The sequence below is a fragment of the Coraliomargarita algicola genome (assembly GCF_033878955.1).
Lineage (GTDB): Bacteria > Verrucomicrobiota > Verrucomicrobiia > Opitutales > Coraliomargaritaceae > Thalassobacterium > Thalassobacterium algicola.
The window spans coordinates 519043-576713 of record NZ_CP138858.1; the positions used below are offsets into that span (position 1 = coordinate 519043).

Here is a 57671-nt window from a genome sequence, read left to right on the forward strand (position 1 = left end):
CGCTTTCGCACCTATCAGGCCGACTATCTCTTCTACGCCCTACTCGATTCTATCGTCGACCACCTCTTCCCCATCCTAGAGGCCTATGGCAACGCCATGGAAGAGATGGAGATCGAGATCCTCGAAGACCCGAACGCCCTCAGCCAACAAAAGCTCTTCTCGATGAAGCGCGACCTCTCCCTACAGCGCCGCGTGCTGTGGCCGATTCGCGAGCTAGTGGACAGCCTCTACCGCGACGAATCCGAACTGATCCACCCCGAGCTGAAAACTTACTACCGCGACGTGCAGGACCACACCATGCAAGTCATCGACCTACTGGAAACCTACCGTGAGACCGCCTCAGGTCTCACCGATCTGTATCAAACCTCAGTCGGCAACAAGATGAACGAGATCATGAAAGTGCTCACGATCATGGCTAGTTTTTTCATTCCGATCACTTTCTTTGCCGGCGTCTATGGGATGAATTTCGAATACATCCCTGAACTCGGCTGGAAATACGCCTACCCCGTCTTCTGGGGCGGTTGCCTATCGATGACTCTGGGCCTTGCCATCTTCTTTTGGCGCAAGGGCTGGATTGGCCCCAAATAAGCGAGCGGCCTAGTGCATCTCAGTGCGTTTAAATGCACATTACCAGCGACAGCCACCATAGGTACTCCGCTGTAAGATTTTAAATAACTGCGGGGTTGCACCCATGATAAAGAATGGCAGCGTAGGCCGTTCTAGCCAATGCCGAAACATCCACTCAGTAAACTCAATCGCTACCGATTACTCTACGTATCAGCCATTGTCGTCTTTGTTCTCGATCAGCTCACCAAAGCCTGGATCTTTAACAATCTAGCGTTGGATAGCTACTATCCGCCCGAAGCGATTACCGTCATCGATGGCTTCTTCTACATTGTGCACATTGGCAACGAAGGGGCCGCTTGGGGCATGCTCTCGGGCTACGGAGGACTCTTGGCTCTGTTTGCCCTCATCACCCTCTTTGCGATCTACAAACTACGCCACAGTCTAGAGCTCTACCGCAAACCCATGCAATGGGCCTTCGGTCTACTCATCGGCGGCATTTTGGGCAATATGATCGATCGACTGATTCACGGCCACGTCATCGACTTCCTCGACTTTCATTTCCCAGTTAACATCCCGTGGATTATGCCGACCGGACGCTACCCCTCCTTCAATATCGCGGACTGCGGCATCGTGATCGGCACCCTCATTTACCTAATCTTAAGCTTCCGCTCGGAAAGCGCACAAAAAGCCGCACGGAAAAATATATAATCTAGCCCGCAACCACCAGCGGAGAAGAAACTCACAGCAAGACTTGACCCAGCTGCAACAATTGATCTACATCAATTGCAAATGAACACAAAGTCAACCCCACCCCGTCTCCTACAAGTTTCCTTCGCCGCCTCATTGCTCCTCTGGAGCAGTCAAACTGCACTGGCAGAGCTCAAGCTGCCTGCCATCTTCGGCTCCCATATGGTCCTGCAGCAGGAAGGAAAAATCCCTGTGTGGGGCTGGGAAGATCCAGGCGAAACAATTACCGTATCGTTTGCTGGAGAGTCCGTCGAAACCACAGCAGACGAGTCTGGTCAATGGAAACTCGCCCTGCCTCAAATGGCAACCAGCCATCAAGGGCAAAGCATGACGATCCACAGCAGTTCAGGCGATCGCATTACATATGAGGACGTATTAGTCGGCGAAGTTTGGATCTGTTCAGGTCAATCCAATATGGAGTGGTCGGTCGCTAACTCAAATAATTCAGCAGCAGAAGCTGCAAGCGCACACTATCCGGAAATCCGCTACTTTGACGTCAAAAACGAGCTCGCCTATGAACCGCAAGAAGATTTGACAGGGCACTGGGTGGTCTGCTCTCCCGACACGGTAAAACGCTTTTCAGCTGTCGGCTATTATTTCGGTCGTCATCTACACTCCGAGCTCGATCGTCCCGTCGGTTTGATCAGCACCAATTGGGGTGGCACCATCGCGGAAGCATGGACTAGCAAAGAAGCCTTAATAGAAAACCTCCCCGAATTCACATCAGCAATAGACGCCCTGTCAGAATTGAAGCTCCGTGAGAAACCATTGGAAGCGAAATTTCAACAAGCATGGGATACCTATAAGAAAAGCTTCCCTGAAATGTATGCCCTGGAAGCCGACCTCGCAGCAGCGAAATCGTGGACAACTCCCGAACTGGACGACAGCCAATGGGCCACCCTAAATGTTCCGCAAAACTGGGAACAGGCAGGGCACAAAGATTTGGACGGCATCGTTTGGCTACGTAAGACCATCGAGTTACCCGCGAGCTGGGCAGGCCGCGATTTAGCACTGCATACTGGCCCCATCGATGAAGTCGATGTCACTTGGTTCAACAGCGAAGTGGTAGGGCAAACCGGGAACTTAAAGAAAAACATTGTCGAATACTGGAATCAGCCTCGCAGCTACCAAGTGCCCGGCAAACTCGTCAAAGCAGGCAAAAACGTAATCGCCATTCGCGTAATGGATGCTCAAGGCCAAGGCGGTCTCTGGGGTGGAGAGCCAGAAAGCATGTACATCGCCCCAGTGGATGCAGCCGCAGGCGAACAGATCACTCTCGCCAGCGAATGGAAGCTGAAGCCGCAATACGTATTGCCCAAGAAACCGCGCAACCCACTGTCTCCCAACAAACCTACCGTGCTCTACAACCAAATGATCCAACCGCTCATCCCCTTTGGCATACGCGGCGCGATTTGGTATCAAGGTGAGTCTAACTCCGGACGCCCGGAACAATATCGCACACTCTTGCCCACCATGATCGCCGACTGGCGTCAGCGCTGGGGCCGAGGAGACTTCCCCTTCCTAGTGGTGCAGCTTGCCAACTATCGGGCACGCGATGCGCAGCCAGTCGAAAGCAAATGGGCCGAATTACGCGAAGCTCAAGCCATCACTGCCGCTCAGGACCCCAACACCGGCTTAGCTGTCACAATCGATATCGGTGAGGCTAACGACATCCATCCTCGCAATAAGCAAGACGTCGGGCACCGCCTCGGACTCGTCGCTGAGCGCATCGCTTATCAACGTAATGTCATTGCCAATGGACCGACTTTTCAGCAAATGAAAGTCGAAGACGACACCGCGATCCTCAGTTTCGACCACGCCACTGGCGGACTCGTCAGCAAGAACTCCAAGATCGGTGGATTCGCCCTGAAGGCAGACGACGGTGACTTTGTGTGGGCTCAAGCAGAGATCCATGGCTCTCATATTCACCTCCGGGCCCCAGGCGTCAACAAGCCCGTCGCGGCACGCTACGCTTGGGCCAACAACCCCGAAGCTCCGCTCTACAACCAAGCGGGTCTACCAATGGTTCCCTTTCGCACAGACGCGCCCGAAGATTAGCACCGCGAACAAAAGTTTCAAAGAACCCAGCCTAAGCGCTAGAAATTCACGCGTTTTTCGCCTCAATCCAGCGACTCATAAACTCCGTGCTGCGGTGCTGGTGATGATGGAGCATTTGACCGATAAAATTCTGCTGCCGTCGACGATCCCGCTCGTCGATGGCGGTGCGAATCGATTGCATCAATTGTGGCTGCCAATGCGCCGCACTAAAGCGTGCCTCACAAAGCGCGCGTTCCCGAGCCTGCCGAAGTTGCCAGGCTGCAAGGTTCTCATAGAGCTCAACGGCATCGGCGACCAAGGCGTCCACCTCGGAATGCACCCACTCTTCCTGCGAACAGATACCTTCGGCGGCGATAGGAGTCATCACCGTAGGCGTGCCCGTCAAAAAGCCGTCAAAGACCTTTCCTTTGAGTCCGGCTCCATAACGCAACGGCGCTAGATTAATCCGATACTTCGCCATTGTCTCCAAGGCATCTTCGGCTCGCCCTTTGTAGTGAAAACCCTCTTTCGGTGCATGTAATTCACCTGCATAGCGCTCCCCATAGGAGCCGAAGCAATGCAACTCAGCATTCGGCAAGACCGCACGAATTTTGGGCCAGAGACTCTGTCGACACCAACGCGCGGCATCCAGATTGGGTGGATGCAAAAAACTACCGATCAAAATAAAATGCTCCCGAGCCTCAAAGCATGCACTGGACTCCGGAAGTGTCACCGCAAACGGCCAATACGAGAGTAGTTCCTCCTCGATTGAGAATTCACGCCGCAAAAGCTCCATCTCGTACTCCGAAATCATCAAAGTCAAATCGGAGCGGTAAATGGAAGCAATTTCACGCAGCGCAGTTTCGTTCCTCAAATTCAAGGCTGCCCCACTTTTAAGCGCCTGCTGCCTTGCCATGCGTAGACAATGAAGATCACTGGTATCAAGCACTCGTAGAGCATCCGGGCAGTGCTGAGCCACCCGCCAACCAAATTGCTCTTCGGTCATAAAGCGGTCAAAAACTACGAGCTCGGGTGCGAGTGAGGCAATCCAATGATCAAAAGCGGAATCATTGACCGCGATATTGTGCGTTTCGACATTGAGCGCATCCAAATCGAGCGCATACATACCGCGCTGGGCTGCCGAAGCAAAATGCACCTGCCAGCCCCCCAACTGTAGGGCTGTAATTAAATCATGTGTACGCCGCCCCGCAGCCGTCGAGCTCGGCTCTGGCCACACTTTACCAATAATGAGGCAATCCACAGCGAAAATGATCGAAAATGAGCTAGACCGATACGAGGACCTAACGAACGATACCGCCGCTACTAAGGAAGATGCCCTTAAGGTTCATCTCCAACTGGCTCGGATTCGGGGAGTGACTCATGGCATGATCTTTCGTCACCTTTCCGGCCTTGACCAGACGGTACAGATCCTGATTGAAAGTTTTCGAACCATTATCTTCGCTGGCTTCGATCACCGCTTCAATTTTTGTAAATTCACCTTCCATGATGACTTTACGAGCAAGCGTATCCAGAACAAAGGCCTCCGAAACCGGATAACGCCCGCCCCCTTCCAATGCGGGTAGAAGCTTTTGGGTGATAGTAGCCAAAAGTGAGGCTGCGATCTGGCGCTGCAGCGCGACCTTACGCTCTTCCGGGAAAAATTCAAACAGTCGCTGAATAGCTTGCTGCGCACTCGAAGCGTGCAAAGTGCCAAAGACCAAGTGCCCCGTCTCCGCGGCTTGTAGCGCGGTCTCAAAGGTAGACTTATCACGCATTTCACCCACTAGAATCACGTCAGGATCTTGACGCAGCACCGCACGCATACCGTCAGCGAAACTGGGGCAATCGATGCCGACTTCGCGTTGATTGATGATCGATTTGATATCGGTATAGGTGTATTCGATCGGATCTTCGAGTGTCACAATGTGCTTATCGAAGTTCATATTGATATAATTCACCATCGCGGCGAGGGTCGAACTCTTACCCGAGCCTGTTGCCCCACAGAGAATCACAATACCGTTCTTTTCCTTACAGAGCTTGGACAAGATACCACCGTCAATATTCAGTTCATCAAATGTCGGTGGATGATCACTCACATGGCGCATGACGATACTCGGTAGGCCTCGCTGCAAAAAGCCATTCACCCGAAAACGGCCAATATTCTCCACACGATAGGAGTAATCCACCTGACGATCATTCGTCCACTTTCCAAAAAATTGCTCCGGCACACTTTGCTCGATAAACTCACGAATGTCCTCCGGTGGCACGGGGTCCATTTCAACCGATTCCAAGCGTCCACTTAAACGTAGAAAAGCAGGTTTATTGGATTTAATATGGATATCGCTGGCACCATTTTCGACAGCGAGATTGAGAAGACCGTGGATTGTTTCGAGAACTGCCATTTATTTTATCTGGTAGGGAATAATTTTTCTGTTGAATATACAGAACCTTATGCACGTGCTAGTGCGAATCAGCCGCGTGCTGCCGATTTACAATATTTTTTGAAGCCTCTATGAAGACAAATCAATTCTCAGGTGTTTTTACCGCCCTTGCCACTCCGATGCAGGCAGGCGAAGTTGCGTATGCTGACTTGGAAAAACTCATCGCCCACCAACTTGCAGGTGGCATCGACGGCCTCGTCTCTGTCGGCACCACTGGTGAATCCCCCACTCTCGACCATGCGGAGCATATCGAAGTGATTCGCGCCTCAGTCAAAGCAGCCGCGGGCAAAGTGCCGGTCTACGCAGGCACAGGCTCCAACTCGACGACTGAAGCAGTCATGCTCACACAGAATGCCGATAAGGCCGGAGCCGATGGTTTTCTGGTGGTCGCCCCCTACTACAACAAGCCCAGTCAGGAAGGTTTATTCCAACACTTCAGCAAAGTTGCGGAGTGCACAGAGAAGCCCATCATCCTTTACTCGATTCCTTCTCGTTGTGGCATCGAAATCTCGGTAGATGTCACGGCACGCCTCTACGATAAGTATCCGCATGTCTGCTGCATGAAGGCTGCCGAAGGCTCCTGCGATAAGGTCACGGAATATGTGCGTGCCCTCGGCCCCGATTATGCGGTGATGAGCGGCGACGATGGACTCACGCTGCCCTTTATGTCCGCAGGTGCCACGGGGGTCATCAGTGTCGCCTCCAATCTTGTGGTCGCCCCATTGGTAGAAATGGTGCGCGCCGCAAATGACAACGACTATGCCCGCGCTCGCGAGACCTTCCTTAAGTTTTATCCGTTTTTCAAAGCCATTTTCACCGAGCCGAATCCAGTGCCGATCAAGTATGCACTCAAGCAGGCGGGCATTATCAGTTCCGATGAGGTGCGCCTCCCTCTAAGTTCGATCACCGCCGAAACCTGCGCAATATTGGATCCAATGCTCGCCGAACTCGGCCTCGTTTAATCTCGTATCTCTAGTAATCATGTCACTCAAACTACTTCTTAACGGCTCACGCGGACGCATGGGCATCGCGATTTCCGCAATCGCCCAAGACAACAACGCCGAAATCGTCTCTGCATGTGATGCGGGCGACGACCCACGCGCCAATATCGACGCCTGCGAAGCCATTATCGACTTCAGCTTTCACGAAGTGACTGCCAGCATCGCGGCACTCGCCGTCGAAAAGAACTTACCACTCGTGATCGGCACCACCGGACACACCGCCGAAGAGAAAGCACAAATCCTCAGCACAGTGGACGGCAAAATCCCCGTAGTCTGGGCGGGCAACTACTCTGTGGGTGTCAACACGCTGAACTATTTAACACGTAAAGCAGCGACAATTCTGGGGGAACAATACGAGCCCGAAGTGCTGGAGATGCACCACCATCACAAAAAGGACGCTCCCAGCGGCACCGCTGAGCGTCTGATTGAAATCCTAAAGGACAGCTATCAACTGGCCGACGAGCAAGTTGTACATGGACGCGAAGGTCTAGTCGGCGCACGCCCTCGCAAAGAAATCGGCGTGCATGCCATCCGCGGGGGTGACATCGTCGGTGAACACACCGTTTATTTCTGTGGTGATGGCGAACGCATCGAACTCACTCACCGCGCGACGGATCGTAAGATCTTCGCCCAAGGTGCGGTTCGCGCCGCACAATGGGCAGTCGGCAAAACACCCGGAGTATACAACATGGAAGACGTGCTCGGCCTGGTAGATTAAACTATCATGATTGCACGACTCAAAGGAACCGTTCTCGAATCCACACCGCTGTTAGTCGTCCTGGAAGCGGGTGGCGTGGGCTACGAAGTCCACATCCCCGTGACGACTGCAGAGAAAGTGCCAGCCATTGGCAAAGAGTGCAGTCTTTTTATCCATAGCGTCTACCGCGAAGACAGCGCGACGCTCTACGGTTTTGCCACGCGCGATGACCGCGATTTTTATCGCTTACTCATCGAAAAAGTATCCGGCATCGGCCCCAAAATTGGTATCAGCATGCTCAGCCGCATGTCCACCGATTTGCTGCGCAGCGCGATTGCCAGCTCAGATGTAGCACTCCTGTCTAAATGCCCCGGCATTGGCAAGAAAACCGCCGAGCGGCTAGTCATTGAGTTAAAAGACAAAGTCGGCTTGGTGGCCACTGGCCAAACACCCACCGCAGGCGATCTTCACATGCCTACCGAACCGAGTGCGTTTCAAGATGCCGTCGCCAGCTTAATGACACTCGGCTACAAGCCTGCCGACGCCGATAAACTCGTGCGTAAAGCCGTTGCCAAACTCGATAGCAACGCCAGCACAGAAGCGCTGCTCAAAGAAGCGCTGCGCTAGACGCTCCTATTAATAAACATAGCTAGCCGACGAAGCGTCGCCGAAGGCGGGCTTATGTAGCGCACTGACTTTTTGAGTCAAAGTATCCAACAACATTAAACGAGTGCTACCGCCATTGCGTTGGGTGAATACCAGATGGCGTCCATCACGGAGCCATGCTGGTTCCAAAGAGGAGGCCCCCTGAGTCAGCCACTTGCTGGTGCGCGATTGGGCGTCGTAAAGTGCGATCTGAAAGCCTCCGCTGACAGCCGCCGTAAACGCGATCAAATTATCATTCACGGGGTTCCATGCAGGCTCCGAGCAGTAACTGCTGATATTAGTCGGAAGACGTCGCGCCGGCCCTCCAGTGCTGGAGATCTCATACAATTGAGGCTTACCAGGCGCATCCGAAGTGTAGACTAAACGGCGTCCATCAGGTGACCAACTCGGACTGGCTTCCAGGCTCTTATTAGTGGTCAAGCGCCGGGCATTCTTACCGCGGCTATCGGTAACATGAATCTCGGAGTTCCCCGTACCAGAAAGTGACATCGCAATTTGTCGCCCATCCGGACTAAAGGCCCCACCGGTATTCAGCCCCTTAAAAGTCGCGATCGGCGTTTTACGGCCACTGTTTACATCCAACAGAAAGATATCGGGAAAACCGCTCTTAAAGTAAGTCGTGTAGAGCAAATGACGCCCATCAGGCGCCCACTTTGGCCCCGTAACCAGAGAACGGTCACGCGTTAAAGGCCGCACACGGCTAAAGAGTAAATCACTGGTATAAATTTCGGAGATCCCACGTTGCTTGCCGACGAATGCGAGGCGTCCGGCAAAGAAGCCCTTAGTCTGCAAAGTGGCTTCAACCACCAGATCACAGGCGCGCAGCACAGCATTTTGCAAATCACTGCCGGAGACGGTGCGTCGCAATTGCTCCGTGTAAGGTTGGCCCGAGCCCACAGTCAACAGCACCGCTGAAGCGCCGGCAGGCTCGATTTTAATTTGAAAGGCCGCATTGCTCCCGTTTGTCACGACATAGGCACCATGTAGGTTAAATGCCCGGCGAGCCATATTACTCACAGTCGCATCACTACTATCAATCGCGACCGCGAGCTGCCCTTCTCCATCCCGCACCAGGTCCTGAAGCTGGATAGTTTCAGAGAATACCGCACGGGGAGCGAGCGAAACACAGAAGATCGAGAGTAATAAAAGGGCTGTTAAACGCATAGTCACGAAATAGTCCGAAGCGCAGGAAAATCGCAAATGAAAATCAACTTTGTGAATAGATTTCTACAAAAGACAAAAATTCTAGCGTTTCGTGTTGAACTGCTGCGTCAGTGTTCCAATTTGCTACGACATAGCTATGGCAGACAAAGAACAAATCCAAACAGCCCTCAAAAGCGTCAAATTCCCCGGTTTCAGTCGCGACATCGTTTCCTTCGGCCTCGTTCGCGAGGTGGAACAAAACGACAATGAAGTCTTGATCGGCATCGAAATCACCACCGCCGACACAACGATTCCAGAGCGAATCGCGGCCGACATTAAAAGCGCAGTCGGCGCCCTGGAAGGCATCGACGAAGTCAAAGTGCGGATGGAGATCTCTCAGCCCAAGCAACAACCCTCGCCCGCCGGAGCTGCGGGGAGCAAGCCCAATACCAGCCAGGCCATGCAACAGGTCAAATACGCAATCGCGGTTGCCAGTGGCAAGGGCGGCGTAGGCAAATCGACGGTCACAGTGAATATCGCCTGCGCCCTGCAACGTCTCCTGGAAGCCGAAGGCAAATCAGGAGTCGGCATCATGGACTGCGACATTTACGGCCCCTCGATTCCACTCATGCTGGGTGCCGCCGGACGGCCTGAAATTGAAAACGATTTGATTGTCCCCATCGAGAATTTCGGTGTGCGCACGATGTCGATGGGCTTCCTGGTCGACGAAGACACCCCAGTCGTCTGGCGTGGCCCGATGATTATGAAGACAATTCAACAGTTTGCACAAAACGTGAATTGGGGAGAATTGGAAATTTTAGTCGTGGACCTGCCACCCGGCACTGGCGACGCGCAGCTCTCTCTCGTGCAAACCATCCCACTCGAAGGCGCGGTTATCGTCACTACGCCACAGCCCGCGGCCTCCAATGTTGCTCGCCGTGGAGCGCGCATGTTTGACAAGGTCAGTGTGCCGCTCCTGGGAGTGGTGGAGAATATGAGCTACTTGGAAGCAGCGGACGGCTCACGCCAGAATCTATTCGGCGAAGGGGGCGGCAGTGAAACTGCAAAAAGCCTCGGAACTGAGCTGTTGGGGCAACTTCCAATTGACCCCAACATTCGCATCGGATGCGACAAGGGCATTCCCATCGTCATCAGCGATCCCGACTCCAAGGCCTCCCAAGTATTTATGGAAATTGCGCGACAGATCTTAAACAGTCTTGTTAAAAAATAATTTCGCTCGCGTTTTAAGCTAGCCAGAGGCGCCATTCCATGTAGTTTTCTGAGCTTTGTGTTACGAGATATGCTATCAGTCGTATGAGCGAGGAGAATAAAGATATGTCCAATTCAGCTTCCGATACCTGTTCCAATCATGGATTCGCGCAGCGTTCCACACTCTACCAAGAGTTTCTGGCGGAGCGCGAAGAAATCCTCAGGCACAAGTGGATCGAATCCGAAAAACAAGGAAAAGACATCGGCTTTGAACGCGCCTTACTCGACTGGATTCGCAAACATCGCCAAAATTGGCGTGGCGCTCGCAACATCAAGCTAGGGAAATAATTCAAGGCAACTTGGCTGGCCGACGAGGCAGGCAAATCGCCGTGAGCTGACTGCGAAGCTGGAAGCGGCGACCTCCAATGACATCCGAGACAGCGGCATGCCCTCATCGTAGCGAGCAGCTGACTCTCTCCAAAAATCATTCAGATTTTTGGCGGAGTTCGTTTGATCTACACCGAAAAGTAGATAGCCATTGCTGCATGATACGATTGATCACCAAGTTACTACCGCTATGGATACTCAGCTTTGCCGTGGCGCAAGCCGGGATACGACTGGAAAACTATACCTACCCTTTTCCGGTCTCAAATTTCTCCTTTGAGAGCCAAGAGCAAACATTGGAGATGAGCTATATGGACGTTTCGCCTACCACGGATGTCCTTGGCACAGTCTTGCTCTTGCATGGCAAAAACTTCTCCGGCGCTTATTTTGAAGAAACCGCGAACGCCCTACTGGAAACCGGCTACCGCGTGATCATGCCAGACCAAATCGGCTTCGGCAAATCCACCAAACCAAGCCATTACCAATACAGTTTTCATCAGCTGGCACAAAACACTTATGATCTCTTGAAATCATTAAAAGTGGAGCAAGTCCAGGTGCTCGGACACTCAATGGGCGGTATGCTTGCGACACGCTTCGCGCTCATGTATCCGGACATGGCGACTAGCCTGACACTACTCAATCCCATTGGACTCGAAGATTGGAAGGCAAAAGGAGTGCCCTACCAGTCAATAGACGAATGGTATCAGGGCGAACTCAAAAAGACTCCCGAAAAGATCCGCGCCTACCAACTGGACTCCTACTACGATGGCAAATGGAAGAGCGCATACGACTCTGGCGTCGAGATGCTGACTCGCTTTATCCAAAGCAAAGAATACCCTGTAATGGCTTGGAACCAAGCACTCACCTACGACATGATTTACAACCAACCGGTCGTATACGAATTCAAACAACTCTCACAACCCACCCTCCTGATTATTGGGCAGCGCGACACCACCGCACTAGGCAAAAATAAAGTCAGCGCAGAAGTGAAGGCCACATTAGGCAACTATCCTGAGCTCGGACGCGCAGCTTTGAAAGCCATCCCCAATGCCACCCTTGTTGAGCTTGAGGGTTTAGGGCACCTCCCACAGATCGAAGACTTTGGACGTTTCTTCGGCCCCTACATCGAGTTTTTAAATGCCAACTAATTAGGCGGATTGACTCCACCGACGGATCACGTGAGTCTGGTCTCGAACCACCTTCAAACCAATTGCAATATGACAGAGATTAGCCGTTACCTAGATGCCGCAATACTGAAAGCCGAGTTTACTGAAACAGACGTTCTGGAAGCACTCCAAGCCTGCATTGAGCTAAACACATACAGCGTATGCGTACGCCCCTGCGATATCGAACTGGCGCAGCAACATTGTAAAGGCACCGACACCGCGGTCTGCGTGGTATTGGGATTCCCGCATGGGGTGCAATTACCCGCATCAAAGGCCGACGAAGCGAAACGCTACATCGAACTCGGCGTCGATGAAATCGATATGGTCGCCAACTACGGCTGGATCAAATCAGGCAAATGGGCCGAAGTTGAAGCAGATGTGGCAGGCGTGGCCGCACAAACGCGGGCCGCACAGGTCCCGCTAAAAGTCATTTTCGAAACCGCCCATCTAAATACTCAAGAAATTCAGCAAATGGTGGAAGTCTGCATTCGTGCAGGTGCCGACTTCGTCAAAACATCTACTGGCTTCAATGGCGAAGGTGCCAAACTGGAAGATGTGCAGACCATGCTCGACACAGCCGCAGGGCGCATCCAGGTCAAGCCATCCGGAGGCATCCGCGACCGCGCGGATGCGCAACGCTTCGTCGATCTGGGCGCACATCGTCTTGGTGTCGGTTGGACCTCTTGCCGTGCGATCTGTGAAGATACTGCAGCGCAATCCGACAGTGGTTACTAAATGGACACCATGTTTCCACAGAAAAAGAAAAAAAAGGTCGACTACGAAGCTCTGAATTCGGCCCTGATGCGCATCCCGCGGATGGACGTAGTGGTCGCACGCAGCTTGATCGACATGGGCATTCGCGAAATCTACGATCTGCAGGGGCGAGCACCTGAAATCCTATTTGAAGAAGCACGCAAGAAGAACCAAGCGCTGGTTGACACTCATATCCGTTTTTTCCGGATGGCAGTATACTATGCTGAATGCGAATCACCGGAGCAGTCCAAATTGCACCCCGACGAATGGAACTAGCGGGGCCCCTAGGCGACTAAGCTTATATGAGCTCCCAAGAAATTGAAATTCCGCGTGAAGTGCCCGTAATGACTTTAAGTCAATGTGGACGATTCCCGCAGGCGATGATGCCGCTCTACATCTTCGAGCCACGCTATCGCGAAATGCTGCAGCGCGTATTGGCAGAAGACCGCATCTTCGCAGTCGCCGCACTCGATGAGCGGGAAAAAGACGCCGAAATACTGGAGACCCCCTACTCCATTGCCAGTGTCGGAGTGGTTCGCGCCTGCAAGCAAAACCCGGACGGCACCTCTAATTTGATTTTACAAGGTTTAGCCCGCGTGCAACTAGAGAGCTTTGTGACTGAAGAGCCCTACCGGCGCGCGCGCATTCATCAAATTCTAAGTGAATCCGACGGCAGCGAACAAACCATGGGAGCCATTCAGCCGACTCTACTTGCGCTCATGCAAACCCAAATGCGCTTGGGGGCCGACATCCCGCAAGAGGTCATACAATTTTTATCAAATATTAAAGAGCCGGAAAACGTGCTCGACCTCGCGATTTTCACACTCTGCCCCTCCGGACGCTTCAAGCAGGAGCTACTGGAGACCCGGGGCATACTCGCTCGCTTTGAGAAATTTGAACGGGCGCTGCGTTCACAAATCGAACGCCTCAAATTAGACCACAAATTGAAAGGTGGTCTGGATGAGGACAGTATTGGCAACAATTAGCGCCGCGGCTGCTCGAAATAAAAGCTCAACAAGCCAGGATTCACGACGATCTCGTTGACCTTAGCCAATGAAAGTGTCTGCCCATCCAGGCGCGTTTCAACCTCATGCGCAAAGGGATAACCATCGACCTCTTTGTAATCGCGGTACAATGTTTGTAACTGGACTTCGCCATTGGCATCCAATTGATCCACCCGGACGACATAGGCCGTAAAGACATCGATATAATAATGACTGAGGCCGCGACCACTTTCATCCACTGACAGCACATAGACGCTACGCTCATCAAGCGTAGCTCTCTCTAAAAGCGTAATTTCATTTTCACTCTTCTCCATCGCGCGAAATAGCGGACTGTCAAATCGAGCCTGCGCACGTAAAGCACGCGTGCCTTTCGCGTCCAAAGTCTGGATCGAAACTTCACCATTTGTTTCAGTGCGCATCCAAGCAACATCGCCGTTGTAACCACTAATTACATTACACAACTCGTTAGAGAGGCGATAGCGCATGGAGTAGGGGCGTTTCTTACGCATAAGAAAATCAAAGCTCTGCCCATTCTGCTCGATGATGCCTTCGACACTGATAGACGACAACGAATCCGCATCACGAAAACCACCATAAGCCTCGGTATAGCGTTGAAGAATACGTTGCAGCGCATAGCTATCGCTCTGTGCCCCCGCCAAGAGAGGAAATAAGCTAATACAAGCAATAAGGAATAAGGGTCGGAACGGCATCATAACATTTCATGTACGCAGGCATACGAATGGCAAGCAATTCGTAACATGCATGAAGAAACATTGTCACACGGCAAAAGTCTTGCCACATACCTAATCCATGACTCCTGAAATCATTAGCCAATGGCTCCTAAAGTTTAAAATCAATGTAGGCATGGCCGAGCTTCTCAGCCTGCTGGGCGCAGGGCTTTACCTATTTATCTTAGCTCTGTTGGCCAACTTTGTCGCGAAACGTTTCATCAAATATATCATCCATCCACTCATTCGTAAGACTTCGATGCAATGGGATGACTTACTGATCGATCATAATGTCATCGTACGCTTTTCACATATAGGACCTGCGGCGATCATTCATTTTTTCGCGCCGGCTCTGTTCGACAACTTCCCCTCGATCGCGGGTTTCTTTCAACTGATCGTAAACACTTACCTAATCGTCATCATATTGTTCGTCATCGATGGCGTATTAAATTTTACGCGATCGCTCTGGGAGCGCAGCTCGATGGGCAAGCGCTATCCTGCCAAGAGCTTTATTCAAGCAGCCAAATTGGTAATCAATCTGATTGGCTTCATCTTCATTCTATCGGCCTTGCTGGAAAAGTCACCGCTGGTTTTGTTTTCCGGTCTGGGCGCGGTCACCGCCATTCTACTCTTAATTTTTAAGGACGCGATTCTCGGATTGGTCGCGGGCTTTCAACTCTCCATCAATAATATGGTCATGGTCGGTGATTGGATCGAGATGCCCGCCCGCGGTGCCGATGGTGATGTCATCGACGTCTCACTCACCACCGTAAAAGTGCAAAATTGGGATAAAACGATCACGACCATCCCGACCTATGCACTCATCACCGATTCTTTCAAAAACTGGCGTGGCATGAGCGAATCCGGCGGTCGCCGAATTAAACGCCCACTCTACATCGACATGCGCACGATTCAGTTTGCCGATGAAGATTTGCTAGCACGCTTTAAGCGTATCCGCCTGCTACGCCCCTACCTAGAGTCCAAATTGGAGGAAATCCAGAAATACAACGATCATGTAGGCGAAGAACTCTCAGAGTTAATCAACGGTCGCCGCCTCACGAATGTGGGCACCTTTCGCGCCTATTGCGTCGCCTATTTGCGCAATCACCCCAAGGTGCATCAGGACATGACCTTGCTAGTGCGTCAGCTGCCACCCAGTTCCCAAGGCCTACCGTTAGAGATCTATGTATTTACCAACGACATCGCTTGGGCCCGATACGAAGATATTCAGGGCGATATCTTTGACCACTTCCTCTCCGTGCTGCCCGAATTCGGGCTTAGCGCGTATCAAGCCCCCAGCGGCGCGGACTTGGAAAAAGCAGGCTTCGCCCTCAAGCAAGAAGGCTAGCGAGTCCTTCCCTGCGCAGAATGCAATCGGCCGACCAACAGCCCCAGGCGGGTGAAAAGGTCGGCTAGCTTCGATTACTGTAGCCCGAGCTTATCCAGGATACGGTCAAGGTCGTCATTTCCAAAATACTCGATGGTGATACGCCCCTTCTTGGGGGTGTGCTTAAGTGCGACGCGAGTGTTGAAATGCTCCCCCATGCGCCTTTCCAGATCACGGATCGCGGTTTGTTCGGCCTCTGGAGCATTTTGCCCGTTCCCCTTCTTGGCAGTCGCACCATTGCTGTCTTTAAGCCGGCGTACCTGCGCTTCGGCTTCGCGTACGCTCATGCCCGTTTCAATGATACGACGTGCCAACAACCTGCGATGTTCTTCACTCTCTAGACCGAGCAAGACCTTGGCGTGCCCCGTCGAAATGAGACGACGGCTCAGAAAGCCCTGAATTTCAGAACCTAGCGTGAGTAAGCGCAACGCGTTGGCGACAGTCGCGCGGCCTTTGCCCACGCGTTCGGCGGCCGCTTCTTGAGTCAGATCGAAATCTCGCACCAGACTCGCGTAGCCGAGGGCTTCGTCGATCGGGTTCAGGTTTTCACGTTGCAAATTCTCAATCAAAGCCAGCGTCGCCGACGAGGCATCACTGGCCTCAATGATACGTGCCGGTATTGTCTTTAATTTCAAATACTGATAGGCACGCAAGCGACGTTCGCCGGCGATCAGCTCAAACTTATTATCTTTAGCGCGAACGACGATGGGCTGCAAAAGACCTTCGGACTGGATGCTCTTGGCCAATTCTTCGACATACTCCTCACGGATCTCACGGCGCGGCTGATAGGGGTTGGCGACAATTTCCCCCACTCCGATCTCACGATAACCGGGTGCGTTGGGCGCAACTGTCGCCACAGGTTTAGGCTTGGTGGCTACCACAGGCTTTTTTACGACCGCTTTCTTTACGGGCGTATTGGAGCTGTCGGACGCGGGCTGAGATTTGGAACTACCAGTTCCTGTAATGAGGCCACCGAGTCCGCGACCGAGTCTAGTTTTAGGATTTGACATGTTTACTGGGCAATCGGGATGAAAATAGTTTCGCCGACTTTAAGGTCGCGCGATGGATTGACGATCTTATTGGCATTTTGAATATTCTTAATTGTAGAGCCGTGATCGCGGGCGATTTTACTGAGCGTATCACCAGAGCGCACGACATAAGGTTTACCAGTCTTGGGAAAATCATCCGAGAAATGAACTGGAGTTGCGATCTGAGGCTGGTTTTCTACCGCATTGGCGATCGAGTTAATGGCAGCTTGAGTTTCTTTGGCCAGTGCACTGACTTGACGATTTACTTCAGTTAAAATCTGTTGCTTCTGAGATTCATCGGCTGAGCGATACTCACGACGCAAGGTTTCGATGGCAGAAGCCAGATTAGTGATTTGCGCTTCCGTATCACGATTGGAGCTAGCAGCCGCCACTTGTGCGCGCAGGCGCGCGTTTTCCCGATGCAGTTCTTCGATCTCCAGGCGCAGGGTTTTCAGGCTCTGGCTTAATAGACTCACGTCTTGGTTTAGATTGGCGACGGTCACGCGTAGGTTGTCCTGTGCCGCCGACTGAGTGACGAAGGTGCAGAGAGTACAAAGGCATAAAAGCGCCGTAATGAGAGACTTGATCATAAAAAAGACGATTTCGGCACAACTAGAAATGTCAAAGAAAAGAGTTGGTGATTGAGCGTATTCAGTGCGAGAATTAGTCACCATGATCGAACAAAGCCAATACTGGGTGCATGATTTAAGCCCCTTCCTGATCCGTTTTCCAGAGAACCCGATAGGGCTGGATGGTATACGCTACTATGGACTCGCTTATTTACTGGGCTTCCTGGGGGCTTGGCTTCTGCTCAAACTCTATGACCTGAAGGGAAAATTCGCCATCGATGCGGACGCACGTGCGACGCTAATGACGGCGATCATTGTAGGCGTGTTGGCCGGTGGACGCCTGGGCTACATGCTCCTCTATGATCTCGAAGCGTTCTTAGCCAACCCACTACTGATCCTGCGAGTGGATCAAGGCGGTATGGCAAGTCATGGCGGTTTCGTAGGTGTGATGTTGGCGCTCGTTTGGTTTGCACGGAAGCATAAGTGCGGCGTACTCCCACTGGGAGATGTTGTTGTCACACTGGCACCGCTGGGCTTAATGTTCGGGCGTATTGCCAACTTTATAAATGGCGAACTGTGGGGGCGCGTCACGACTGTCAGCTGGGCTGTGATTTTCCCTGACAGCCCTAAAAACTACAATGCAATCCTACAAAGCTATGGCCCGGAGCCGCGCCATCCTTCGCAGCTGTACGAGGCCGCGCTGGAAGGCGGCCTCATGCTCGCCTATGTACAGTGGCGTTTTTGGCGCACTCGCCCTCCCGCCGGACAGTTAGGAGGCGAATTTCTAATCGGCTACGGAATCGTGCGCATTTTGGGTGAGTTTTTCCGCGAGCCAGATGCCGCCCTACTGCTCGGCTTGAGCCGCGGACAGTTTTACTCCGTCTTTATGATTCTAGCAGGCATCCTGACCATCTGGATCGCGCGCAGACGAGCCAAGCTTCACGGCTAGCATTGATAGTTGGCAACAAATACTAGCGGAAGCAGAGAACTGGTACCCGACAGCGGCGCAACAACTCTGTAGTGGTGCTACCGATCAATAGCTCACGAATACGACTGTGCCCATACGCTCCGAGTAACAACAGATCTATTTTTGTTTGCTCAACATAGTTAGCGATGGCGGTTTCCACTTCTCCGTTTAGAATTTGGCATTGAGGAAACAAACCGGCCGCTTGCAATTTGGATTCTGCATCTTGCAGGCGCTGTGTCGCTTCTTCTTCCTTATGCCCCTCAACGCAAACAATCAGGTGCAGATCCATTGAACGAAAAGGTTCATTGGCAGCGATATAATCGAGTGCTTTCTGGCAACTGGTGCCACCGTCGTATGCAATCGCGACTTCAGAGATGGGTTTAAATTGTCGATTCGTCACCAGGCAAGGTTGCTCTACAGAACGTAACACCCGTTCGAGCATAGAGCCAAGGTGCTCGGTCGCGAAATTGACGTTCTCACCACGCTTACCCAGCAAGACCAAATCTGCGACGTCGGCATAGTCCGACATCACTTCCACCAGTAGACCGGTCTCATGGTGGAAAGTAATTTGACTCTCGTCGACGCCTGCATCTTTAAGCGTCTTCAGTGCGTGCTCCTGCACGAAGTCCGCCTTGATCTCTTCAACCTCATGCATCTGAGAAATCATGCCCTCGAAGGGTTGAATGCCCAAACTGCCACTAAAATCTGCCACAGCAGGAATTTCAAATTGGCGAAGATCGGTGACATAAAGCACACTGATCGCAGCTTGGGTTTGTTGACTGAGCCATGCGCCATAGAGGCATGCTTCGTGAGAATAACTAGAACCGTCGGTGCAGATAAGAATATTTTTCATCGCGATGTGGGGTTAATTTTTGTCATGAAATGACCTTTGCTTATTCTGCACTCAATTGTGTTCCGCATTCGGCATAGAGCAATAGAAAACCGCGCCTCGAATGAAGCGCGGTTTGCATAAAAACAGACTCGATCGAAAACCTAAGCTTTCAGCACAAAACCGTCTGGAACGATCGTATCCTTACACACGACCAAAACTCCATCGCGAATCGCGATATCGAGTTCGGGGCCAAATTTATCGGGCAGGCCCGTTGGATCGAGCACCACATTATTTCCGATACGCACACTCTTATCCAAAATAGCGTTTTTAACGATGCAGTTTTTCCCGACCCCCAGATCCGGACGGCCCAGAACTTTATTCTCTTCAAGATCCTCGACCGTTTCGAAGCTATCCGCCCCCATCATCACTACATTCTCAAAAAGAGTCTTATCGCGCACGACTGAACGCACCCCAAGCGTCGAATGCTTGATGGTTGCATCCGTAACGATACAACCATCTGCTAGAATCGCACGATCGACCACGCAAGAATTAATCTTAGAGGCTGGCAGAAAACGTGCATGAGTAAAGATACGTGCTTCTTCATCAAAGAAGTTAAACGGCGGCACAGGATCTGTCAGGCGAATGTTGGCATCGAAAAAGGCCTTCACGGTGCCAATGTCTTCCCAATAGTCGTCGAAAACATAGCTGCACATCTTAGACTGCCCCAGTAGGCCAGGGATAATTTCCTTACCAAAGTCAGTGGTATCCGTCTTCAACGCTTCAATCAATGTATTGGCGTTAAAGACATAAATACCCATCGAGGCGAGGCAGTAGTCTCGATCACCAGGATTCTTCATTTTCTGGCGCACCCCATCTCCCACCGCGAGACCTTTGATCAGTTCGGGATCGGTCGGCTTTTCAACAAACTCAGTGATCTCCAAATCATCATTGATACGCATGAGGCCCAAGCCTTCCGCCTCGTCGAGGCCCAGTGGCTTCGCGGTAATGGTCACTTCAGCTCCGGAAGCATCGTGTTCACGTACAACATCTGCCAGGTCCATGCGATAAAGCTGGTCACCGGATAGAATCACATACAGGTCGCCCTCACTGTGCCCCTGAAAGTGATGCATATTTTGGCGAACCGCATCCGCAGTCCCCTGATACCAAGACTCGCCCTGGTTCGTTTGTTCCGCTGAAAGAATATCGACAAAACCGCCCGCGTAGGGGTCAAATTTGTAAGATTCTTGAATGTGCCGGTGCAGTGAAGCGGTATTAAATTGTGACAGAACGTAAATCTGGTTATAACCGGAGTTCAGGCAATTACTAATCGGAATATCAACGAGACGATACTTACCAGCGAGCGGAACCGCTGGCTTACAACGATCTCGTGTCAAAGGGCTAAGACGTGAGCCGCGACCGCCGCCCATAATTATGCAGATGATTTTTCGTTTTTTCATATGTTTGAGGTATCCGAGTGGTCAATAAGCTTGAAAAGCTAAACGCACTCTGAGCTTATTTGAAGCTTTATGTGTGGAATTGTTGGATATATCGGCCGCGATCGAGCGGGAAGTATAATGCTAGATGGATTGAAGCGCTTGGAATACCGAGGCTACGACTCATCAGGAATGGTTGTCGCCGCAGGACAAGGCTTCGAGCAAATTAAGCGCACGGGACGTGTCGTCAACCTGGAGAACGCTCTTGAAGAGCGCCAACTTGGCGGCAATCTAGGCATCAGCCATACCCGCTGGGCGACGCACGGCGACGTGACTGAAGCAAATGCGCACCCGCATACCAGTAGCGATGGTAAGATTTCGCTCGTGCACAATGGTGTCATCGAAAACTACACAGGAATGAAAGAGTTCTTGATCGAGAAGGGCTACACTTTCCAGTCAGAGACCGACTCCGAGGCACTTTGTAACCTCATCGCTTACCACTACGAGAAAGAGCCGAAAGACGGCCCCAAAAATCCATTCCTGGAAGCTGTTCGTAAGAGCCTGCGCCACGTAGAAGGCACTTATGGCATCGCGGTCATTTGCCCTGATTTCCCCGATGAATTAATCGGTGCTCGCAAGGGTTCCCCTCTCATTATCGGCATCGGTAAAGGTGAAAACCTGCTAGCTTCGGACGTCAACGCGATTACCCACTGCACGCAGAATGTCGTCTACCTCAATGACAACGAAGTCGTGCACTTACAAAACAACGACTTCTCGATCACAACCGTTTCTAGTAAAAATGTGGAAGCGGTCATTCATAAGGTCGACTGGGACACTTCAGAGGCTGAACTGGGCGACTACGACCACTTCATGCAGAAGGAAATCTTCGAGCAACCCACTTCTTTGAAGAATGGTATGCGCGGACGCTTTTCTGACGATGCCAGCACCGCAGTCTTTGGCGGACTGAATCTGAGCCCGCAGGAGCTGCGCCAAGTGGACCGTATACTCTTTTTAGCCTGCGGCACCGCGTGGCACTCCTGCCTGGTGGCCGAATATTTAATCGAACGCTTCGCTCGCATCCCGGTCGAAGTAGAATACGCCTCAGAATTCCGCTATCGCAACTCACCACTGGACAAGAATACCCTGGTGATCGCCATCAGCCAATCCGGCGAAACGATCGATACACTGGGTGCGCTCCGCGAAGCGAAGCGTAAGGGCTACCGCACACTGGCGATTAATAATAGTGTGGGCTCAACTATTGCCCGCGAAAGCGATGGCGGCATCTACCAGCACGCAGGTCCCGAAATTGGGGTCGCGTCGACCAAGGCCTTTACCTCACAAATCATGATTTGTGCCATGCTGGCGCTCTACTTAGGTCGCTTGCGCGATTTGAGCTATGGTGACGGCATTGAAATCGTTAAAGCACTACAAAAAGTGCCGGAGCAAGTCGAAGAGATTCTCAAGCAGGACGCTAAGATCGCCGAGATCGCCAAGAAATATGCAAAGTATGAAGACTGCCTGTTTTTGGGGCGTCAACTCATGTTTCCCATCGCACTCGAAGGCGCGCTAAAACTAAAAGAGATTTCCTACATCCATGCTGAAGGCTACCCCGCAGCGGAAATGAAGCACGGCCCCATCGCTCTGATTTGCGAAGAGTGCCCGAGTGTCTTTTTGGCGGCGAGTGGCGAAATATTCCAGAAAAGCTTGGCCAACGTGCAAGAAGTCAAGGCGCGTAAAGGGAAGGTGATTTTCGTTGCCTCAGAAGAATGCGACATTCCTGAAGGTTTAGCCGACGACACCATCATCGTGCCCGAGTGCCATGAGATCGTTCAGCCGATCTTGATGTGCATTCCGATCCAGCTGTTCAGCTATTACGTGGCACTCGAGCGTGGATGCGATGTAGATAAGCCACGTAATCTAGCCAAATCGGTGACTGTAGAATAAGCGCCAATCACTGCACTCTTATTATTATGAAAGACATGTCCCCCCTAGAGGAACTCCGCCATTCTTGTTCGCACGTGCTCGCCACAGCGATTCTCCGACTTTTCCCGGAGACCCAACTTGACATCGGCCCTCCCACCGAAAACGGCTTTTACTACGATATCGATCTAGATAAAAAGCTGGATGCCTCCGACCTCGAAGCCATCGAGGCCGAGATGAAAAAGGTGATCAAGGAGAACCAAAAGTTTACCCGTATCGAATGCTCGCGCGAAGAAGCAGTGGCTAAGATCAAGGAAATCGGCCAAGAACGCTACAAGCTGGGCCGTTTGGATGATATCCCGGAAGGCGAAGCCATCAGCTTCTACCAGAACGGGGAGTTTATCGACCTTTGCGCAGGCTCACACGTGGGCTACACCAAGAAAATCAAGGCCTATAAATTGCTCTCGATTGCTGGTGCCTACCACCGTGGCGACGAAAAGAACAAACAGCTGCAACGCATCTACGGCACCGCGTTTCCAAGTAAGGAAGAACTGGCGGATTACCTAGAGCGCCTCGAACAAGCGAAGGCGCGCGATCACCGCAAGCTGGGCAAAGAGCTCAAGCTCTTCCACATCGACGAAGCGGTCGGTGCCGGCATGGTGCTCTGGACACCCAACGGCGCAGTCATCCGCCAGGAGCTGCAGAACTTCATCGCAGAAGAGCTGCGCATGGCCGATTACGACCAGGTATTCACGCCGCACATCGGCAAGCTCGGGCTCTACCGCACATCCGGGCACTTCCCTTACTACAAAGACTCGCAATTTCCACCGATCGTCGAACCGGGCACGGTGGATCGCCTTGCACAAGAGGGTTGCTCCTGCGCAGAGCTGTCCAATCAACTCGACAGCGGCGAAATCGACGGCTACTTGCTCAAGCCGATGAACTGCCCGATGCACATTAAAGTCTTCGACAGTCAACCTCACTCCTACCGTGACCTGCCCGTGCGCCTGGCAGAATTTGGCACCGTGTATCGCTGGGAGCAATCCGGCGAACTCAATGGTATGACACGTGTGCGCGGTTTCACCCAAGATGACGCGCACCTATTCTGCACCGAGGATCAGATCGGGCAGGAAATCAAAGGCTGCCTGGACTTGGTCAAACTAGTCTTCAACACACTGGGCATGTCTGACTACCGCGTGCGCATCGGCCTGCGCGACCCGGACTCCACGAAGTATGTGGGCGACGCGGCAAAATGGGACAAAGCTGAAGCTGCACTGCGCGAAGCCGCCAAAACGCTTGGCGTCGACTTCGTCGAAGAGCCAGGTGAAGCTGCATTCTACGGCCCCAAGATCGACTTTGTCGTCAAAGATGTGATTGGTCGCGAATGGCAACTCGGCACCGTTCAGGTTGATTATAATCTGCCTGAGCGCTTTGACCTAAACTACATCGGCGCCGACAATGAAAAGCACCGCCCCGTGATGATCCACCGCGCCCCCTTCGGCTCGATGGAACGCTTCTGCGGCGTGCTGATCGAGCACTTCGCTGGCAACTTCCCGATCTGGCTCGCACCGGAACAAGTCCGCATCCTCCCGATGAACGACGATCTGGTGCCACAAGCACGCGAAATCGAAAAGCTGCTTAAAGCCGCGAAGATCCGCGTTACGGTTGACGATATCGCCGACAAGCTCGGAGCCAAGATCCGCAAATGCCACGTCGACAAAGTGCCCACCTTCCTCGTGCTGGGACGCCAAGAGGCTGAGCAAGGTCTCGTCAAGGTCAACTCGCGCACCAATGCATCCCTCGAAGGCCTCAAAAAGCCCGAGGAGTTTATGAGCGAATTGTTGCAAAACATCGCGAACAAAACACTCCCCGAGAGCAAAGAGGACAAATAGTCTAATTCAGCCCCGCAACTGGTGCGTCATTGACTAGTTGCGGGCTTCTTTAGACTCCATTCGCCCCTCACTTTAAGTGAGGGCAACCCTCAGTCAGACAGTACCTAAGTCCTGACTCAAACACTCTGCACTTCAATCGTCACGTGCGGAAACTGCTGTGCATCCAAACGCTCCCGATAAACTTGGGCAGAGAGTGGACGCTCGGCGACAATTGCTGCGATCACGCTGTAACGATTCGGGCCAATCAACCAAACATGCAAGTCGCTTAACTGCCCTTGCCCATCGCCCTCTAGCGCATGCTTCACCTGCTGCATGACCGCCGTCGATGCTTGATAATCCAGCAAAACCTGACTGGTTTGTCGCAAAAGTCCCCAAGACCACTTAGCCACCAGTAAAGAGCCCACAATGCCCATCACCGGATCCATCCAGATCCATCCAAAATATTTCGCGGCTAAGAGCGCAATGATTGCCGTAACGGAGGTCAACGCATCCGCTAAGACGTGCAAATACGCTGAGCGTAAATTGTGATCATGATGATGCCCATGATCATGGTGGTGATGATCGCCATGGCTATGATCATGCTCGTGCTCGTGATGGTGCTCATGGCTGTGTGAATGAGAATGATCATGACCGTGATCATGGTCGGCCCCTAGGATAAAAACGGAGACACCATTCACGATTAATCCAATGATCGCCACGGCAATCGCCGAGTTAAATACGATCTCAGTTGGATTCAATAATCGCTCGACACTTTCCCAGGCCATCACCAGCGCAAAGATCGCAAGCAGCAAAGCCCCGGTGAATCCCCCCAAAGCATTCACTTTGCCAGTGCCGAAACTAAAACGTGTATCATGCGCATGTTTGCGCGCATAAATGTAGGCAAAGGCAGTGATACCCAGCGCAGCAGTGTGCGAGGCCATGTGCAAGCCATCCGCTAACAATGCCATCGAACCAAAAGCCACGCCAGCTGCGATCTCAATGACCATCATCAGCGCAGTAATAGCAATCACCCACAAAGTGCGCGACTCCCCCTCTTTACGGACTTCTTGTCCAAAACTATGACTATGCTGCCATTTCGTAATATCGATCTTCCCCATAACACTCCCCTATTTTAAATAGCTGTTAATGATCGCCTGCACCTCCTTCGAAGCTTCACGCACCGAATCCGGAGCACCCTCAGCATCGAGCAAGTGGTGCTCAATGTGCTCGTGAATCAACTCACGCGTCAACGAATTGAGCGCACCACGGCAGGCCGCCACGTTCTGTAGCACCGTATAACAATCTGCCTGCTCAGTCAGCATTCGTTCCACACTTTCCAACTGCCCCTTCAATCGACGCACTCGCGCCACGAGCTTTTTATTTTCTCCATGTAAATGTCCCATGACGGATATAGTATACCCCCCCTAGGTATATTCAAGTTGTAAATGACAATGATTACCAGCTTCTATAGTTTAGTAGCCATTCAAAGCTGAGTTCTTACGACTTGCTTCTAGCAGCATAAGTTCAATCATATGGATCGCTCCGCAAACCACTTAACTGGATACACCCCATGGAACTGATACTCCTGCTGTTCATCTTCGTGCTGGCTGCCTTTCTAGGCTTCGAGCTCATTGCAAAAGTGCCCTCACAACTACATACCCCGTTGATGTCGGGGTCCAACGCGATCTCTGGGATCACCGTGGTTGGCGCAATCCTCGCCGTGCACAACGACTCCAGCGGACTCTCGGTATGGCTTGGATTCGCCGCCATCGTGCTGGCAACGATCAACGTGGTGGGGGGCTACATGGTCACCGATCGCATGCTGGGAATGTTCAAAAAGAAGGGTAAGTAATGAGCGCCGAAACAATTGTTAATCTCTCTTACATCGTCGCAGCGATCCTCTTCGTGTTCGGCATCAAGATGCTGGGCAAAGCCGATACAGCTAAGCGCGGCAACCTACTCTCTTCGCTGGGCATGTTACTGGCGGTCGTAGTCACCTTGCTCAACAAAGGGCTCGATTTCCCACTCGTCATCGGAGCTTTGGCCCTCGGAGCGGGCATTGGATTCGTCGCGGCCAAACGTGTGCAAATGACGGGCATGCCTGAGTTGGTCGCACTCTTCAATGGTTTTGGGGGCCTAGCGTCGCTACTAGTGGGCTGGGCGGAATATCACCGCGCCATCCATCCTGCCAGCATCATCGAACAGGCTCTGCGCGCTGAAGTGCCGTCCTTTACGGCAGCGGTCACCGTGTTGGCGATTGTGATTGGTGGTATCACTTTTACAGGCTCAATGTATGCTTGGGGCAAACTTTCGGGTAAACTGGGCGGTCGCGCCTTAAGCTTCGCTGGCCAGAAAACACTGAACGCGTTACTCGCGCTGGGCATTGTAGCCTCAGGTGTCGTCTTTAGTATCTCGCCCACGGCGGAGCTCGCCTACTGCTTATTACTGACCGTGATCGTGCTGTCACTCTTACTCGGCATCTTTGCCGTCATGCCTATTGGTGGCGGCGACATGCCAGTCGTCATTTCGCTGCTCAACTCATGCTCGGGCCTGGCGGCCTGTGCCGCCGGTTTTGTGATCAACAATAATGTCTTGGTCGTCGCAGGCTGCCTGGTCGGGGCCTCCGGCCTCATCCTCACCGTGATCATGTGTAAGGCGATGAATCGCACACTCAAGAACGTGCTCTTTTCAGGCTTCGGCGCCACCACACAAGTCAGCAGCGGCGAAAGTTCCGGCGAACTCAAGCCCATCTCGCCGGAAGACGCCTACTACATATTGGAAGCCGCCAAGAACGTCATCATCATTCCTGGTTACGGCATGGCCGTGGCGCAGGCGCAGCATGCCGTCAAAGAGCTCGGCGAGTTACTGGAGGCCAACGACTGCGAGGTGCGCTACGCGATCCACCCCGTGGCTGGGCGCATGCCGGGCCACATGAACGTGCTACTGGCCGAAGCCGACGTGCCCTACGAGCAATTGGTCGAAATGGACGACGTGAACCCAACCATCGAAATGGTCGATGTTGCCATCGTCATCGGTGCCAACGACGTAGTCAACCCCGCCGCAGCCAACGACGAAAGCAGCCCCATTTACGGCATGCCAATCATCGAAGCGCACAAGGCTAAAACCACCTTCTGCCTCAAACGCGGCAAGGGCGCTGGCTTCTCCGGACTAGAAAATCAACTCTTCACGGCTCCCAACACTCGTATGCTCTACGGCGACGCCAAAGCGACCGTCACCAATCTAGTCGCGCAATTTAAGGAAAGTTAATATGAATATACGCTGGCGATGCGACGCATGCACGCTACCACTATTCATATGCAAGACGACCACATCTCCCTCGTTATCGATGGCTCAGGCAGCACGGTATTTGCTGGGCTGCTCAATAGTCAGGACCAATGGCTGGCTACGATCGATCGTACCGGCACGCCGCTGGAAGAACTTTTCCCAGCCATCGAAGAAGCCTTACAGCAAGCAAAGCTCAGCTTAGCTGACATCCGTAGCTACATTTATTGCGAAGGCCCGGGCTCTGTGCTGGGACTGCGGCTCTGCGCCATGGCGATCGAAATCTGGACGCGACTCTACCCGACATCCGCACAACTTTACAAATACAACAGCTTACAGCTGACGGCTCATACACTACTCCATTCAAAGCCCGAACTGCACGAGGCACTGATCGTGGCTGACTGGAAAAAAGGTGCTTGGAACGCCCTCTACATTCGAGAGGGTCAGGTTGGAGCCGCTGAAGTGATCGACGACGCGGCACTCGATGCCTGCCGCAGCCCCGTCTATCATTTGCCCCAGCGTAAAGGCTGGCAAAGCCCGCCCGCCAATGCACAGACGCTACAGTATGACCCGGCGGAGCTTAGCAAGGTGCGTAAGATGCCCACACTGTTACAAGCAACAGAAGGCGTAGAACTCTACAGTTCCGGCATCAATACATTTCAGAAATGGACACCTGCACGCCATCGCGCACAGGGATAAGTTCAAGCAAAACAGAGTGAATACAGGCACCACATCCACTCGTCGCTGCTGGGCAGAAATCGACCTCGCAGCATTCGAACGTAATTTAAAGCGTATACAAGCCGCGTTGCCAGCTCGCATGCGTTACCTCGCCGTGGTCAAAGCAGACGCCTATGGGCACGGCATGCCGCCCATCGTGCGTCGCCTCATGCAAAGCGGCGTGGACTGTTTCGCCGTAGCCAACGTAGCCGAGGCGGCCGACATTCGCCATATGGGTGCCGGCTGGCCCATACTGGTGCTCAGCCCACTACTCCCCGAAGAGGACCACTTGCTGCTCGAATATGATCTGACAGCAACCGTCAGCACATATGAAGAATGCCTACGCCTCAACGCATTGGGCCAATCGCACGCGACCTCAATTAAGGTCCACCTAAAAATCGACACAGGCATGGGGCGACTGGGCATCTGGCATCGTGATGCTCCGACGCTATTGGCCCAAATCCATGCATTGCCCGCCTTACAGCTGGAAGGTGTGTACACCCACTTCTCCAGTGCCGATAGTGACCCCGAGTTCACTCAAACACAACGCGAACGTTTTTTGGCCGCATTGAAGGCGGATGCACCGATCCCCGAAAACTTACTCATTCATGCAGATAACTCCGCCGGCATTGACACTCTAAGCGATGACAGCCCCTTCAATGCCGTGCGCATCGGACTCCTGCAGTTTGGAGTGCCTCCCTACCCCGATTCCGCCCTCGGCCGCGTCGTAGTCGAGCCCGTCTTCAGTTTCCACACACGTATCGGCCTGATTAAAGCCCTGCCCCGTGGCACCGACATCAGTTACGCACGCACCCACAAACTCACGCGGGATTCTCGTATCGCCCTACTCACGGCCGGCTATGGCGATGGCATCACACGCGAACTCAGCAATCGCGGCCAGGTGCTGATCCACGGTCAACGCTGCCCCATCTTAGGCCGCGTCACGATGGATCAAACGATCGTCGATGTCACTGACTGCCCCCAAGCACAAATCGGCGATGCAGTCGTATTGATCGGCAAAGATGGCTCACAAGAGATCACCACCACTGAATTTAGCGAAAAAGCGCACACCATTCCCTGGGAAACACTCTGTTCAGTGACCAAACGCGTGACCCGCGTCTATGTCGGCTCCCGCGAGCTATAAGTTTAGGAGTTAGAGAAGGCCTAAAAGCTTAACAGCACTCACAATCGGATCACCGGCGTCCGCTAACAGACACACTACGTTTGAGGAACACCTGATAAGCGATGCAGTAGATGACCTCATCCTGTTCGCGGCCAAACATAAGCCCACTCCAGAAGCCAGAAGCGCTTACAAGCGTTCTCTAGCCCTGAGGGGCAACTCGTAGTTCCGCGGCACTCCAGACTTGGTATTTGACCTCGAAGCCCTCAGGCACGATGACCACAATCGGCACTTTACTGTTGTAACGAATCGGCTCTAGCGGCGCACCGAGTTCAACAAAGCGCTCGACCTGCGGAGCTGCTGGATTGACCGCCATTAGAGTGCCGGCCATGTGGCCTTCCGACTCGAGCTGATAATAAGTGTAGCCCCAGCCTTCCACTGTGACGGCTTCAAGTGTGCCCAAAAGTCGGTAATTATTGACCGAATCCGTCAGTACGGTTTTACCGATCACCAATGTGACGAAGTGCGCGGCCTCATCCTCCAAAGCAGGTAAACGAATGACATGACGCTGATAATCAGGCTCGGGCAAAGGGAAAGCCTCTAAGTCCTCAGAAGCTGTAACTGTGGCAGACGGAGCCGTCACCTGAGCAACATCACCTGTGCTGACGCAGCCCGCGGTGAAAATCATCAGCAATAATAGATGAATACGAATCAATAGCATCATATAGAAATAGGTGTACGATATAAGACCGGAGGACAGCTAACTGTCCACAAGCCACTAGATCCAGTCTTCGCCCTTAGACTTCAGCGCGCGCGCAAGTTCACGCGCGAAAAATGGCCCGCGATAGACCCATCCCGTGTAAATTTGTACCATTGAGGCGCCTGCATCAATTTTCTCGCCTGCGGCTTCCACGGAATCGATTCCGCCCACCCCGATGATTGGCAGCTTCCCCTCTGTCGACTTATAGATGTAATTAATGACCTCGTTCGAACGGCGGCGGATAAAGTCTCCCCCACTCAAGCCACCAGTTTCCTTACTCTTAAAACCCTCTGGGCGCTGGATCGTCGTATTCGTGGCAATTATACCATCGTAGTCCAGTTCCAGTAACACGCCGACAATCTCGTCGATTTCCTTAAACGTGAGGTCGGGGGCGATTTTAAGCAGCAGCGGGTGTGGATCACGCCCGAGCTTCTTGGCATGCGACAAGTTCTCGTGACGAATCGTCTGTAATAATTCCCGTAAATAGGTCGCCCCCTGCAGATCACGCAAGCCCGCGGTGTTGGGACTACTGATATTAATGGTAAAGTAGTCAGCCTGATCCGCCAAGGTGCGAAAACTCGCGACATAGTCATCTACTGCTTGATCCAGCGGCGTGGTTTTAGCCTTACCGATATTGACCCCCACAGGAATGCCGCGCTTGCCCTTCGGGTAATTCTTTGAAAGGGCCTGCAACATCACTTCAGAGCCCTTGTTATTAAAGCCCATACGGTTGATCAGAGAATGTTGCTCCGGATAGCGAAACAGTCTGGGACGTGGATTGCCTGGCTGCCCCTCTGGCGTGACAGTGCCGACTTCAGCATGTCCGAAGCCCAAAGCTTCGATCGCACGTGGAAACTCGCCATCTTTGTCCATTCCGGCAGCCAGCCCCACACGATTTGGAAATTCCAAGCCAAAGAGCTTTACAGCTTTGTCTTCGCACACCTGATTGTAACGGCGCACCAGCTTACACAACGTAGGCAAAGCCCCCATTGTCATTAACGCGGTGCGACCGCGATCGTGTGCTTGCTCGGGCTCCATCTTGAATAAAGCCGGACGCACTAAGTTTTCGTAAATAAATCCCATAACGGTCTCTCTTATGCAGAATCTCAGAACGTAACACCCACTTTACGCAAAACAATGAAAAAGACACATTGAAAAAAATTCTGACTAAGCACTTTACAAAGGATAAAACGAGTCTTTAACCACCTAGTATGGATCGCTACTGAACTCACTGTAGCCCCATCTCTAAGAAATACACAAAGCGTCTTCAAACCGTATGTCGAAACCTACTACTAAACTCACTTGGTGCAAAGCCCGCTTGGGCGAAGATATGAACTGGTGGATCAACGAGATCAGCGACCCCGTCCACTGGGACGTCGATGGCCTCGGAATTATCGATCCTCGCCAATTCCAACACATCATTGATCTACTTGAACCATTGAGCGACTACGGCCTACAAAATGAGTTGGTCGACGATGCATTCTATTCTTTTGGCATTGAGAATGTAGAAGAAGACAAAACCATACTACTGAAACGCGTACAAGATAGCATCTTAGAGAGTGAAGAACCACTCTTCGCACTCCCCGACGTGCTGGATGAGGAAAAGGGGCCGTACGCAGACTTGCTCGATCACATCACTAAGCTACGCGTTAAAATGCTCAACGATCTAATCGACTTCTCTCAAAACCTCACGGTGGAAGAACTCGAAGAAGAGATCCGTGAAGCACAAAACGCGGATTTCATGGAAGGGCGAGCCTCGCACTTCTTCACCGAGCTCACTGCTATCCTCGAATATGTGCCCGACGGCTTCGAACTCGACGACGACGAAGATGCCAAGCCTAAGACTGAAGACGAAGAACTTGAAAAAGACCTCGCCGACGTCGACGCAGGCACTGAAGTCGACGAAAAGATCGAAGAGGACGATACCATGAAGTGGGACGAAGAAGAGGAAGATGAGGTCGAAGATTACGAAGAAACCACAGCTCCACCGGACGAAACCATCGACGAGGACGACGACGAGAGAAAGTAGTCACCAACCAGATTTTGACAAAAGCCCGACCACAATGGTCGGGCTTTTTTTTTGCGCGCACATTTTCCCGACTGAGAGCCTCATTCAGAAAAAAAGCGGATAATCCTAGAAAGGGTAGTCAGAACACAAATCTCAAAAGCCAGCTATGAATATCAAGAAGTTACAGCGCTTCCCATCTCACCCAAACAGCGCATGCCATGATTTCCATAACTAACTGATTAGAGTGGCAGGCTTCTAGTCTCTGCCCTCTGATCTCTGTCCTCTGGTCTCTGTCCTCTGTCCTCTGTCCTTAGCCAGATAGAGCGAGCACCCATTACATTTGACTCACATCCCGACTAGGCAACTCGCGCCTTCTTACGCTTCACCAAGTATAGGCCGGCACTCCCCATCAACATGGATACGGCCACACCCGGTAGAGGTTGCCCATTGGCCGATTGAGCGCTGCCACTCACACGGAATGCAAACTCAATTTTGCCCTTTTTACCATACTCACCGCCGAAGGTAAATGCAGCCTCACTGCCTTTCTTGCTTTTTTCATAGCCAATATAAGTCTTATTTTTCTTGGTGCCGATAGTTGTATTACCGTCGCTATCCGTCACAAAGAAAAGTAAGCTCGCACCCGCAGTGAACTCGCCAATATCTAATGAGAAAGTCCCTTCCTCCCATGAGCCTGCGATTTCAACATCCCGACTAGTCGTCTGACCGCTGGAATCCGTCGCTTGCACAGTCAGCGTCATCCAATCAGTAATGACGCCACCATCAGAGCCACAATGATCATCGCTGTCGACAAATGTAAGCGTAAGGCCGCCATCCTGAGCGACTGTTAAGGCGTCTTCTTTACCATTCTTGTCGTATGTAACAAATTCACTGTCAACATAGTCGCCGTATTGATAAGTGGCCATCAAAGAGGACGCGCACAGTGCAAGTGCAAGTATAGCGAGCGTAAGTGTTTTCTTAATCATATGTTGGGCCTTTTTTCGGTTTAAACAACTGTAGGTTTTGTTTTTTGCGGTTAATTAACACAGATAGCAACAAACATGCCTAGGGTAATCAGCCCGCTTCGGCACTGAAGGTAATAGTGCCATCGAATACGTGGGAATGCCTTCTATCAGTGCAACAAAAGACAATCGACTAATATCAAATTTTTCAAAAAAATATGTATATCGGAGGTCATCATGGCACGAGATTTGACAGTCGCCCGACAGATCCCGCCACAGTTACAGTAAATATTACAATGACAGAATATTTTACCGATCATAATGATGCTAAAAAAATAAGTGGCTGGCTGAATTAACGGTTTAAGAAATCACGCACATTTAGACTACTGATTTTATCGGACCACAAAGACTCCAACTGCGCAGTCTGCTGAGCTGGAATTAGCACAACTTATCTCAATTCGAAGACCCGCTCAAATCCATCGCGACTATGTATTTTCGTCGTGCAGGAACTTTACGTTCAGTTAGCAATAGAGCACTAGACCTAGTGCATGCCCTGCAAATAAACCACAATATATAGTAACCCCGACAAGCTCATGAAGAAAGAATCCTCAAAAACCCCACACAATTACCTCACGATCAAGCGTACATTCTCCTCTCAAACAGTCCATCCCTACGACGAAATCAACTGGAGCTATCGCAGCTCTGAGATTACAGACGACAAAGGCAAAGCCATATTTAAGCAGGATAACGTCGAAGTCCCCGCCGCATTTTCTGACTTGGCCACCAAAATCCTTTCCTCAAAATATTTCTATGGAGACATCGACAATGGCACCGATCCACACAAAGGCGGGCGTGAATCCTCCTTCAAGCAAGTGATCGATCGTGTCGCGGGTACCATTACTGAATGGGGGCAGGCGGACGGTTATTTCGCCGACGCGGCACAGGCCAAAGTTTTTGATGAAGAGCTCAAATGGCTACTCGCGAACCAATACGGCGCCTTCAACTCTCCGGTGTGGTTCAATCTCGGCCTTTACCAAGCCTATGGTGTGGGCAAAGAATCCGGCAAAGGTAATTTCTATTGGGACCAGGAACATGACGTAGTGATGCGAGCCAGCAGTCAGTATGAGTATCCCCAGTGCTCCGCCTGCTTCATACAACACGTCGACGACGACATGGACTCGATCATGGACCTCGCACGTGCCGAAGCCATGCTCTTTAAATTTGGGTCTGGCTCGGGCACCGACCTCTCCAGCATCCGTTCAACCCGTGAAAAACTATCCGGGGGGGGCAAACCTTCAGGCCCACTATCTTTTCTATCGGTCTACGATGCCGTAGCCGGAGTCGTCAAAAGTGGCGGCAAAACCCGTCGCGCCGCCAAAATGAACGTGCTCAAAGATTGGCACCCCGACATCGAAGAGTTTATCCACGCGAAGCAACTGGAAGAGCGCAAAGCTTGGGCATTGATCGAAGAAGGCTACGATCCTTCCTTTAATGGCGAAGCCTACGCCTCCATCAAATATCAGAACGAAAACCTTTCCGTGCGCGCATCCGACGAATTTATGCAAGCCGCGATCAACGGCAATACATTCTTCACCCGCCGCGTCACCGATGGGCAAGCCTGCGAAGAAAAGGACGCCTCTTACCTGCTAGACAAAATCGCCGAAGGCACTCACATCTGCGGCGACCCGGGCATGCAGTTCGACGACACCATCCACAAATGGCACACCTGCAAAGGCTCGGGACGGCAAAACTGCACCAATCCCTGCAGTGAGTATCTATTCCTCGACAATTCCGCCTGCAACCTGGCCTCGCTTAATTTAATGAAGTTCCGCACCGCGCACGGCCTCGACATCGAACGCTTCGCTGCCGCCGCGCGTATCTTCATTATCGCGCAGGAAATCATCGTCGACCGCTCCTCCTACCCCACCGAGGGGATCACTTACAATAGCCACTGGTTCCGCACCCTCGGGCTTGGCTACGCCAACCTCGGCGCTCTACTCATGTCCTATGGCTACGCCTATGCCTCCGACGAGGGCCTCGGATTAGCCAAAGCGATCACTGCCGCAATGACAGGTGTTGCCTATAAGACCTCCGCGGAGTTGGCTGCACTGAAAGGCCCTTTCGCAGGTTACCACGAAGCGGCACACTTCGGCGTGCCCAATCCACCTGAAAAAGACAACGTCGCCTCCATGCAAGCAGTCATCGACTTGCACAAGAGTCATGCCGAAGCGCTGGACCACAACTCTCCCAAGCCATTGGTTGATTATGCCGCGAAAATATGGAAAGAAGCCTCCGACCTCGGCAAACGCTATGGCTACCGCAATGCCCAAGTCACTGTGCTCGCACCAACCGGCACCATTGGTTTTCTGATGGACTGCGACACCACTGGCGTCGAGCCTGCCATCGGCCTGGTGGCCTACAAAACGCTTGCCGGCGGCGGTTGCATGACCTTACCCATCAAATCGATTCCGCTCGCGCTGGAAACCCTGGGCTACCAAGCAACAGCGATTGAGAAAATCTGCGCCCATGTTAAAGAATACGGAACCGTCGAGAACATTAAAGTATCCGGCAAGTCGATACTGTCTGGCCTGAAAGACGAACACATCCCCATATTTGACTCCGCCTTCCGCTCCGGGATGGGTGAGCGCTACCTGCCCTACACCGCCCACATCGACATGATGGCCGCCGTACAGCCCTTCCTCTCTGGCGCCATCTCCAAGACTGTGAACATGCCTGAAGAGGCCACCGTCAAAGAAATACGTGACACCTATATCCACGCGTGGAAAAAGGGCATCAAAGGCATCGCCATCTATCGTGACGGCTCTAAGCGCTCCGCCCCCATAAAAACGCGCAAAGACAAGGCCGAAGCAAAGAAAGTAGAGGTCCAAGTAGTAACCGAGCCCTATCGCCGCCGATTGGCCGACACGCGTGAGTCGATCACTCACAAATTCAGCATCGCAGGCTCCGAAGGCTACATCACCATTGGCAAATTCGACGACGGCCAACCAGGTGAAGTTTTCATTCAAATGGCCAAGGCGGGCTCTACCATCAACGGCCTAATGGATACCGTGGGCACACTGGTTTCACTCTGCCTACAATACGGCGTACCTCTGGAAACTTTAGTTAAAAAATTCAGCCACGTCCGCTTTGAACCGGAAGGCATGACGAAGAATCCACATATTCCATTCGCGAAGTCGGTGATTGATTACGTCGCCCGCGAGCTCGGCATGGAATTCATCCCTGGATACAAGGAGAGAATGAGTCCAGCGCTGCAAGAGGACGACGCGTTCGAAGACCGCAATCCTAGCAGCACCGTCATCCCGAAAGAAGACACGAAAATCGACACCAAGCAATTAGAGTTTCTCACCCAAAGTGAAGGCAACTTAACCTGCCCCGAATGCGGAAGCGGTAAAGTCAAAGTCACCGGCACCTGCGCCTGTTGCCTCAACTGCGGCACCAGTTTAGGCTGCAGCTAAGATCGAACAATCCAGTGAAGCACTATGATCGGAACACATCTGGCACCGATCATAGTGCATCATTGCCACAACTTAATCCGCAGAACTGCGCGCGAAAATACGCAGGATGTGCCGGTCAAACAAGTTCTCAGTCACGTTGCGTGCGATAATCGCTTCATTTGCTTTGAGCGCATCAGTGTAGCGATCTTTCATCTCCGCGGCCACCTTGAAGCCTACATGGATCAACTGACGAAAGTGTAGATTATAATCGGGGTTGCTTTGAACGTGACGCAGCGTGTTGACATACTTCTCGGAGTCCCAAACTCGAACCTCTTCAGGAGTGGGCAGTCTCGATTTATCGATATCGATGACAGTCGCATATGGCGCAGTGAGTTCGTCGAATCGGCCATACGCTCCTGCATACACATCCTTAGCAATCTGCAAGGCTTCGCCGCCGGCTTCAGCCAGCCCAATCACTTCCTCCAACCATGTGGTGCCGGCAGTCTTTACATGCAAACCAACATCGTGCTGATGAATCAGCTTTTTGATAATTGGGTAAATCGAAAACTTATCTGACCCCGAATGCACACTCAGCTTCAAAGTCGCGGGAAGACCAAACTCTTTAATCGCGTAGGCGATCACATAGAGATCTTCATCAAACTCCTTTTCAAATTGAACTAGGTCGCCGACGTAATCGACACCTTTGTTAAAACGCCCGGTAAATTTGGGTGCAATTGTTTGCACTGGAATCCCCTCAGCAGCGATCATCGACAAGATCAGGAATAGATCGATCGGCGTCTGTGGCAGATCCGTTTCATCGACCGAAACTTCTGTAATAAAGTTTTCCGCCCCCTTAGCCGCAACGATGTAGTCGTAAATAGCTTTAGCGCCCTTGATGGCGACGAGGTATTTATCAGCAACCTCACGCAAATCGGCTTCCGTCACTGAAAAAGGCAGCTCAATGCCAGGAATCTGTAATGCTCCGGTGTATTTCTGGTTCGCCGCCAGAAAGGCATCCACATCTGCAGCTTCAGGTGTTTCCCCCACAAAGTCAGCCACGTCCAATGTATAAAAATTACTCCCAGCAAGAAAGCCATCAACTGTCTTCAATCCAATGTGATCAGCATCGACATAGTAATCAGCAGTCCAACCAAGTGCCGCCACTGCGGCATCCGCTTCCGCCCGGAGGTCGTCCGGCTGGCTTTTTACGATACTATGCTCACGAAATGACTTATTCCATGTTGGATAGATCTCAATCCCCGCATTCTTCGCATTAACAACAGACTGCAGTTGTGCCTTCCCTTGATGGGCAAAACGATCCCCCATTCCTAAAGTATATTTTTGAATTTCCATGCCTTGTAATTTAGCAAAACAAACCCATTTCAGATATTGCAAAACCGCGCGGCACATAGGCAAAAACGCACATCGCATAGAGAATACCACTCACAGTAGCTTCACTGAACATTTTCAAATTGCAGAAGCCGCGCAGGCAGGCTTCTCTCCAGATCTGTGAAAAAAATTTGTATTATCGGTTCCGGGATCACCGCTCTAGCACGGGCTTGGCAGCTCCAACAGCGCGGCCAGGACTGCGTGGTATTGGAGTGCTCCGATCACATCGGCGGCGCAATCCAGAGCCATCGCGAAGGCGACTACCTAGCCGAAGAAGGCCCCAACTCGATTCAAGTGAATAGCCATGAGGTCGACGCATTTTTAAAAAGCGTGCCCGGGCTGGAGCAGCGTATAGTGGAGGCTTCCGCAGAGGCGAAAAAACGCTTTATACTACGCGATGGCCAAGCGCAAGCCGTGCCGATGGGGCCGCTCTCTGCCATGACAACCCCGCTCTGGAGCCTAGCGGGTAAGTTACGTGTCTTAAAAGAACCATTCATACCAGCAATAGACACCGAAACTGAAGAGAGCGCCGCAAATTTCGTACAACGCCGTCTGGGAGAAGAACTCTACCAATACGCCATCAACCCACTGATCGGTGGCATCTATGCGGGCGATCCAGAGCAACTCTCCTTACGCTACGCCTTTCCGAAGCTATACGCCCTGGAACAAAACCATGGCGGCATGATTCGTGGGGCGCTGGCTAAAATGCGTATGGCACGACAAAACGATGCCCCCAAAGTAAATAAACGCATCATATCCTTCAAAAATGGTCTGGCAGAATTGCCAGGACTACTAGCCAAAGCTTTGAACGGCTCGGTACACACATCCGTATCGATACAATCCATTCGACAGAATGAGCATGGTTGGCAGGTCATATGGAATGGCAACTCACAGCATTACGACCAAGTAATGCTAACCACGCCCGCGCACACCTTAGGCCAGCTACCAATATCAGAATCAATAAAAGCGGATCTGCGGCCCCTCAACAACATCGACTACCCTCCGGTATCAGTGCTGAGCTTGGCGTTTAAACGCGCTTCAATCTCCCACCCCTTGGATGGCTTCGGCGTATTGGTGCCCGAATGCGAAGGGCGAAAGATTCTGGGTGCACTCTTTCCTTCAAGTCTCTTTTCCGGGCGTGCCCCCGAAGACGAAGCTTTGTTGACAGTGTTCGTTGGCGGCGAGCGTCAACCCGAACTTGCCGTGCCACACACCAAGACACTCCTGACGAACGTGCTGCCGGAACTAGAAAGCATACTCGGTATATCAAGTGATCCGACCTTCGTGCATCACAAGCATTGGCCGCGGGCGATTCCACAATATAAGCTAGGCTATGGACAACAACTCGCACATATGAATGCCATTGAAGCCAATTACCCAGGCCTAAAACTGGCAGGAAATTATCGTGATGGAATTTCACTAAGCTACTGCATCGAATCCGCCGTCAAAGCCGACACTCACGACGAATGACCACCACTGCTCGCCACCTCCAGTAGCTGGCCGCCGGCACGTGCGCAATGCCTAGCGACGGTGGCCCACTCCTTGACAATAACAAAAAAATCCCCGCGTCCTGAGGATGCGGGGATTTGAAAAATGAATCTAAAAAATCGATTATTTGCCGGCGCAACATGCCATCTTTGGCATGGGTAATGCAGCTGGTTTGCTAGCTTTCTTCTCTGCGCATTCGGATTTTTCAGCACAATCCTTCATATCAGCACAGTCTTTTTTATCAGCACAGGCTGCAGGGGTGCCACAGTCTTTTTTAGTGTCGCAAGCGGCTTTCTCGGAGCAATCTTTCTTGTCCCCGCATGCAGTTTTCTCATCGCAATCCTTTTTCTCTGCACAGGCAGCAGCCTGCTTGTCGCAGTCTGCTTTCTTAGGAATATCGCATGCGAATGCCTTGGACTCGGACTTGGCAGGATGCGCCGCACCAGTGCCACACGAACCACAGTGCGCATGCGCTGTCATAGCAGCCGTTAAAAGTAGGAATGGAATCAGTAATTGTTTCATATTTATATTTGGATAGAGATGTGGAGTCATCGTAGTCATAAAACCACATTGGTTAGAACAGGTAATCAAAATATTATTCCGTACTATTTTGCAAGTTCGACACGTTGAAAACTTACACTCCGTCCAGTAGCCGCATCGACCTCGATCAAACAACCTGCAATGCGTACATCGTCTTCTGCCACAGGGAAGCGACGCTTCATTCCATCCAGGAAGGTGGCGACGACCTGCTCCACATCACGTCCGAGCACCGAAGCATACGGCCCGCACATGCCAGCATCACTCAGATACGCAGTGCCTGCCGGCAAAATACGACCATCGGCGGTGGGCACGTGTGTATGAGTGCCCACGACTGCCGCGACACGTCCGTCGAGGTGCCATCCCAGCGCGATCTTTTCAGAAGTCGCTTCCATATGTGCTTCCACAAAGACGGCATCGCACTGTGATGCTAACTCATTTAGTTTTGCATCCACCATGCGAAAAGGACAGCTGGACTTAAGCGCGAGATAATTGCGCCCCAACACTGTCAGAATGCCGAGACGGAATCCGTCTTTTTCTACAATCAGATGTGTGCGACCGGGATTCTGCTCCGGCAGGTTCGCGGGGCGGCAAACCTGCTCCAACTGATCAATCTCGTTTTCGAAATTTTTCTGATCCCACACATGATCCCCCAGCGTGATGGCATCCACGCCAGCTGCAGTCAACGAGTCGGCGATTTTTTTGGTGATCCCTGCCCCACCAGCGGAGTTTTCAGCATTCGCGATCACGATATCCGCCCCCAACTCTTCACGCAGCTTCGCCACACGCTCTATTACAAAATTTCGCCCAGGGCGCCCTACGATATCTCCTAAAAATAAAATCTTTGGCATAATGCGAAGTAATAGAGATGCGACGCGCGCGTGCAAGGCAGGATGATAGAACTTAATCAACACGACGCTGCCCTGCGCTTCAAATACCCCGCCCACCCATTAGCCAAACTACTTTAACAATCCTGCAAAACATCTCCTTATAGATAGTGAGACTCAGTTGCATTTTATTTGACCAATAAGGATACTGAGTCTCATTAGCTCGCATTGATTCGATTTTGATCCACAAATAACATGAAAATACAACAACTGAGAACACCACTCTACCTACTTGGCAGTTTCATAGCTGCGAATCTATCGGCACAAGACGCCATCAACCAGGAATCAATGCTTCTGGAAGAATCGGTCTTAACCGCAGAGCAAGAGCCGGGTAATTTCCTGGTCGACGAGCAAGAAATCGAACTGCTTCAAGCCAACGATCTCAGCGATCTGCTCTCGTATGAATCCACCGTTGCAATCGGTGGCGGAGCGGCAGTCGCTCAAAAAATATATGTGCGCGGCTTTGAGGATACGTTGCTCAATGTCACTGTAGATGGAGCGCAACAAGCAGGTGAACTCTATCACCACCAGGGCCGCGTGCAGCTGGAGCCCGAGTTCATAAAAACCGTAGAACTCGACGCTGGAGCTGGAGCCGCGACCAGCGGCGCGGGCGCCCTCACGGGGGCTCTGCGCGTGACCACCAAGAACGCATTTGATATGTTAGAGCCAGGTCAGGATGTCGGTGCCTTGATTAAAGGCACTGCAGGTCTGAACGGGGATGACAGTTACAAAGGCGTATTTTCAGCATATGCCCGCGTAAACGAAAACATTGGCATTTTAGCAGCCTTCACACGCAGCACAGGTAATGATTACGAAGACGGCAATGGCGACACGGTAGAACCGACAGGTTACGACTATGAGCGTGGATTTATCAAGGTGAACGGCGAATTCGGAGATCATGAAGTGAGCCTTTCCTACGAGAATCTGCATGATTACGGCACCTACTACCAGCGCCCGAACATGACCAACTTCACGGGCACCTACATACTGTCCGACCAGGAAATGAACCGTGAAACACTCAGCTATAATCATCATTTCGACGCAGGTAATGATCTCTTGGATCTGGAAGCGACGCTTTACTGGACCAGCAGCGACTACAACAATCACCTGAACACTACGGGTGCACTATACGGTGAAGGTGAATTAACGAGTCTAGGATATGACCTGCGTAACACGACGTCGCTCAGCGATCACACACTCACTTACGGCACAGATCTTCGCATGGACGATGGCCATGGTGCCCAACAAGCCAGAGGCTCTGGTTCCAGCGACCAAAGCGCCTCTGTGCTAGGCCTCTACGCGCAAGACAACTGGCAACTCAGCGATGCCCTACTCCTCTCCGCAGGCCTCCGTTATGACAGCTACCGGCACAAGGTCGATTCGGGGCTGGGCGATGGCATCGAAAACAACAGCGACGGCTTTAGCCCCAATGTCAGTATCGAATGGGAAGCGCTGGATGGACTGACATTGCGCACGGCCTACTCCATGGCCTACCGTGGCGTTACAATTCGTGAATCCTTCTTCAGTGGCCTCTATGAGCATAGCGAAGACATGGATGCAGAAGAAGCCGACAATTTTGAAGTGGGCATTGCCTACGAAAACAACGGCTTCTTTGCCCGTGCGACTTATTATGTCCAACATATCGACCATTACATCGATTTGGTCGACGTCGGGGGCACTTACTACTGGGGAGATTCAGGCGATGCCCGTGTCGAAGGTTACGAAATCGAAGTCGGTAAAGAGTGGGATGACTTACGCGTCAGCTTCGGCGTCTGGGAAGCCGACAATACGCTCAACGGTGACAAGCTCAACGACGGCAACCTGGGCCTCGGAACTTCAATCGGTCGCACATGGACCACAAAAGTCGATTATTCCATGCCTGAATATCGTCTCAATACTGGCCTCAGAGCTCGTCTAGTCGAAAGCGAATCAAACGACATCGCAGCCGATGCGCCCGACAAGAAAGGTTACTTTGTCACCGACCTGCACGCCAACTGGCAACCTTTTGAAGATACACCCATGACACTCTCTTTATCCGTGAATAATATCTTTGATAAATATTACTACGATCAAGCGACTTACGGCTACAGCTCGCGCACAGGCGACAACATCGGATTCCCGTCCAAGGGCCGTGAACTGGTGGTCTCCGTTGCCTACAAATTCTAAAGTATACGGAAATACCCAACACTCAAATGGAGGTGTGGTCGCAAATTTGGCGGCCACACCTTTTTTTATAGTACCAATAGAATTGAATCAAAAATTTCATCGCAGAGTCTAAGCAATCATGCCCTATGTAAACGATCCGAACCTCGATCAAAAAGATGCGCGATCAATTTGCAAGTGGCTGACAAAACGAGCAGCGATTCACCGAAACAATGAAAGAACCCAAACAAGTAAGCCCCTTACTATCCGTCCAATCACTCAAAGTCAGCCGCGCTGATGTCGATATCCTGAAGGGAATCAACTGGGAGATCCAGCCAGGCGAGAATTGGGCGATTTTAGGAGCCAATGGCTGTGGCAAGACCACCCTACTCTCCGCGATCACAGCCTATCGCGCGCCCTCTTCAGGCGAAATTCACGTCGGAGACGACACCTATGGTGAGAGTGACTGGAACGAAATCCGACAACAATTAGGCATCGTCAGCAGCGCCTTAACCCAGCGCGTGCCGGCAGATGAGTTTGGCATCGAAACAGGTACTCAGTGGCCAAAGCGCGCAGCTCGGCTATTGGACACGTGAAAAGAAAGTCGACACCCATAAAGCTCTACGCTGCCTAGGTAAAATGGGGGTCCGCTCACTCGCGAAAAGGCCTTGGGGCGTACTCAGCCAAGGCGAACGCCAGAAGGTATTTATCGCTCGCGCATTGATCAACGATCCCAGCCTGCTCATACTCGACGAGCCCTGCGCAGGGCTCGATCCGGTCGCACGTGAACGCTTTCTCAAGAGCTTACAGAAATTGGCTCGATTAAAAAAAGGCCCGGCCATCGTGCTGGTGACACACCACGTCGAAGAGATCATTCCGGAAATTACCCACGTGCTCTTATTAAAAAAGGGCAAAGTTTTCGCAGCCGGCCCCAAGCGCGAGGTGCTCTTAAACTCCGAAAAAATGAGCCTAGCCTTCGGTGCCAACTTACAAGTTCAGGAAGATACGGCCAACCAGCGCTTCCGAATGACATTTTAAGCACGCTTCCGTGCTTGATTCGAGCGCGATTTGCTGTCTTCTTCCTTGCCCTTTCGCATGGGCGCACTGCTCGAATACTCTAAATACAACGCAAAAACACCACACACACATGAAAACCGATAAAGCAATCGACTTCCCAGAACAGGACGAAATTGGCCCCGAAATGAAGGGTGCAGATGTCTTGGTCGCCTCTCTTGAGCGCGAGGGTGTGGATGTGGTGTATGCCTATCCAGGTGGCGCTTCCATGGAGTTGCACCAAGCCCTCACAAAAAGCTCGAAGATCCGCACCATTCTTCCACGTATGGAGCAAGGTGGCGGCTTCATGGCTCACGGCCACGCCCGCACCACTGGCAAAGCCAGTGTATGCATGGCCACTTCGGGCCCAGGAGCCACCAATTTGGTGACCTGTATCGCAGACGCGTTCATGGATAGCATCCCTCTGATCGCGATCACAGGTCAGGTGTATCAGCAATTTATCGGCAAAACCGCATTCCAAGAAACTGACTTTTTCGGAATGACACTACCGATCGTGAAGCACAGTTTCCTCGTGCTCAACAAAGAAGACCTCCCCCGCGTAGTGAAGGAAGCCTTCCACATCGCCACTTCGGGGCGTCCCGGCCCGGTGGTGATCGACATTCCCAAGGATGTGCAACAAGCCATCTTTAAGCCGACATTTCCAGGCAAGATCGACATTCCAGGCTACAAAATCGAGTCAACCAAGCCTAAGGCTAGCGACGAAGAACTACTGGAAGTGCTCGACCTCATCAGCGGTGCAGAACGTCCAGTGCTCTACATCGGCGGCGGCATCATCTCCGCCGAAGCACACCTTGAATTGCGCGAATTTGCCGAGCTCACTGGCGTGCCTGTCGCATCCACTCTGATGGGACTCGGCGCCTTTGACGCGGAGCACCCACAATCACTTTACTGGTTCGGCATGCACGGCACCGTTGCAGGCAATTGGGCTGTTTGCGATAGCGACATCCTGGTATGTGCCGGCGCACGTTTCGACGACCGCATCACCGGCGCAGTCAATAAATTCGCTCCGGATGCTGAGATCGTGCACATCGACATCGACGTATCCGAGCACAATAAAAACAAGCGCGTGCAGCACCCGATTCACTCAGACGTAAAATACGCGCTCAAGCGACTGACCGAACTGGCCAAAGAAACTAAGTTCAAGAAACCCGATCTCACAGCTTGGTTCAAAACGATCAACGCATGGAAGGCAGAATACCCCTTCTCTTACGACAAGAGCGGCCACATTACCCAACAAGAAGCGATTGAGACACTCTACGAAGTGACTCAAGGTGACGCCATCATCACAACAGGCGTAGGCCAGCACCAGATGTGGACTGCACAGTTTTTCAAGTTCCGCGAGCCACGCACCTACATCAGCTCGCTCGGCCTCGGAACCATGGGCTTCGGTCTGCCAGCTGCAATCGGCGCAAAAGTCGCCTTTCCCGACAAGTTGGTCGTCAACATCGACGGCGATGGCTGCTTCATGATGAACATCCAGGAACTCGCCACGGCCAAGATCGAAAAAATCAATGCCAAGACCATTATCCTGAATAACCAACACCTTGGCATGGTGGTGCAGTGGGAAGATCTCCTTTACGAGAGTGTTCGCGGACAAACGATTCTGTGCGACAAGGACAATATTGGCGGTCCGGATAATATCGATGCGATCTATCCCGACTTTGTAAAAATCTCCGAAGGATTCGGGGTGGCGGGCAAACGTGTCATCAAACGCGAAGACTTGCGTGGCGCGATCGAAGAAATGATCGCTCACGATGGTCCGTATGTCCTGGAAGTGATCGTGCCCTACACCGAACACGTGCTTCCAATGATCAAACAAGGCCTCTCTGCTAAAGAAATCTTAATTAAATCCGAATAAGGCTCAGGATTTGCTCTTTATCCGCGGACTCCCACAAGTGGGAGTCCGTATTTTTTTTGTTATGAAACCAACGACACTAGTCCTAATCTCCAGTATATTCATCAGCTCGATAGCCAACGCCGACGTCGTGCGCACAACTGACGGTGCGCAACTCATTGGCACCATCCAATTGATCGACAAAGGCGTCATCCACTTGGAGACCGCCTACGCAGGCGTCATCAAAATCAAGCAAGACCAAGTGGATAGCTTCCAATCGGATGCACCCCGTGTGGTTCGTCTCGCGAGCGGCACTGTAATGGCCGGAGCGATCGCGAGCAATGGTGGCGACAGCATCCGTATTCAATCCGAAGATGGCGTGCTTGAAACCAGCACCACCAAAGTAGCCGCAGCTTGGGCTCCCACCGCGGAAGATCCTGAAGTGGCACGCAACCGCCGCGAATGGCGCTACGAAGCAAGTGTCGACCTAACTGGTAAGAAAGGTAATAGCGACAAGTTTCGTCTCGGCACTAGCTTTGACGCAGAGCTAAAAGGCCCGAACGACACCTTGGCCTTCTTCTTCGACTATGAGCAAGCAGAAGACAATGGAGACAAAACAGAAGACCGCACAGCTGGCGGCGCGTCTTATGAGTCCTTCTTTAGCGAAGTGCTCGGTTGGTATATCCGCACCGAACTGGAAAACGACCCAATCGACAACATTAAGCTACGTTCCACCAATGCAGCTGGTATGTCTTATCGCCTGATCAACAAAGATCACCAAACACTGGTCGCCCGTTCTGGTCTCGGTTATCGCTACACCGCCTATGAGAACGATCAGGAAGACGAATCCAGCGCCACACTCGACTTCGGTCTCGCGCACACATACCGCTTCCAAAATCATTTCAAGATGAAGAACGACCTCACTTTCGTTCCATCGATCAATGACTTCAGCACCTACCGCGTCGTACACGATAGCGGCTTTGAAATCCCGGTCGGCAGCGGCGACAACTGGAAAGTTCGTATGGGCATCAAGAACGAATACGAAAGCGACACCACAGCCGAAGAAAAAATGGATACTACGTACTACACCAAAATGGTGTATTCTTGGGACTAATTGCCTGCGTTTAAGCAAGGCGATCAGCTAGTCATATAAGAAAGTTTTCAGTAGCCGAAGTCGCCAGACTTCGGCTACTTGCGTCTGTGCCTCCTCAGTACACTCACAACGGCGCTCGCCGTCATGCTAAACTGAACCGGTTAGCGATATGTAAATGCGAGTATCACCGGTGTTTCCCTCGCCCTAATAAACATCACGTAGATAACGTTTCTCCTTTTTAAGTGCTTCGACGTAAGCCTTCGCCTCCGTTTCACTTTTAGCTCCAGCGAGCTCGACGGCTTTATGGATCGCGGCATCCACATCCTTCGCCATACGACTCGCATCGCCGCAAATGTAGATGTAGCCTCCCTCCTCTAACCATGCGTAAAACTCCTCGGCATGCTCCACAATGCGGTTTTGCACATACACTTTCTCCGCTTGGTCGCGCGAAAACGCCGTGTCAAAACGAGTCAGCAGACCGCTCTTCATCCAAGTGGTAATTTGATCTTCATACAGAAAATCAGTTGCCTGGTGCTGATCCCCAAACAGAAGCCAATTCTTCCCCTTGGCCCCACGCATCTCACGCTCCTCCAGAAAGGCTCGAAACGGAGCGATACCAGTGCCCGGGCCAATCATAATAGCGGGTGCATCATTATTTTCCGTCAATCGAAAGGCCTTATTTGAGTGCATGTATACTTTGACTGGACGGTCTAATTTGTGATCCGCCAAATACGTCGAACACACCCCCAACCTTTTGCGACCATGCGTATCGTAGCTCACCTTACCCACGGTCAAATGCACCTCTCCGGGATGCGCCTTCGGACTAGAAGAGATAGAATAAAGCCGCGCATTCAGTGACTTCAGCGGAGCGACCAAATACTCAGTGGTTGGAAATTTCACATCAAAATCCACGATCGGATCGACCAAACCGCGCCCAACGATGTAAGCCTTGCTCTTGGCCTCATCTCCCGCGATTTCCCGCAGCTTTGGATGTGGACTCAAGCGTGCGCAAGCCATCAGAAATGGAATCGTTAACACGCTCACGTCGTAATGAAATCTTAAAGCATCGAAGAGTTGTTGATCCGGCCCCTGTGGCACTGGAGCCAATTCATCTGGTGTAAAACCAGCGGCTGTAATAATCTCATCCACCAACTTGGCGTTGTTTTCAGGCAGCACACCGAGTGCGTCCCCCACTTCATACTCGATACCTGAACCTTCCAGCGAGATCTCGACATGGTGCGTCGCTTTCGAAGAACCTGCTTTGTTCAAATTGACCGTTTTTAATAATTTGGCAGCAAAAGGATGTTTTTTACTGTATTTTGGCTGTTCCGAATCGGTGATCTCCTCGACTGGCGCAGTGTTCACAGCGCTGGCTTCGCCAATCACAGCTTGCACTGAACCGAGCCACTCGGAGAAAGGTTCATCCGGATCGCCATCCGCTTCAACCATCGGCGCCACACGTTTGGCTCCAAGTGCCTCCAAGCGTGCATCGAATTGCTTACTGCACTTGCAGAAATCAGCGTAAGAGGAATCTCCAAGACCAAAAACAGAATAATTCAAACCGGTAAGTTTCGGTGCATGATCGCTCATCAAAGCCGAATGAAAGCTCTGCGCATTATCCGGTGGCTCGCCCTCACCATAGGTACTGGTAATGAGCAATAGGTGCTGTATTGTTTTTAGGTCGTCAGGCGATACCTCGCTCATATCAAAAACTTTAGGTTCGCAATTGGCGGCTTTGAGTTGCTTCGCGAGCTTCTTAGTCAGTGTTTCTGCGGTGCCCGTTTGCGAGCCGAAGAGTATTGTCACTGGTGTCGCCGCAGTCGCAGACGAGCCGGCTTCGACAGGTGCGTTGCTATAAAGCCCCGCTAAAAAGCCATTGAGCCAAGAACGTTGCTCTTCGCTAAAAGGTGCGTTTTCAGGAATGAATGGTGCAGTAGTCATGAGAATTATGGATGAAGATAGAGTTAAATGTTATGGATCGTGACGGCGCATGCTTTATAGGATGGCTGTTTCGAATAAGGATCAAAGACGCTGGCAGTTAGCTGGTTCGTGATTCTATAATGCATCGGCATAAAAACCTGCCCCACTTGGACACTCGCTAAAATCACAGCGGTGGCTTCCACTTCACCACGCCGTGATCGAATACAAACCTTAGAGTTGGGCCGAATCTGTAATGCTTGTGCATCCACAGGATTGATTTCCACGTAAGGGTTCTTCGGATACAGTTTCTTTAAAACATCGGACTTCCCAGTACGTGTCTGCGTATGCCACTGCGAAGAAGTGCCGCGCCCTGTGAGTAGGATAAAAGGATAGGCTTCATTCACTGGTTCAGGCATCGCACGTGGTGCCTCGAAATAAAACTTCGCGCGCCCATTCGGGCGGTAAAACTTCCCATCCTCGAACAAGCGCCTCTGAGTCTGCAAGCGCGCTCCTCCCTCCGGTCGCTGATAAGGCCACTGGATGCCCCCGGCACGTTCGAGATCGGCGTAGCCTTGAATGCCTGTAATATCGCAAGGCATGCCCTGACTTAAACGAGTCAAAATACGAAAGACTGCTTCTGGCGAAGTCCATTCTTCAAAGAGCTCCGCACAGCCCCAATGATGCGCAATCAGTCGGAAAATATTGAAATCTGACAGTGCCTCCCCAGGCGCTTGACTCACTTTTCGAGTCAGACCGATACGACGCTCAGAATTAATAAAGACACCCTCTTTCTCTCCCCAACCCGCTGCCGGCAACACAAGATCCGCAATCTCAGCGGATTCGGTGCTATAGGACATATCCTGCACAACTAGAAAATCCAGCTTCTCACGCACACGCCGAAATCTCTTTTGGTTGATCCAGGAATGCGCGGTATTTGTCGCGATCAACCACAGCCCCTTAATCGTACCCGCCTCAATCGCATCTATAATTTCGTTATACGCGAGGCTCGGCTGATCGGGGATTTTTGCGACTGGAATACTTAAGATATCTGCAACAGCGTTGCGATCCTGCTCAGACTCAAAATTGCGCCCTCCTAACAAGCCCGTCGTGTTACTAAACAGTCGCGAGCCCATGGCATTACACTGCCCCGTAATTGAATTTGCTCCCGTCCCAGGCTTGCCGATGTTACCGGTCATGAGTGCGAGGTTAATCAGTGACTGCGCCAAGCGTGTACCTTCGTAGCTTTGATTCACCCCCATGGTCCACCAAAAGGAAACACGTTTGCCTGACGCAATTAATCGAGCTAATTGGCTCACTTGCGCATAGTCTAAGCCTGTGGCAGCTGTGGCTGTTTCTAAACTGTAGTCTTTCAAAAAGTCGACGAAAGCTTGGTAACCCTCCGTATGCGCATTTATAAAGTCCTGATCGACGGCATCCATTTGAACTAGATGCGCAGCGAGACCGTAAAAGAGCGCGAGGTCAGACTTGGGCTGTATCGCAAGGTGTTGCGTTGCAGCCATCGCGGTTTCCGTTTTGCGCGGGTCGACGACTATAACTTCAGGCTCCCGCTGATTCCGCATCACCCGTTGCCACATAATCGGGTGAGCAATACAAGGGTTTGCACCGACAAAAATCAACACATCGGACTCTTCAAAATCTTGATAGGTATAAGGTGGGGCATCGTAACCGAAAGATTGTTTGTAGGCGGTCGCCGCAGTCGCCATGCATTGACGTGTATTGCCATCGCCATGCACCACCCCCATGCCGAACTTGGCCAGTGATCCGAGAAAGGCCATTTCTTCAGTCACAATTTGACCGGTGCTCAAAAAGGCGACCGAGGCCTGACCGTGCTCCTCTTGTATGCTCTTAAAACGACCACAAAAGGCATCCATAGCATCTCCCCAGCTCACTGGTTCCAATTCATCATTGCGACCACGTAATAAAGGTATGGTCGCCCGATCCGAAGCCGCCAAAGGGGTCAAGGCTTCCCATCCTTTGGGGCAGGCCATTCCTAAATTCACGGGGTAATCGGTATGCGTGCTCAAATTGACCGCATGGCCCGATTTCAAATGCACTTTTAATGAACAGCCCGTCGCACAATAGCCACAAACAGAATGAACCGTGGCGTCTGGCTTGAAAGCATGAGGCAAACGCCCTAGCCCATGCGCTGCTGGGTCTTGCACTAAACGCTCAGTCAATACGCCATCAAAGGCACGTATCCGTAATTGCTCTTTAACAAAATCTATCGCTGCCATCATTGAACACCTCCTGGCATTTTGGGTGCGGCCACCGCACGGAAAAATAATGAACGCTCCAATAATTCTGCAGCGAACAAACAGATAAACGATACACTCGAGATCAGCAGAGGCGCCCCGCTCCACCAGAGCAAAGCCGCACAAAGCATGCCGAATAAACAAACTGCAAAGCGTAAAATTGTCGTTCGGCGTAAAGGGTAGAGCAGCAACATGGCCGTTTTTTTAGCGGGGCTCATTGTATCTGCTTGAGCCTGGCCTAACATCGTCAGCTCTAATACTAACTTGGAACAGAAGCCGATCAACATGAAGCACAAGGCTGGAAGCGACAAGACTCCCTCAATCGCCGCAAAGAATACATACATAGCAGCCGACAAGCCGACAGTCGTGCCGAAAAACTTGAGTGCTGTGATTGGAAATGCCCAATAGGGTCTTTGCGTATCATGGTAAATCATGACTGAGGTGAACACCCCCAACAGACCGATGATAAAAGTCGCCCATGCAGAGTAATGCGCTAACGACCTTGGCAGAAAATCCACAAAGCCAGTGAAGGTGGTCAGCGCGGCAAGTCCTGAAAACAAACCAAATGTCAGAATCTCACGGCTCAACCAAGAACGGCGTAAACCAAGAAATGCACGCCAAGCGCCGAGTGGACGCCCCAAGTGCGAAGTCGACGCCGACAGCCCGATCGCCATACAAATAAAACCGGCCACGCGCAAAGAATGCTCAAATAAGGGAGCTGCAATAATAGAAGCCCCGTATAAGCCCACGCTCAACTGCGTCAGCACCAACATCAGAACCAAAGGAAAATGTCCATGTTCGGGCTCTAATGCATAGAGGTCTGCGGCCTCAACGGCGTCCGGAATAGAGCGCTGTGTCACATACTGAGTCGTGGGCGCAGTATACGCAGCCTCTGGAGCAGCTGGTAAGAATTCAGCTCCTGCCCGGGCCGCATTCAGTGTATCCAGCGTATTCACGATTGTGATACTGATTGCTTCCGTCGGACAAGCTTGCACGCAAGCCGGCGCCTCACCAGCAGCCAAACGACCATGGCACATGTCACACTTGCGAACGATACCAAGGCTCTTTGAATATTTTGGCACATCATAAGGGCATTTAAGCGCACAATATTGACACCCGATACATTGATCATCGAGGTGACGCACGATACCAGTTGCCGCATCTTTTTCATAAGCAAGCACCGGACAACCATTTAAACACGCAGGGTCCGCGCAATGATGACATGCACTTGTGACCGTCTGCGTATATGAGGCACCTCTCAAATCGACCCCATGGATGGTTCCGACATCTCGCCAAGTCTCGTGCGGATCAAGTCCATTTAAACTATGGCAGGCAGACACGCAGGATTTACACCCGGTGCACTGATCCAGATCTACTTTAAAGGCATATTGCTCACCGACACCAGGTTTTGTAAGCGGAAGCAGTTGCTTATAAAACTTCGCTTGCTCAGGCTCCACAGTTGCCGATGCATGTTGCGCTGAGAACATACCGACCGGAGTCTGCAAAGTCCCCTGCTCTTTAAGCAGCATCTCAAGTGGTGATTCTTCGACTGTAAGTGTAGTACTAATTGTATTATTTAGCTTTAGATTTTCGGAGCCGCAATGGCTGGTGAATAAGAAATTAGGCGGCTATGGAAAACATCGCCTGCAACTCCTCCACACTATGGCGACGTGAAAACTGCCAAAAAGTTTCCTGACCTTCACGTTTGGAAAGATAAGTTTGAAGCACCCGCATTAACAATGGCTTAAGATCTTCGAAGGCGGTGCCGGCAAATACCTCGTGAGCGATTGCTTGCCGTTCCTCAACTCCGCCACCTAGCACGACGGCATAGCCTTCAACACTCTCATCACCCACTTTTACTTTCGCACCTATCAGACCGATATCTCCAATATAGTGCTGCGCGCAAGAGTGATGACATCCAGTAAGGTGAATATTGATCGGCTGGTCTAATTGAATGTTTGCTTCTAAATAATCAGCCAATTGCACGGCATGGCTTTTCGTGTTGCTGGCTGCAAACTTACACCCCGCATTTCCAGTGCAAGCGATCAATCCACCGGAGATCGTTGTACTCTTATAATGAAACCCAATTTCAACAATGGCTGCTTTGACCGTATCCACATATTCCTTACGAATCCCTGGGATAATTAAGTTTTGCCATGCGGTCAGTCGAATATCGCCACGCCCGTATTGATCGGCAATCTTAGCGATGGCCTTCATTTGCTCAGGCAGCATACGCCCCACTGGAACCACAACTCCGATGTAATAATAATCCGCAGCACGCTCATCATAGACACCGATATGCCCGTGTTGCTGCGTGCCAGCACGTGGAGCGCATTGATCCAATGCTAAAGTCTCTAATGCAAACGTGAGCTTCTTCTTAGTTTCATCCAGAAACTTATCCACGCCCCAGTCATCCACTAGATATTTCAGACGTGCCTTTTTGCGGTTGGTACGATCTCCATTTTCAATAAAGACTCGAATCATCGCCGCTGCCAATGGCACCGCTTCCGAGGGCTTGATCAACAGACCGCAATCTTTAGCAAATTGTTTGTGTCCGGTGATACCGCAAAGCTGCACTCTGAAGTAGATGCCGGGCTCCACGCCCTGCCCCTCATCGACACGCACGGCATAGAATGCGATATCGTTGGTATCCGCACACACCGAGACACGGCCGCCGCTATCGAAAGCGATGTTAAACTTGCGTGGCAAACCGTAAAGATCGCGATTGTTTAGAATATAGTGATGCATCGCCTTCGCATACGGCAACACATCAAGCACCTCTTCCGGGTCGAAGCCGCTGGTCGGGCTCGCAGTCACATTGCGCAGGTTATCTGCCCCCGAGCCCTTGGAGGTAAGTCCAATTTCATCCAGCTTGATTAATGTCGAGATGGTATTCCTGGGCATAATTTCACGAATTTGAAAGTTACCACGCGTGGTGATGTCCGCATAGCCACCGCCAAAATCTTCCGCAATTTCAGCGAGCCCAGTCAATTGATACGACTTGAGCGCGCATCCCGCTACACGTGTGCGTAACATGAAGGAATCTTGTGCCGGCTTCACATGAAAGAGACCGTAAAACTTGTAGCGAAACATGTCGGCTGCTTCCGGAAACTGATCCAACTCAGAGTTCTTTACAATCGTGTCCCAGACATCCAGACCGTTTTGCTCGTGCTTAATTAATTCTTCCTTGCAGAGCTCATCCAGTGGTGTGCCGTAAACCGACTCTTCGGTGGCCTGTGCGGGATCATCAGTAAATTGCCCTTGAGCATTTTGCCCCAGAAAGGGCATGCCTACGCGCTGGTTCACCCCAGCAAAGAAACCTTCTAAATATTGTTTTTGATGACTAGCAAATGCGGTGTTCATGATAAACATCAAATAGCCCACCGCATGCCAACCTTGCCAATTGATCAAATTAGCTCACTTCAACAATTTAATCTTAAACATGAAATAAATTCATCATCCTACTTCACTAAAATTCGCAGCAAGAGCAAGAGCACAACAACAGCCAACGCACAAGAAAGTCCCCTCCAAAAGGCAAGTGGATTCCGTTGCATCAAAGGCAGTCCCTCACGATTCAAAAAGTCGAGGTTAGGCTGTTGCAAATCAGCAAGCATTTCAGAAAGCGCCTCATAGCGACTCTCCGGGTGCAAATGGACCGCCTTAGCCAAAGCACCGTCAATCCACTGTGGCACCAATGGATTACTCGCAGTGACTGAACGATACTTGAGCAATGAAAAATCCCGCACACTCTGAGCAGTTTCCATCGAATCGCCATATGGATGCACAGCACCGCCTCCAAATAGTTGATAAGCAATCACACCGATCGAGAACAGATCCGAACGTGTCGACGGACGTCGTCCCAGTACATACTCCGGCGCGGAATAACGCTTGGTCCCTAACTCCGCCTGGCGTGTAAAAGGCACAGCAGATTCCTTAAGTCCCGCAACCGCAACGGAACCATAGTCAATAATCTTAACGACTCCCTCGGTATTGATAAGAATGTTATCCGGCTTCAAATCCTGATGCAGGGTTTCCTTACGGTGGAGCGCACGTACTCCAGCCACGATTTGCTCAAGAATTCGAACGACCTGCCCCATCTCGGGCTGTGGATTGGCCCGCATCCAATCCACCAAGGTTACGCCCTCCACATGCTCCATCAAATAATAGAGAAATTTCGCGGGTTGATGCTTATCAATCACCTTAACCAAGTTTGGACTCTCAATTCGGCGCCCCACCCACTCTTCTACTAAAAACCGTTCAATGTAGGCAGGGTTATCACTGTAAAGCTCCGAAGGTGTCTTCATTACCAAAGTCCTCCCTGAGCCCGGTTCTTTGACTAAATACAACTGCGAACGTGGACTCTCATCTAAAATACGCTCCACGATATAGCCATCTAGACTCATCCCAGGTTCCAATGGCGGCGGAAAAGGCAAACGACCGAGCTCATCATAAACCTCTGCTGCCGACATGTCTTGCAGGCCTGTAATCTCCAGCAACTGGCAGCTCACATTGTCATGACTCCCTGCAGCCAAGGCTTGGGCATTGATCGCTTCACAGCATGCATCCAGTTCCTCGCGGCCGCGAATAATACAATCCGCAAGCTCGCGATCCGTGACAAATTCATGTACACCATCACTACAGGTCAAAATAACGTCACCGACCTCGACCTGTACACGGCGATAGTCCACGTCCAGATTCATCCCCAAGCCCATGGCGCGGGCGAGATAGCTGGTCTTGGGAGACACCCAAGCGCGATGATCCTGTGTCAGCTGCTCCAACTGCCCCGCCCGCCACAAATAGATACGCGTATCTCCTACGTGAAAATAGTGTAACGAGTGCGATTTGAGTACAAGCCCGCTCATGGCACAGACAAAGCCCTTGCGCGCTTCCGCAAAGGCTTGCCCCTTTCCATAGAGCCAACTGTTGATCGCTACAATCACCCGATGGCCCGCAGTTTTGACCTGCCAGGTATCGGGCGTGCTGTAGTAATCACTCAAAAAGCCCTGCACACATATTTCTGCCGCTTCGCGCCCAGCCTCCGCCGATGACACGCCATCGGCGATCACCATCGCCACCCCCTTGGTGCCCAAACTTGAATCGGAGGGAATTCGGACACCAAGGCAGTCATCATTCTGGGATTTCACTCCAGCTGATGTGGCCTGTCCATAGCGGACAGAAAGCTCAGGTACGATCTGCATACGAACACAATTAACCAACTTCAATCAGTTGAACAGTTCCATCTTCCAACACTTCAGCAGTATGTCCCTTCGGTTCACGTAGAAACATCGATCCTGCAAAAGCTGCTGCCGATGAAATGGCAATCACCATAAAGAAGGTCGAAGCGTCTACAAAAGAGTAGACAGTCAAAAAGCAAACTGCACCCACATTACCGTAGGCCCCGGTCATGCCCGCAATTTGCCCCGTCATCCGACGCTGAATCAATGGCACTAATGCAAAGACAGCCCCCTCGCCCGCTTGCACGAAAAAGGAACAACTCATCGTCGCAATGACCGCCAACGGCAAATACCACGTGGGCCCCACCATGGAGAGTGTAAAATAGCCAACTGCCAGCCCCAAAATCAGTAAAATCATCGTCCAACGACGACCAAATTTATCACTTAAAAGGCCCCCGGCCGGGCGTGCAATCAGGTTCATAAAGGCAAATCCCGATGCCAACATGCCTGCCAGAACGGCAGTCAGACCAAAGGTCTCCATAAAAAAGAATGGAAGCATCGAAACCACGGCCAGCTCCGAACCAAAAGTCACAAAATAGTTCACATTCAAAATCGCCACCTGGCTGAAACGATAACGGTGCATCTCGGGAATCGATTCCGGATCGGCCAACATCTCCTTATTCACACGGTAAATTTGACTGGCTTGAAAAAGGTACAAGGCAATCAGCCCAGCATAGATGACATACGCGAAAGAAGTCGTCAGCAAGCCCACTCCGCCATTAGACAAGCGCCATGTCAGCACTCCCAAAGCCAGATACATCGGCACATTCATAAGCAAGAGGAAATAAAAATCCCGGCGACATGTCACTTCAAGCCCCCCCGATTTCTTCGGTTTGAAATATGTGGCACCTTCAGGCGTATTCCTCACCGATTTATAATATATAATTCCGTATATAAAGGCCACAGCTGCCGTGACTAGAAGCGTGTAACGCCAGGCATTCTCACCACC

50 protein-coding genes (2 of these 50 only partly in view) are annotated in these 57671 nt (G+C 51.7%); 28 read left to right on the forward strand and 22 right to left on the reverse strand.

Annotation, left to right across the window (positions count from 1 at the left end; genetic code table 11):
* The 3 genes from corA to SH580_RS02005 all read left to right on the forward strand — a co-directional run.
* Window positions 1-588: the 3' portion of a magnesium/cobalt transporter CorA gene (gene corA, locus SH580_RS01995; protein ID WP_319833332.1), read on the forward strand. Its footprint begins 609 nt before the window's first position; 588 of the gene's 1197 nt are visible here — the last part of the coding sequence; its start codon lies off the left edge, out of view; its stop codon occupies window positions 586-588.
* A gap of 138 nt (window positions 589-726) precedes the next feature.
* Window positions 727-1275, forward strand: a complete 549-nt coding sequence (gene lspA, locus SH580_RS02000; RefSeq protein ID WP_319833333.1) for a signal peptidase II — start codon at window positions 727-729, stop codon at window positions 1273-1275.
* 81 nt (window positions 1276-1356) lie between these two features.
* On the forward strand, window positions 1357-3372 hold the full coding sequence (locus tag SH580_RS02005; protein ID WP_319833334.1) for a sialate O-acetylesterase: 2016 nt from the start codon (window positions 1357-1359) through the stop codon (window positions 3370-3372).
* A gap of 46 nt (window positions 3373-3418) precedes the next feature.
* Here SH580_RS02005 and SH580_RS02010 read toward each other — a convergent pair whose 3' ends face one another.
* Together SH580_RS02010 and SH580_RS02015 are read right to left on the reverse strand one after the other, a co-directional pair.
* Complete coding sequence (locus SH580_RS02010) at window positions 3419-4612, reverse strand: glycosyltransferase (RefSeq protein ID WP_319833335.1); 1194 nt, start codon at window positions 4610-4612, stop codon at window positions 3419-3421.
* Window positions 4613-4652: 40 nt separating this feature from the next.
* A complete protein-coding gene (locus tag SH580_RS02015; RefSeq protein WP_319833336.1) occupies window positions 4653-5753 on the reverse strand; it encodes a type IV pilus twitching motility protein PilT in 1101 nt (366 codons plus the stop codon).
* A gap of 110 nt (window positions 5754-5863) precedes the next feature.
* On the opposite strand from SH580_RS02015, the gene dapA reads away from it, so the two are divergent.
* Genes dapA through ruvA form a run of 3 tightly spaced genes read left to right on the forward strand, consistent with a single transcriptional unit; the run spans window position 5864 to window position 8117 of the window.
* Window positions 5864-6754 carry a 4-hydroxy-tetrahydrodipicolinate synthase gene (dapA, locus tag SH580_RS02020; RefSeq protein ID WP_319833337.1) on the forward strand — a complete coding sequence of 297 codons (891 nt, stop codon included), beginning with the start codon at window positions 5864-5866 and terminating at the stop codon, window positions 6752-6754.
* A 19-nt stretch (window positions 6755-6773) separates the two neighbouring features.
* Entirely contained in the window at window positions 6774-7511 is a 738-nt protein-coding gene (dapB, locus tag SH580_RS02025; RefSeq protein WP_319833338.1) for a 4-hydroxy-tetrahydrodipicolinate reductase, read from the forward strand.
* 6 nt (window positions 7512-7517) lie between these two features.
* Window positions 7518-8117, forward strand: a complete 600-nt coding sequence (gene ruvA, locus SH580_RS02030; RefSeq protein WP_319833339.1) for a Holliday junction branch migration protein RuvA — start codon at window positions 7518-7520, stop codon at window positions 8115-8117.
* Window positions 8118-8126: 9 nt separating this feature from the next.
* On the opposite strand, the gene SH580_RS02035 is transcribed toward ruvA, so the two are convergent.
* Window positions 8127-9320 (reverse strand): beta-propeller domain-containing protein, encoded by a 1194-nt coding sequence (locus SH580_RS02035; protein ID WP_319833340.1) that lies wholly within the window; start codon window positions 9318-9320, stop codon window positions 8127-8129.
* Between the two features lie 136 nt (window positions 9321-9456).
* Between SH580_RS02035 and SH580_RS02040 the strand changes: the two genes are divergently transcribed.
* The 6 genes from SH580_RS02040 to SH580_RS02065 all read left to right on the forward strand — a co-directional run bounded on the left by SH580_RS02040 (window position 9457) and on the right by SH580_RS02065 (window position 13797).
* Window positions 9457-10530: an Mrp/NBP35 family ATP-binding protein gene (locus SH580_RS02040; RefSeq protein ID WP_319833341.1), complete on the forward strand. Its 1074-nt coding sequence runs from the start codon at window positions 9457-9459 to the stop codon at window positions 10528-10530.
* Between the two features lie 104 nt (window positions 10531-10634).
* Window positions 10635-10856, forward strand: a complete 222-nt coding sequence (locus SH580_RS02045; protein WP_319833342.1) for a hypothetical protein — start codon at window positions 10635-10637, stop codon at window positions 10854-10856.
* Window positions 10857-11053: 197 nt separating this feature from the next.
* Complete coding sequence (locus SH580_RS02050) at window positions 11054-12040, forward strand: alpha/beta fold hydrolase (protein ID WP_319833343.1); 987 nt, start codon at window positions 11054-11056, stop codon at window positions 12038-12040.
* 69 nt (window positions 12041-12109) lie between these two features.
* Complete coding sequence (gene deoC / locus SH580_RS02055) at window positions 12110-12793, forward strand: deoxyribose-phosphate aldolase (protein WP_319833344.1); 684 nt, start codon at window positions 12110-12112, stop codon at window positions 12791-12793.
* Between the two features lie 9 nt (window positions 12794-12802).
* Entirely contained in the window at window positions 12803-13087 is a 285-nt protein-coding gene (locus SH580_RS02060) for a helix-hairpin-helix domain-containing protein (RefSeq protein ID WP_319833345.1), read from the forward strand.
* Between the two features lie 26 nt (window positions 13088-13113).
* Window positions 13114-13797, forward strand: coding sequence for an LON peptidase substrate-binding domain-containing protein (locus SH580_RS02065; protein WP_319833346.1), 684 nt, complete (start codon window positions 13114-13116; stop codon window positions 13795-13797).
* Here the strand turns inward: SH580_RS02065 and SH580_RS02070 are convergent.
* Window positions 13794-14528, reverse strand: coding sequence for a LolA-like protein (locus SH580_RS02070; protein ID WP_319833347.1), 735 nt, complete (start codon window positions 14526-14528; stop codon window positions 13794-13796). The two genes, SH580_RS02065 and SH580_RS02070, sit on opposite strands and share 4 nt — an antisense overlap.
* Window positions 14529-14625: 97 nt before the next feature.
* On the opposite strand from SH580_RS02070, the gene SH580_RS02075 reads away from it, so the two are divergent.
* Window positions 14626-15891, forward strand: a complete 1266-nt coding sequence (locus SH580_RS02075) for a mechanosensitive ion channel family protein (protein ID WP_319833348.1) — start codon at window positions 14626-14628, stop codon at window positions 15889-15891.
* A gap of 74 nt (window positions 15892-15965) precedes the next feature.
* On the opposite strand, the gene SH580_RS02080 is transcribed toward SH580_RS02075, so the two are convergent.
* Window positions 15966-16940, reverse strand: a complete 975-nt coding sequence (locus SH580_RS02080; protein ID WP_319833349.1) for a ParB/RepB/Spo0J family partition protein — start codon at window positions 16938-16940, stop codon at window positions 15966-15968.
* Window positions 16941-16942: 2 nt separating this feature from the next.
* Window positions 16943-17548 carry a LysM peptidoglycan-binding domain-containing protein gene (locus SH580_RS02085; protein WP_319833350.1) on the reverse strand — a complete coding sequence of 202 codons (606 nt, stop codon included), beginning with the start codon at window positions 17546-17548 and terminating at the stop codon, window positions 16943-16945.
* 82 nt (window positions 17549-17630) lie between these two features.
* Here SH580_RS02085 and lgt point away from each other — a divergent pair, with 82 nt between their 5' ends.
* Complete coding sequence (lgt, locus tag SH580_RS02090) at window positions 17631-18476, forward strand: prolipoprotein diacylglyceryl transferase (RefSeq protein ID WP_319833351.1); 846 nt, start codon at window positions 17631-17633, stop codon at window positions 18474-18476.
* A gap of 22 nt (window positions 18477-18498) precedes the next feature.
* Here the strand turns inward: lgt and SH580_RS02095 are convergent, their stop codons facing one another.
* Window positions 18499-19347: a universal stress protein gene (locus SH580_RS02095; RefSeq protein WP_319833352.1), complete on the reverse strand. Its 849-nt coding sequence runs from the start codon at window positions 19345-19347 to the stop codon at window positions 18499-18501.
* A gap of 140 nt (window positions 19348-19487) precedes the next feature.
* Window positions 19488-20783 carry a glucose-1-phosphate adenylyltransferase gene (locus SH580_RS02100; protein WP_319833353.1) on the reverse strand — a complete coding sequence of 432 codons (1296 nt, stop codon included), beginning with the start codon at window positions 20781-20783 and terminating at the stop codon, window positions 19488-19490.
* 69 nt (window positions 20784-20852) lie between these two features.
* Here SH580_RS02100 and glmS point away from each other — a divergent pair, with 69 nt between their 5' ends.
* Window positions 20853-22703 (forward strand): glutamine--fructose-6-phosphate transaminase (isomerizing), encoded by a 1851-nt coding sequence (gene glmS / locus SH580_RS02105; RefSeq protein WP_319833354.1) that lies wholly within the window; start codon window positions 20853-20855, stop codon window positions 22701-22703.
* 26 nt (window positions 22704-22729) lie between these two features.
* Window positions 22730-24571 carry a threonine--tRNA ligase gene (gene thrS, locus SH580_RS02110; RefSeq protein WP_319833355.1) on the forward strand — a complete coding sequence of 614 codons (1842 nt, stop codon included), beginning with the start codon at window positions 22730-22732 and terminating at the stop codon, window positions 24569-24571.
* A gap of 116 nt (window positions 24572-24687) precedes the next feature.
* Here the strand turns inward: thrS and dmeF are convergent, their stop codons facing one another.
* Together dmeF and SH580_RS02120 are read right to left on the reverse strand one after the other, a co-directional pair.
* Window positions 24688-25668, reverse strand: coding sequence for a CDF family Co(II)/Ni(II) efflux transporter DmeF (dmeF, locus tag SH580_RS02115; RefSeq protein WP_319833356.1), 981 nt, complete (start codon window positions 25666-25668; stop codon window positions 24688-24690).
* Window positions 25669-25677: 9 nt separating this feature from the next.
* Window positions 25678-25953: a metal/formaldehyde-sensitive transcriptional repressor gene (locus tag SH580_RS02120; protein ID WP_319833357.1), complete on the reverse strand. Its 276-nt coding sequence runs from the start codon at window positions 25951-25953 to the stop codon at window positions 25678-25680.
* 167 nt (window positions 25954-26120) lie between these two features.
* On the opposite strand from SH580_RS02120, the gene SH580_RS02125 reads away from it, so the two are divergent.
* Genes SH580_RS02125 through alr form a run of 4 tightly spaced genes read left to right on the forward strand, consistent with a single transcriptional unit; the run spans window position 26121 to window position 29693 of the window.
* A complete protein-coding gene (locus SH580_RS02125) occupies window positions 26121-26402 on the forward strand; it encodes an NAD(P) transhydrogenase subunit alpha part 2 (protein WP_319833358.1) in 282 nt (93 codons plus the stop codon).
* A complete protein-coding gene (locus SH580_RS02130) occupies window positions 26402-27817 on the forward strand; it encodes an NAD(P)(+) transhydrogenase (Re/Si-specific) subunit beta (protein WP_319833359.1) in 1416 nt (471 codons plus the stop codon). Before SH580_RS02125 ends, SH580_RS02130 begins: the two co-directional genes overlap by 1 nt.
* 48 nt (window positions 27818-27865) lie before the next feature.
* Window positions 27866-28531, forward strand: a complete 666-nt coding sequence (locus tag SH580_RS02135) for a hypothetical protein (protein ID WP_319833360.1) — start codon at window positions 27866-27868, stop codon at window positions 28529-28531.
* A gap of 16 nt (window positions 28532-28547) precedes the next feature.
* Window positions 28548-29693 carry an alanine racemase gene (gene alr, locus SH580_RS02140; RefSeq protein WP_319833361.1) on the forward strand — a complete coding sequence of 382 codons (1146 nt, stop codon included), beginning with the start codon at window positions 28548-28550 and terminating at the stop codon, window positions 29691-29693.
* Window positions 29694-29871: 178 nt separating this feature from the next.
* On the opposite strand, the gene SH580_RS02145 is transcribed toward alr, so the two are convergent.
* The gene (locus SH580_RS02145) at window positions 29872-30393 is read right to left on the reverse strand and encodes an ecotin family protein (RefSeq protein WP_319833362.1); all 522 of its coding nucleotides are present in this window, start codon (window positions 30391-30393) and stop codon (window positions 29872-29874) included.
* 54 nt (window positions 30394-30447) lie between these two features.
* Entirely contained in the window at window positions 30448-31512 is a 1065-nt protein-coding gene (locus SH580_RS02150) for a quinone-dependent dihydroorotate dehydrogenase (RefSeq protein ID WP_319833363.1), read from the reverse strand.
* Window positions 31513-31705: 193 nt separating this feature from the next.
* Between SH580_RS02150 and SH580_RS02155 the strand changes: the two genes are divergently transcribed.
* Window positions 31706-32458 carry a hypothetical protein gene (locus SH580_RS02155; RefSeq protein ID WP_319833364.1) on the forward strand — a complete coding sequence of 251 codons (753 nt, stop codon included), beginning with the start codon at window positions 31706-31708 and terminating at the stop codon, window positions 32456-32458.
* Between the two features lie 335 nt (window positions 32459-32793).
* Here SH580_RS02155 and SH580_RS02160 read toward each other — a convergent pair whose 3' ends face one another.
* Window positions 32794-33420 carry a hypothetical protein gene (locus tag SH580_RS02160; RefSeq protein ID WP_319833365.1) on the reverse strand — a complete coding sequence of 209 codons (627 nt, stop codon included), beginning with the start codon at window positions 33418-33420 and terminating at the stop codon, window positions 32794-32796.
* 569 nt (window positions 33421-33989) lie between these two features.
* Here SH580_RS02160 and SH580_RS02165 point away from each other — a divergent pair.
* Window positions 33990-36872, forward strand: coding sequence for a vitamin B12-dependent ribonucleotide reductase (locus tag SH580_RS02165; RefSeq protein WP_319833366.1), 2883 nt, complete (start codon window positions 33990-33992; stop codon window positions 36870-36872).
* A gap of 72 nt (window positions 36873-36944) precedes the next feature.
* Here the strand turns inward: SH580_RS02165 and SH580_RS02170 are convergent, their stop codons facing one another.
* A complete protein-coding gene (locus SH580_RS02170; RefSeq protein ID WP_319833367.1) occupies window positions 36945-38204 on the reverse strand; it encodes a tagaturonate epimerase family protein in 1260 nt (419 codons plus the stop codon).
* A gap of 156 nt (window positions 38205-38360) precedes the next feature.
* Here SH580_RS02170 and hemG point away from each other — a divergent pair, with 156 nt between their 5' ends.
* Complete coding sequence (gene hemG, locus SH580_RS02175) at window positions 38361-39710, forward strand: protoporphyrinogen oxidase (protein ID WP_319833368.1); 1350 nt, start codon at window positions 38361-38363, stop codon at window positions 39708-39710.
* A 141-nt stretch (window positions 39711-39851) separates the two neighbouring features.
* Here the strand turns inward: hemG and SH580_RS02180 are convergent, their stop codons facing one another.
* Complete coding sequence (locus tag SH580_RS02180) at window positions 39852-40319, reverse strand: hypothetical protein (RefSeq protein ID WP_319833369.1); 468 nt, start codon at window positions 40317-40319, stop codon at window positions 39852-39854.
* A 14-nt stretch (window positions 40320-40333) separates the two neighbouring features.
* On the reverse strand, window positions 40334-41116 hold the full coding sequence (locus SH580_RS02185; protein WP_319833370.1) for a TIGR00282 family metallophosphoesterase: 783 nt from the start codon (window positions 41114-41116) through the stop codon (window positions 40334-40336).
* Window positions 41117-41347: 231 nt separating this feature from the next.
* Here SH580_RS02185 and SH580_RS02190 point away from each other — a divergent pair, with 231 nt between their 5' ends.
* The 5 genes from SH580_RS02190 to SH580_RS02210 all read left to right on the forward strand — a co-directional run bounded on the left by SH580_RS02190 (window position 41348) and on the right by SH580_RS02210 (window position 47316).
* Entirely contained in the window at window positions 41348-43318 is a 1971-nt protein-coding gene (locus SH580_RS02190; RefSeq protein ID WP_319833371.1) for a TonB-dependent receptor domain-containing protein, read from the forward strand.
* Window positions 43319-43527: 209 nt separating this feature from the next.
* Window positions 43528-43890, forward strand: a complete 363-nt coding sequence (locus tag SH580_RS02195; protein WP_319833372.1) for an ATP-binding cassette domain-containing protein — start codon at window positions 43528-43530, stop codon at window positions 43888-43890.
* Window positions 43832-44332: an ABC transporter ATP-binding protein gene (locus SH580_RS02200; RefSeq protein WP_319833373.1), complete on the forward strand. Its 501-nt coding sequence runs from the start codon at window positions 43832-43834 to the stop codon at window positions 44330-44332. Before SH580_RS02195 ends, SH580_RS02200 begins: the two co-directional genes overlap by 59 nt.
* Window positions 44333-44441: 109 nt before the next feature.
* Window positions 44442-46226 (forward strand): biosynthetic-type acetolactate synthase large subunit, encoded by a 1785-nt coding sequence (gene ilvB, locus SH580_RS02205; protein WP_319833374.1) that lies wholly within the window; start codon window positions 44442-44444, stop codon window positions 46224-46226.
* A gap of 61 nt (window positions 46227-46287) precedes the next feature.
* The gene (locus tag SH580_RS02210; RefSeq protein WP_319833375.1) at window positions 46288-47316 is read left to right on the forward strand and encodes a DUF481 domain-containing protein; all 1029 of its coding nucleotides are present in this window, start codon (window positions 46288-46290) and stop codon (window positions 47314-47316) included.
* A 183-nt stretch (window positions 47317-47499) separates the two neighbouring features.
* Here the strand turns inward: SH580_RS02210 and SH580_RS02215 are convergent, their stop codons facing one another.
* From SH580_RS02215 to SH580_RS02240, 6 genes are all read right to left on the reverse strand, one after another.
* Window positions 47500-49236, reverse strand: a complete 1737-nt coding sequence (locus SH580_RS02215; RefSeq protein ID WP_319833376.1) for a diflavin oxidoreductase — start codon at window positions 49234-49236, stop codon at window positions 47500-47502.
* A gap of 23 nt (window positions 49237-49259) precedes the next feature.
* A complete protein-coding gene (locus SH580_RS02220) occupies window positions 49260-51470 on the reverse strand; it encodes a molybdopterin oxidoreductase family protein (protein WP_345786243.1) in 2211 nt (736 codons plus the stop codon).
* Entirely contained in the window at window positions 51470-53017 is a 1548-nt protein-coding gene (locus tag SH580_RS02225) for a DmsC/YnfH family molybdoenzyme membrane anchor subunit (RefSeq protein ID WP_319833378.1), read from the reverse strand. The genes SH580_RS02220 and SH580_RS02225 overlap by 1 nt, the downstream gene beginning before the upstream one ends.
* A gap of 91 nt (window positions 53018-53108) precedes the next feature.
* The gene (locus SH580_RS02230) at window positions 53109-54851 is read right to left on the reverse strand and encodes a NirA family protein (RefSeq protein ID WP_319833379.1); all 1743 of its coding nucleotides are present in this window, start codon (window positions 54849-54851) and stop codon (window positions 53109-53111) included.
* Window positions 54852-54949: 98 nt separating this feature from the next.
* Entirely contained in the window at window positions 54950-56686 is a 1737-nt protein-coding gene (locus tag SH580_RS02235) for a bifunctional protein-serine/threonine kinase/phosphatase (protein ID WP_319833380.1), read from the reverse strand.
* A gap of 10 nt (window positions 56687-56696) precedes the next feature.
* Window positions 56697-57671: the 3' portion of a NarK family nitrate/nitrite MFS transporter gene (locus SH580_RS02240; RefSeq protein WP_319833381.1), read on the reverse strand. Its footprint extends 501 nt past the window's final position; 975 of the gene's 1476 nt are visible here — the last part of the coding sequence; its start codon lies off the right edge, out of view; it ends in the stop codon at window positions 56697-56699.

What these genes read in the sequence shown, in the direction of transcription:
- ruvA (WP_319833339.1), top strand. Translation starts at nt 7,518, where the DNA reads ATGATTGCACGACTCAAAGGAACCGTTCTCGAATCCACACCGCTGTTA.
- SH580_RS02185 (WP_319833370.1), bottom strand. Translation starts at nt 41,116, where the DNA reads ATGCCAAAGATTTTATTTTTAGGAGATATCGTAGGGCGCCCTGGGCGA.
- SH580_RS02045 (WP_319833342.1), top strand. Translation starts at nt 10,635, where the DNA reads ATGTCCAATTCAGCTTCCGATACCTGTTCCAATCATGGATTCGCGCAG.
- SH580_RS02015 (WP_319833336.1), bottom strand. Translation starts at nt 5,753, where the DNA reads ATGGCAGTTCTCGAAACAATCCACGGTCTTCTCAATCTCGCTGTCGAA.
- SH580_RS02085 (WP_319833350.1), bottom strand. Translation starts at nt 17,548, where the DNA reads ATGATCAAGTCTCTCATTACGGCGCTTTTATGCCTTTGTACTCTCTGC.
- ilvB (WP_319833374.1), top strand. Translation starts at nt 44,442, where the DNA reads ATGAAAACCGATAAAGCAATCGACTTCCCAGAACAGGACGAAATTGGC.
- SH580_RS02210 (WP_319833375.1), top strand. Translation starts at nt 46,288, where the DNA reads ATGAAACCAACGACACTAGTCCTAATCTCCAGTATATTCATCAGCTCG.
- SH580_RS02225 (WP_319833378.1), bottom strand. Translation starts at nt 53,017, where the DNA reads ATGCTGCTTAAAGAGCAGGGGACTTTGCAGACTCCGGTCGGTATGTTC.
- SH580_RS02080 (WP_319833349.1), bottom strand. Translation starts at nt 16,940, where the DNA reads ATGTCAAATCCTAAAACTAGACTCGGTCGCGGACTCGGTGGCCTCATT.
- SH580_RS02220 (WP_345786243.1), bottom strand. Translation starts at nt 51,470, where the DNA reads ATGGCAGCGATAGATTTTGTTAAAGAGCAATTACGGATACGTGCCTTT.
- SH580_RS02060 (WP_319833345.1), top strand. Translation starts at nt 12,803, where the DNA reads ATGTTTCCACAGAAAAAGAAAAAAAAGGTCGACTACGAAGCTCTGAAT.
- SH580_RS02170 (WP_319833367.1), bottom strand. Translation starts at nt 38,204, where the DNA reads ATGGAAATTCAAAAATATACTTTAGGAATGGGGGATCGTTTTGCCCAT.
- SH580_RS02100 (WP_319833353.1), bottom strand. Translation starts at nt 20,783, where the DNA reads ATGAAAAAACGAAAAATCATCTGCATAATTATGGGCGGCGGTCGCGGC.
- SH580_RS02160 (WP_319833365.1), bottom strand. Translation starts at nt 33,420, where the DNA reads ATGATTAAGAAAACACTTACGCTCGCTATACTTGCACTTGCACTGTGC.
- SH580_RS02230 (WP_319833379.1), bottom strand. Translation starts at nt 54,851, where the DNA reads ATGAACACCGCATTTGCTAGTCATCAAAAACAATATTTAGAAGGTTTC.
- SH580_RS02190 (WP_319833371.1), top strand. Translation starts at nt 41,348, where the DNA reads ATGAAAATACAACAACTGAGAACACCACTCTACCTACTTGGCAGTTTC.
- SH580_RS02145 (WP_319833362.1), bottom strand. Translation starts at nt 30,393, where the DNA reads ATGATGCTATTGATTCGTATTCATCTATTATTGCTGATGATTTTCACC.
- SH580_RS02065 (WP_319833346.1), top strand. Translation starts at nt 13,114, where the DNA reads ATGAGCTCCCAAGAAATTGAAATTCCGCGTGAAGTGCCCGTAATGACT.
- dapB (WP_319833338.1), top strand. Translation starts at nt 6,774, where the DNA reads ATGTCACTCAAACTACTTCTTAACGGCTCACGCGGACGCATGGGCATC.
- SH580_RS02120 (WP_319833357.1), bottom strand. Translation starts at nt 25,953, where the DNA reads ATGGGACATTTACATGGAGAAAATAAAAAGCTCGTGGCGCGAGTGCGT.
- SH580_RS02075 (WP_319833348.1), top strand. Translation starts at nt 14,626, where the DNA reads ATGACTCCTGAAATCATTAGCCAATGGCTCCTAAAGTTTAAAATCAAT.
- SH580_RS02005 (WP_319833334.1), top strand. Translation starts at nt 1,357, where the DNA reads ATGAACACAAAGTCAACCCCACCCCGTCTCCTACAAGTTTCCTTCGCC.
- SH580_RS02040 (WP_319833341.1), top strand. Translation starts at nt 9,457, where the DNA reads ATGGCAGACAAAGAACAAATCCAAACAGCCCTCAAAAGCGTCAAATTC.
- SH580_RS02050 (WP_319833343.1), top strand. Translation starts at nt 11,054, where the DNA reads ATGATACGATTGATCACCAAGTTACTACCGCTATGGATACTCAGCTTT.
- lspA (WP_319833333.1), top strand. Translation starts at nt 727, where the DNA reads ATGCCGAAACATCCACTCAGTAAACTCAATCGCTACCGATTACTCTAC.
- dapA (WP_319833337.1), top strand. Translation starts at nt 5,864, where the DNA reads ATGAAGACAAATCAATTCTCAGGTGTTTTTACCGCCCTTGCCACTCCG.
- SH580_RS02155 (WP_319833364.1), top strand. Translation starts at nt 31,706, where the DNA reads ATGTCGAAACCTACTACTAAACTCACTTGGTGCAAAGCCCGCTTGGGC.
- deoC (WP_319833344.1), top strand. Translation starts at nt 12,110, where the DNA reads ATGACAGAGATTAGCCGTTACCTAGATGCCGCAATACTGAAAGCCGAG.
- SH580_RS02135 (WP_319833360.1), top strand. Translation starts at nt 27,866, where the DNA reads ATGCAAGACGACCACATCTCCCTCGTTATCGATGGCTCAGGCAGCACG.
- SH580_RS02215 (WP_319833376.1), bottom strand. Translation starts at nt 49,236, where the DNA reads ATGACTACTGCACCATTCATTCCTGAAAACGCACCTTTTAGCGAAGAG.
- glmS (WP_319833354.1), top strand. Translation starts at nt 20,853, where the DNA reads ATGTGTGGAATTGTTGGATATATCGGCCGCGATCGAGCGGGAAGTATA.
- thrS (WP_319833355.1), top strand. Translation starts at nt 22,730, where the DNA reads ATGAAAGACATGTCCCCCCTAGAGGAACTCCGCCATTCTTGTTCGCAC.
- SH580_RS02035 (WP_319833340.1), bottom strand. Translation starts at nt 9,320, where the DNA reads ATGCGTTTAACAGCCCTTTTATTACTCTCGATCTTCTGTGTTTCGCTC.
- SH580_RS02095 (WP_319833352.1), bottom strand. Translation starts at nt 19,347, where the DNA reads ATGAAAAATATTCTTATCTGCACCGACGGTTCTAGTTATTCTCACGAA.
- SH580_RS02150 (WP_319833363.1), bottom strand. Translation starts at nt 31,512, where the DNA reads ATGGGATTTATTTACGAAAACTTAGTGCGTCCGGCTTTATTCAAGATG.
- SH580_RS02165 (WP_319833366.1), top strand. Translation starts at nt 33,990, where the DNA reads ATGAAGAAAGAATCCTCAAAAACCCCACACAATTACCTCACGATCAAG.
- SH580_RS02125 (WP_319833358.1), top strand. Translation starts at nt 26,121, where the DNA reads ATGGAACTGATACTCCTGCTGTTCATCTTCGTGCTGGCTGCCTTTCTA.
- SH580_RS02235 (WP_319833380.1), bottom strand. Translation starts at nt 56,686, where the DNA reads ATGCAGATCGTACCTGAGCTTTCTGTCCGCTATGGACAGGCCACATCA.
- lgt (WP_319833351.1), top strand. Translation starts at nt 17,631, where the DNA reads ATGATCGAACAAAGCCAATACTGGGTGCATGATTTAAGCCCCTTCCTG.
- dmeF (WP_319833356.1), bottom strand. Translation starts at nt 25,668, where the DNA reads ATGGGGAAGATCGATATTACGAAATGGCAGCATAGTCATAGTTTTGGA.
- SH580_RS02130 (WP_319833359.1), top strand. Translation starts at nt 26,402, where the DNA reads ATGAGCGCCGAAACAATTGTTAATCTCTCTTACATCGTCGCAGCGATC.
- SH580_RS02070 (WP_319833347.1), bottom strand. Translation starts at nt 14,528, where the DNA reads ATGATGCCGTTCCGACCCTTATTCCTTATTGCTTGTATTAGCTTATTT.
- SH580_RS02195 (WP_319833372.1), top strand. Translation starts at nt 43,528, where the DNA reads ATGAAAGAACCCAAACAAGTAAGCCCCTTACTATCCGTCCAATCACTC.